The following is a 57671-nucleotide window of genomic DNA, read 5'->3' on the forward strand; positions in this document are numbered from 1 at the left end:
TGGCCGTAACCATCGCGATCGCCGGCGGTCGACCTGCCATGATTTCGGCTGCCACCGGCGCCATCGCCCTCGTCATCGCGCCAGTCGCGCGCGACTACGGACTCGATTACCTGATCGCGACGGTCATTCTCGCTGGCATTCTGCAGATCGTCTTGAGCGTGCTTGGAATCGCAAAGCTCATGCGGTTCATTCCGCGAAGCGTCATGGTCGGTTTCGTCAATGCGCTAGCGATTTTGATCTTCATGTCGCAGATTCCGCACCTCATCGGAGTACCTGCTCTTGTCTATCCGATGGTGGCGCTCGGACTTCTGATCATCGTGCTGCTGCCACGAGTGACCACCATCGTTCCCGCCCCACTGGTGGCGATAGTGATCCTCACGGCCGCCACCATGATCCTCGCTCTGAACGTGCCGAATGTCGGAGACGAGGGCGAATTGCCGGACGCACTCCCCTCCTTCCTTATCCCAGACGTTCCGATGACGTTCGAGACGCTACGGATAATCGCGCCCTACGCGCTGGCTATGGCACTCGTCGGAATCCTCGAGTCGTTGCTGACAGCAAAACTCGTCGACGACATCACCGACACGCACTCGAACAAGACCACTGAAACGCGCGGCCAGGGACTTGCGAACATCGTCACCGGTTTCTTCGGCGGCATGGGCGGCTGTGCGATGGTTGGGCAGACCATGATCAACGTCAAGGTCTCAGCGGCACGTACTCGTATCTCGACCTTTCTTGCGGGGCTTTTCCTGCTCATCCTGGTTGTCGGGCTCGGTAACCTCGTTGCACAGATTCCGATGGCCGCACTGGTCGCCGTCATGATCATGGTGTCCGTGAGCACGCTCGACTGGCACTCCGTGGCACCCGCAACACTGCGCCGGATGCCGAAGAGCGAAACGCTGGTCATGGTTGTCACCGTCGTAATGACCGTCCTGACCCACAACCTCGCGATTGGCGTCATCCTCGGAGTAGTGACGGCTATGGTTCTTTTTGCGCGACGGGTCGCGCATTTCACCACTGTCGAAAAAGTATGGGAGGCCGACACGACGCACGACGGCGAGCCGGACACGCGCGTTTACCGAGTGACGGGCGAGCTATTCTTCGCGTCAAGCAACGACCTCTATTACCAGTTCGACTACACGCGAGACCCGAGTCACGTGGTCATTGACATGAGCGACTCTCACATCTGGGACGCTTCAACGGTGGCGGCACTCGACGCGGTAACCGAAAAGTACAAGCGAAAGGGCAAGACCGTCGAAATCCGGGGTCTGAACCTCGACAGCTTGCAGCGGCATCAGCGTTTATCTGGCAACCTCGGCGCAGGGCATTAGCTAATTGACGGAGGTTTCACGTGCAGGGCGATGGCCTCATGCAAATTGGACAAGCCGCAGAGCGGACCGGCCTCTCCATCCGCACCCTCCGGCACTACGAGGAGGTCGGACTGGTCGCGCCATCCGAGCGCAGTACCGGTGGTTTCCGCCTTTACACCGAAGACGACATCTCACGGCTGATGGTCATCCGCCGGATGAAGCCACTGGATTTCACGCTCGCCGAGATGCGGCAGCTTCTCGACGCCCTCGATCAGCTTCGCGACGCGAACAGTGCGCAGGAAACTCGCGTAGCGGCCGCCGAAGTTCTCGCTGGCTTCCATCAGCGCGCACAGCACGCGGTCCAACGATTGCGCAAGCATCTGGACTACGCAGAAGAACTCACCAACGTACTCGCGCGCCACAGCGCTGATCCGGAAGGATCTGGGCGGTAAGAGCGCCCAGATCCTCCCGGATCTGTGTCGCCGGGTCAGACGTCGGCGATGGCTTCGAGCGGTTTGGTGCGGGCCGCCCGTCCCGCTGGCCACAACGCGGCGAGGACACCCACGATTGCCGAACCGACCAGCATGGCAGCCACTTGCAGCCACGGCACCGCCACGATTGTCAGTCCTTCATCGCGGAGCGTGCGCACGAAACCCCATCCGAACAGCAACCCCATCGACAGGCCGACCACCGCACCGAACACCGCGATGAGCGCGGATTCGATGTAGATCGTGCGGCGGATCTGCTGCCGGAACATACCTACCGCGCGGAGCATGCCGATCTCGCGTTTTCGTTCCACCACCGACAGTGCGAGCGTGTTGACGATCCCCAGGATCGCGATCACCACGGCGAGGGCGAGCAACGCGTACAGCAGCGCCAAAATCATGTCGACTTGCGCGGACTGCGCGCTCTTGTACTCCTCGAGGTCCTGAACCTGGACCACGACGAACCGCTCGACCGCGTCCTCGAGCGCGGTGCGCACCTGCTCCAGGTTGGCCCCTGATTCGGCCCGCACCATCACCGCCGCGGTCACCTGCACGAAACTCGGAATGAGCGCATTCATTGCCTGGTCGGACAGCGTCATCGACCCCACCAACTGGTTCACCGTGTAGATGCCGGAAATCGTGACATCGACGGTGCCGTCGCGAGACGGACGGGTGAGTTCGACCTGATCGCCGACCGACCAATTGAAGCGTTCCGCGGTGCCCTCGTCGACAAGCATCGAGGACCCATCCAGGGTCGCTTCGCCCTCGACCATGTCGAAGGAGAGAATCCCGTCGATGCCCCCGGCCACACCAGCACCGGTGACCCGGTCATCGTCGTCGTCACCGACAAAAGCGGTAGCGAAGTTGATCGCGGCGGCACGTTCGACACCCTGGGCTGCCCCAGTCACCTGCGCCACACCAGCCGGAACCCCGGTTTGCATCGGTCCGCTCAGCACGAAGTCGGCCTCGATGCCCTGATCGATGAGCGCGTCGATACTGACCTTCGCGGATGTGCCGAGCACGCTGATGGTTGTCACCAGCATCAGGCCGAGAGTGAGCGCGAACGCGGTCGCCGCGGTCCGGCGCGGGTTGCGCACCGCATTTGTGCGGGCCAGCTTGCCCAGCGGCCCAAACGGCTTCGCCGCGATCCCCAGCACGCGGATAGCAGGCTGCGCGAGACCCGGCGTCGCAAACAAAACCGCGAGAATCAGCAACCCAGCGCCTATGCCCACCACTGTCGCACCGGTGCGGCCGGTGTATTGCATCCCCCACACGACTGCGGCGATACCTGGCACCGCGAGCGCGGCACCGATGATCGTACGGGTGCGCACAGATTCCGCTGATACGGAAAACTCCTCGCGCATCGCCGCGACAGGTGGCACCCGCGAGGCACGGCGCGCCGGCGCATATGCGCTCAGCACGGTCACAAGAATGCCCACCGCGAACGCAACCACCACGGTGCGCGGTTCTAGCGCCAGCGGACCGCTCGGCAGGCCAAGCCCGAACGCGTCCATGACAACGCGCAACGTGTAGGCCAGTGCGACGCCGAGACCAAGGCCTACGGCACTGCCGATCACGCCGACGACCAGTGCCTCGAATACAACGGACCGGCTAATCTGCCGGCGACTCGCGCCGATCGCACGCAGCAGCGCCATTTCGCGCAGCCGCTGCGCCACGATCATCGCGAACGTGTTGTAGATGATGAAGGTGCCGACAACCAGGGCAATCGCACCGAATGCGAGCAGAAAGTAGTTGACGAACGAGAGGTTCTGTTCAAGCTCGCTCTGCTGTTGGGCGCGAGCCTCCTCACCCGTCTGAACCTGCAGCCCCTCAGGCACCGCCGCCTGCACCTCGTCACGCAACTGTTCCTGGGTCACCCCGGGCACAGCCGCAAGATCTACCCGCGAAACATGCTCCCCATCGGTAAACAGTTCACGCGCCTGCTCCGCAGTGAACTGGACCCCCACGAAACCGCCAACATCAACGGGCAGGGTGTATAGCCCGCTCACCGTGACGGTGAACGTACCCACATTCGGCACCAGCACGTCGAGTTCATCACCAACAGCCACATCTCCGCGCTCAGCACCTGACTGGTTGATAATCACCTGGCCGGACTGCTCCGGCGCGTCGCCGTCGACAATCTCGACGGGCTGCCCAATACCGGTGTTCGGCGGCAAATACGTTTGCCCGATACTCGGTGCCCCGCCAGTCTGAATGGCGGTCCCGTCCTTGATCAGCACGACCTGCCCGCTTGCCGCCTCTACCGAAGCACGGACATTCGGCAACTCCGCGATCCGGTTAGCCTCATCCAGCGGAATACCGAGCGAACCCTGCTGTTCAGGTGTGACTCGGACGTCAACACCGATCGTGTCACCCGCGAAAATGTCGTCGAAGGTCTTCTTTAGCGTATCCGTGAAGACAAACGAGCCCGCGACGAACGCGGTGCCGAGCACCACCGCGAGAACAGTCAGGAAGAGACGCAGCTTGTGCGCCAACAAATTGCGCGTCGATACCTTGCGCATAGGCGCGCGCGACGGCTTGAGCGTCACCGCCATCAGATCTTCTCCAGCGTCTTCATCTTGTCCATGATCGAATCGGCGTCTGGGTTGCGCAGCTCATCGACAATCTTGCCGTCGGACAGAAAAACGACACGGTCAGAGAAACTCGCTGCCTTAGGATCATGCGTCACGATCACCACGGTCTGCTCGAACTCGTCCACCGCTGCGCGCAAAATGTCGAGCACCTCATTACCGGAACGAGAGTCGAGGTTCCCGGTCGGCTCGTCACCGAAAATGATCTCCGGCTGACCGACAAGCGCGCGTGCACACGCGACCCGCTGCTGCTGGCCACCCGAGAGTTCGCTGGGCCGGTGGTCCAGCCGATCCGCGAGCCCCAAGCGGGACACCACCGTGTTCAGCCACTCCTCGTTCGGCGCCCGGCCGGCGATGTCCAGCGGCAACGTAATGTTCTCCAGCGCGGTCAACGTGGGCACAAGGTTGAACGCCTGGAATACGAAGCCAATCCGGTCACGGCGCAACTGCGTCATCTGCTTGTCGCTCAGACTCGTCAACTCGGTGCCGCCAATATCGACCGAGCCCGACGACGCCGAATCCAGGCCCGCCAGGCAATGCATCAGCGTCGACTTTCCCGACCCCGATGGCCCCATGATCGCGGTGAACTCAGCACGACGGAACTCCACGTCGACCTCGTCGAGCGCCCTCACCTGGGTGTTTCCAGAACCATAAACTTTCGTGAGGCGAGCTGCCCGCGCAGCTATCCCGTCCGTCACAGGGTTTGTCGATTCGACCATGGCCACCATCATTCCAATGGCGTCGGGACTCCGCTATCGGGGCACACCCTGATCTTGTTTTCCGGGTGTCACATTTTCGTAGCCGTCACATGACAGGGCTGCGATCACCGCACCTAAACGACGGCTGCAGCCGCGGCGCGCCCCGCCGCTCGGCCCGAGAAAATACAGCCCCCGAGGAAGCTTCCCTCGAGCGCACGGTACCCGTGGACGCCGCCCCCGCCGAACCCGGCCACTTCGCCCGCGGCAAACAAGCCGGGAAAAGGATCTCCGTCCGGCGTCAGCACCTGAGAATCCAGATTGGTCTCGAGGCCGCCGAGCGTCTTACGGGTCAACAGGTGCAGGCGCACCGCTATGAGCGGTCCCGCGTCAGGATCAAGAAGCGCGTGTGGGGCGACCACTCGCGATAACCGGTCCGCCCGGTAGCCGCGAGCCGCGCGTATCGCCATGACCTGTGCGTCCTTGCCGAACGGATTTGTGACGTCGCGGTCACGCGCCTCGATAACGCGCCGCATTTCCGCGGCGTCGAGGAGGTCGTCACCGGTCAGGTCGTTCATCGCGTCAACCAAGTCCTCGACGTTGTGACGCACGAGGAAGTCTGCGCCCTTCTGCTTGAACGCTTCAACGGGTGTCGGCGCTCCGGGACGCACCCGCTCCATGACTTTGCGGATACTGCGTCCCGTGAGGTCCGGGTTCTGCTCGGATCCTGACAAGCTGAATTCTTTTTCGATAATGCGCTCATTGAGCACGAACCACGTGTAGCTGTGGCCAGTTTTCGCGATATGCGCGAGCGTCCCTAACGTATCGAATCCGGGAAACAGTGGCGCGGGGAGCCGCTTGCCGGTGGCGTCGAGCCACAGCGAGGACGGACCTGGCAGAATCCGAATTCCGTGGTCGGGCCAGATCGGATCGTAGTTGGTGATGCCTTCGGTGTAGTGCCACATGCGGTCACGATTGACGAGGCTAGCGCCCGCAGACTCCGCGATCTCGAGCATGCGCCCATCTACATGGGCTGGGACGCCTGAGAGCATATGCGGTGGCGGTGTCCCCAGGCGTGCGGGCCAGTTCTTCCGAATAAGTTCTGGGTTACCGCCTATTCCACCGCTGGTGACGACCACCGCTTGGGCGGTGAACTCGAATTCGCCGACGGCTGTTCGCGACGTGCGGACACCGCGCGGCTCATCAGCTGGTTCGAGCACAGTGCCGCGGACTCCCGTCACCGTGCCGCCGGTGACTACGAGACCGTCAGCGCGGTGCCGGTGCGCGAACGACACGAACCCCCGCGCTGCCGCGGCTCGCACCCGGCTAGCGAACATCTCGACGAGCGCGGGGCCGGTCCCCCACGTGATGTGGAAACGCGGCACTGAATTGCCGGGCCCGTCGGCGAAGTATCCGCCCCGCTCGGCCCAGCCGACAACGGGGAACACTTTCAGACCGCGTTCAGCGAGCCAATGGTATTTTTCGCCAGCCGCAAAACCCACGTATGCTTCGGCCCATTTGCGCGGCCAGCGGTCTTCGCGTTCACGGTCGAAGCCGGCGGTCGCTAGCCAGTCGTGCAGCGCGAGATCGTACGAGTCACGGATGCCGACGCGCCGCTGGTGAGGCGTGTCCACCAGGAAGAGCCCACCGAACGACCAATATGCTTGCCCGCCGAGGTTCTGCGGGCCTTCCTGGTCGACTAGCAGGACTTTTCGGCCTCGCTCGGCAAGTTCCGCGGTCGCGACGAGACCTGCCAGCCCGGCCCCCACAACAATGACATCCGCACGTTCACCCATAGCCTGACGCTAACGGATACGGCTACGCGGCGGACGAATGTTCCCGATCGTAAGGCCACCGATACGCAGCAGGACGTGCGCCGTGATACAAGCTCAGGTCGATCGCGTCAATAAACGCCTGGCGTGTGCCGGGTCGCTGCAGATGTTTGGCGGTTATGGCGAGACGCACGGTTCCGCCCCGGCGAGCGACGCGCTGTGCACTCATGATGAGGGCCCGGCACCACCATGGCTCGGACAAAAATCCCTCGCCGACGCCGAGTACCCGCGCGCGCACGGCGGTCCGTTGCTCGAGGTCGCGGATCGCGGTGAGATCGGCACACAACCGGAAGCCCACACGCGGGAGCATGAGCAGCGCACCTTCGGAGACGATCCAGCGGGGCGGCGCGAATAGCCGGGTTCGCAGACCCGCCTCCTCCATCACCCGGTCCGCGGCAATCAATCGGAGCATTGCCTCGTGCGCGGGTAGCGCTGCGAATTCGGCGCGCCGCTTCCGCGTGGCTGCCTGGTCGTATCCGTTCATGAGGATTGCGTCGCCATGGCGTTGCCGGGCACGCAGCCATTCCTGCGTGCCCGCATCACGGATCAGGCGGTACTTTCCCTTCAATCGCGGCGCCACGAGCAGCGACGCGGGGATTCGCCGCTTGTCGAGCTCGGCGACGAATTCGTCGGCAAGCTCCACAGTGGTATCTCGAATTCCGGATATCGAAACCAGCAGTTCAGGCTTCATAGTTCTCACGGTCACATCCGTGGGTGTACAGATCCTTTACCTGAGGTTTCACGGACACGAACGTTCTAAACGTCAGTTCGGAAGAATCGCCTCGATCGCCGAAACGACCTCGGGGTCATCCGGCGCTGTTCGCGGACGGAAACGCCGTGCCACCTCACCTTCAGGCGTGACGAGAAACTTCTCGAAGTTCCATTGGACGTCCCCCGCTGCGCCAGCGTCATCCGCAGCCTTCGTCAGTTCCACGTAAAGGGGATGCCGCCCGGGACCGTTCACGTCGGTCTTCTCAAGCATGGGGAAGGTCACCCCGTATGTGGTGGAGCAAAAGGTGGCAATGTCCTCTGCGGTCCCCGGCTCCTGACCACCAAACTGGTTGCATGGCACCCCGATAACGGTGAAGCCCCGGTCCGCATACTCGGTGGCAAGCTTCTCGAGTTCGCGATACTGCGGCGTCAGGCCGCAGCGCGACGCGACGTTGACGATCAGCAAGGCCCGGCCAGCGTAGTCGGCGAGACTGGCCGGTTCACCCTGCAAGGTGTTGAGCGGAATGTTCTGTACTGCGGTAGCTGCCATGCTTCGAAGCTACCGGTTGCTACACCAATCCCGCTCGATCAAGCACCCACGCGTACTCGAATGCCACTTCCTTCCACTTCTCGTAGCGGCCACTGACACCACCGTGCCCAGCGCTCATTTCTGTCTTTAGGAGCACCTGTGAGGCACCGCATTCACGCAGCTTCGCCACCCATTTCGCCGGTTCGACGTACAGCACCCGGGTGTCGTTCAAGCTGGTTATGGCAAGGATTGGCGGATAGTGAGCGGTCGCGCTGACGTTCTCGTACGGTGAGTACGATTTCATGTACTCGTACACGGCTTTATCCTCGAGTGGGTTGCCCCACTCATCCCATTCGATCACCGTCAGCGGCAGGGAAGGATCAAGGATCGACGTGAGCGGGTCGACGAATGGAACGTTGGCGAGAATCGCATCAAAGAGTTCGGGCGCCATGTTGACGACCGCGCCCATCAGCAGACCGCCTGCGCTGCCCCCGTCGGCGATGACAGCCGACGCGACTCCTGTGGCACGGATGTGTGTGGCGCACGCGATGAAATCAGTGAAGGTGTTCTTCTTGGAGAGGGTTTTCCCTTCCTCGTACCATCGGCGCCCCATTTCGCCACCGCCGCGGACGTGTGCGACCACAAACACCATGCCACGGTCGAGGAGTGATAGCCGCGAGACCGAGAACGTCGGGTCCACGCTAGCTTCATACGAGCCGTAGCCGTATAGCAACGCCGGCGCGGGGGTCGCCGTGGACTTCCTGCGGATAACCGAGATAGGTACCATCGTGCCATCCTGGGCTTCAGCCCAGTCACGCCGCTGCTCATACTCATTGGGGTCATAACCGCCCAATACGGGCTGTTCCTTACGCACATGCAGTTCGCCGGACGCGAGTTCGTAGTCGAGCACACGCGTCGGTGTGATGAATGACGCGAACATGAGCCTCAGGTACGGCGAAGACCACTCAGGGTTGGCGGCCGTCGACGCAGTATAGAGCTCTTCGCCGAAGTCGATCTCTGTGCGTTCCCCGTAACCAGCGTCAGTAAGGGGCCACAGAGCTAGCCGGGAAATCGCATCGCGCCGGTATGCGACGACCACGTGGTCGCGGAAGACATCGACACCTTCGAGCCGCACATCAGCGTTGTGCGGTATCAAGACCCGCTGGTCACCCGGCGCGCCGACCGGCGCGTCACATAGCTCGAAATTCTGCGCACCGCTGTTGTGCAGAATCAGGAAACGGTCCTCACCAGCAACAACGACATGGTCGATGCCGTACTCGACACCTTCGCGCCTCGGTAAAACCACCGTGAAGTCTCCGGTGGGGTCGGTGGCGGAGAGCACCCGCGATTCGCTGGTGATCTTCGAACCGACTTCAATAACCAGGAACTTCCGGCTGCGTGTCATACCCACGCCGACCCAGTACCGGTCATCTTCCTCCCGGTACACGACGACGTCCTCAGTGGCCGCAGTTCCAAGCCGGTGCCGCCAGACCGTATCGGGACGCCACGCGTCGTCGACGGTCAGATAGTAGAGGTACTGGCCGCTCGGCTCCCACATCGCACCCGGAAACGTATTTGGGATCTCATCGCCGAGTAGTTTGCCGGTGCGCAGATCCTTGACGCGCAGCAGATACCGCTCGTCGCCGGTCGTGTCGACGGCGTACGCGAGCAGGTGGCCGTCTTCGGTCACAGAGAAGCTGCCGAGCGCGAAGAATTCGTGTCCCTCTGCCTCGGCGTTGCCGTCAAGCAGCACCTGCTCCCCGGGGATGTCAGCACCTGGTTCAAGTGTCGGGGGCTCCCAGTCATCTCGGGAGTCGACCGGACACCGGCAATTCAGGCCGTACTGCTTCCCTTCGATGGTGCGCCCGTAATACCACCAGTCACCCCGGCGCACCGGCACCGATAAGTCAGTCTCAAGGGTGCGGCCCTTAATCTCGGAGAAGATCGTTTGCCGCATTTCCTCCAGGTGCGCAGTACGTTCCTGGGTGTACGCGTTCTCTGCATCGAGGTGGCTGATGACGTCGGGGCTCGTTTTGTCGCGCAGCCACTCGTAATGGTCGACCACCGTGTCGCCATGGTGAACCCGCTCCTGCGGAATTCGCTTCGCAACCGGCGGGGTCAGTTCACCGGTGACCGCTGCAGGCTGTTCTCTCATGCGCCGCGCCACGCTGACTCACCAAGCCAATCGTCGAACTGCAGCCCGGAAATCCGCTCGTATGCCTCGATGTAGCGCTTACGGGTCGCGTCGACGACATCCTCCGGAAGCTCCGGGGGCTGGGCGTCCGAGGAACGGTCCCAGCCAGATTCCGGGCCGGTGAGCCAATCCCGGACAAACTGCTTGTCGAAGCTCGGCTGAACTTTGCCCGGCTCGTAATCGGCGACAGTCCAGAACCGCGATGAGTCCGGTGTCAGCACCTCATCAGCAAGGATCAGGTTGCCAGCCGAATCAACGCCGAATTCGAACTTCGTGTCGGCCAGGAGCAAACCGCGCGCTTCCGTGAGTGACGACGCGCGGAGATAGATGTCGAGGGTTTCCTCACGAACCTTGTGGGCCAGCTCTTCACCAAGCCGGTCAACAACAGCAGCGAACGAGATGTTCTCGTCGTGGTCGCCGACGTCAGCCTTGGTTGCGGGAGTAAAAACCGCTTCTTCGAGTTTGCTGGCTTCAGTGAGGCCATCCGGCAGCGCGATACCGCACACCGTGCCGGTTTCGCGGTAATCCTTGAGGGCGGAGCCGGTAAGGTACCCCCGGGCAACACATTCGAACGGAATCATGCTGAGCTTTTTGACGATCAGCGCCCGGCCAAGCACTTCCTCTGGGATTCGCTCGTCGTCAGGTGCCGACGCGAGATGGTGGGGAACGCCGAGTTCGCTGAAGAAGTACACGCTCATCGCAGTGAGGATGCGTCCCTTATCCGGGATCGGAGTGTTCAGGACGTGGTCGTACGCAGAAATACGGTCGCTCGCGACCATCAGCAAACTGTGTTCATCAATGTCGTAAAGGTCGCGGACCTTCCCGGACGAAAGGTGTGTGTAATCAGCCAATGTAGGACGCACGGCGTACACCCTAATGGGTGAACTCGCGGAATAGGGTGTCGAGGGCCTCCGGCCACAAAGATTGACACACGATTTGGTACGGAACATGGCTCGACTGAAAAACGAGGTCAGTGACGTTTCAGACGGTACGGATGCGGCGCCGGAGCGACGCTGGCAACCCCCGGATCACCGTGAAAAACCTCACGCCTGCAACCCGCTCCGAATCTGCGCCGCCTGCGCATCTAGCGACATTCGGTGCGGCCACGAAAACGAGCCGCGCAGCCCAAGCCCGTCACCGCGAAACCTCGGCAGCACATGCAAATGCACATGGAACACTTCCTGTCCCGCCGCTGCGCCGTCAGCGAGGAAGAAGTTGACGCCGTCCGGGCGCAGCGGGGAGGCCCGGACAGCAGCCGCGAGCCGCTGCGCCGCCGCAAAGATCGGGCCTGCCAGCCCGGGGTCTAGCTCTGCGAGATTGGATGCGTGCGGCTTCGGGATGACTAGCAGATGTCCGCGCGTCATCGGCCGGATATCCATGAAGGCAAGCACATGCTCATCTTCGAAGACCCGGCTAGAGTCCGCGTGACCAGCGACGATCGCGCAGAAAATGCACGCCTCCACAAAAGCGCCTAAAGGATCGGCGCAGGGGCGTATGCCGCCGCCTCCGGATACTTGCGTGTTAGTTCTTCCACAGCCTCGACCACGCGCTCCACCTGGGCCTGCGCACTCCCCGCGAACGATGCCTTATCTGCCAGCGCGTCATCGAGCGCCGCCCGGTCAAGCGGCAGCCGATCGTCGGCGGCAAGCCGGTCGAGCAAATCCTGATCGGCACCCTTCTCCCGCATGGCCAGCGCGACAGCGACCGCATGCTCCTTAATAACCTCGTGCGCGGTTTCCCGCCCCACACCGGCGCGGACAGCTGCCATCAGCACTTTTGTGGTCGCAAGGAACGGCAGGTAGCGCTCGAGTTCCCGGTCGATCACCGCAGGATATGCGCCAAACTCACCCAGCACGGTCAGGAACGTCTCGAAAAGGCCGTCGATAGCGAAGAACGCGTCGGGCAGCGCAACGCGACGAACGACTGAGCAGAAAACGTCACCCTCGTTCCACTGCGCACCCGCGAGTTCCGCAGCCATCGACCCGTACCCTCGCAACACAACCTGCAGGCCATTAACACGTTCACAGGAGCGTGTGTTCATTTTGTGTGGCATTGCGGACGACCCGACCTGCCCGGGCTGGAAGCCCTCTGTGACCAGCTCGTGGCCCGCCATGAGACGGATTGTGTGCGCCAGCGAGGAAGGCCCCGCAGCGAGTTGTACAAGTGCAGACACGGCGTCATGGTCGAGCGAGCGCGGGTAGACCTGCCCTACGCTCGCGAACACGTTCGTGAATCCGAGGTGCGTCGCGATCTGACTTTCGAGTTGCGCCAGTTTCGCCTCGTCACCGTCGAGGAGGTCGAGCATGTCCTGCGCGGTACCCATCGGGCCTTTAATGCCACGCAACGGATACCGGTCGATGAGCTCACGCACCCGGCCAAGCGCTACGAGGGTTTCCTCCGCCGCTGAGGCAAAGCGCTTCCCCAGGGTCGTCGCCTGCGCCGCGACGTTGTGGCTGCGCCCTGCCATTACAAGACCCGAATACTGTGCGGCTCGCTCAGCGAGCCTCGCGACCACCGCAACGCCACGGGCATGGACGAGTTCAAGCGCCCGGCGGATCTGCAGCTGTTCGACGTTTTCGGTGAGATCGCGACTGGTCATTCCCTTATGAATGTGCTCATGGCCGGCGAGTTCACTGAATTCTTCAATGCGCGCCTTGACGTCGTGCCGGGTGACCCGTTCCCGGGCAGCGATCGAGCCGAGGTCGACGCTGCGGAGCACACGCTGATAGTCCTCGAGCACACCGTCGGGCACGTCGATGCCGAGGTCCCGCTGCGCACGCAGCACCGCGAGCCACAGTTCACGCTCCAGCACGATCTTGTTCTCCGGCGACCACAGTTGCGCCATTTCACGGCTGGCGTATCGGGTGGCGAGGACGTTAGGAACGCGCGCAGTCTGCTGGGGAGAGTTGTCACCGGTCACGCCTGTGCAGTCTAGTCTGGCCGGCCAGTTCAGCCATCAGACGCCTACTGGGTGCTTTCCATGTGGGCTCATACCGGGGGCGCGAGCTGATCGATCACCATGCCCAGAACGGCTCGCACGGCTGCCGAGGCATCTGGCGGTTCATCCAGCACAGCGTCCAGCACTGCCCCCGCGATCAGCGCGTCGATCGCGCGCACATTCGCCGCGTCAGCGGTTCGGCCGCTGCGCTCAAGCAATTCGCTGATCGCGTGCCGCAGGTTCATGCGCATGCGCAACTGTATGTCTCGGAGTTCGGGGTGCCGGGTTACTGCCGAATGCTGCTCATAGTGCAGCGCAAGCGTGCCCCCAGCGCCCGACTCACCGACGAGCACTTCCACCAGCAGATCGGTGAGCGTTTCCGCCGAGCGCGAGCGACGCGCGACGGCGGCGACGTGCTTCTCGATGGCCTGATTTGCCTCGGCGGCCGCAAACTCGGCGGCACTCGTCACGAGTTCGTCAAGGGACGCGAAATAGTAGGTGGTGGCAGCCAGCGGTACGCCTGCACGTACGGCCACAGCCCGGTGACGCACCGCTTCGAGGCCCCCCTCACGCAGGAGCGCAGCCGCTGCCGCAACAAGCGCGTGTCTGCGCCGCTCACCCTTGCGTGTGGATGTCACCGGGCAATCTTGTCAGCCGCGAGCGAAGATATCTGGTACTTGAGTCTCAGTTTGGTGAACGTCAGAAGCCGGCGTCAGGCCAAAAGCGTTTCGAGTCGCGCGACCGCTTCGTGCATCGTCGCTGAGTCGCCTGCGAAGCACAGCCGGATTGTCCGGCCCCCGTGTTGGGTGTCGAAGTCGATACCCGGCGCCATTGCCACCCCAGTTTCGGCGAGGGCGCGCGCACACCACGCCGTCGAATCCGACGTCAAATGCGAGACGTCGGCATAGAGGTAAAAGGCACCGTCAGCGGGCGCGAACTTCGTGATACCGAGGCGGCCAAGGCCGTCGATCAGGATGTCCCGGTTCTTCCGGTACCGCGCCACGTGGCTGTCGAGTTCGGCGAGCGAATCATCAGAAAATGCCGCCATGGCGGCGTACTGCGAGACGGCGGGCGGGCACACCGTGAGGTTACTCGCGAGCCGATTAACCGCGTCTCGGTAACGCGAGGGAGCAAGCATCCATCCCAGGCGCCACCCGGTCATAGAGAAATACTTGGACACCGAACCTACGACGGCGGATTCACGCGACACTTTCCAGGCGCAGAGCGGCGAAACGTCGCCGAAGCTGATGCCGTGGTAGATCTCGTCGGAAATCAGCAGTGTGCCATGCGCTTCGCACCACTGCGCGATCGCCGAGTACTCGTCCGGATCGATGATCGTCCCGGTGGGGTTCGCGGGACTCGCGACGATCAGCCCGGCAGGCGGTTCGGAGAGTTCCTCGAGCATCGCGAGGGTGGGCTGGAAGCGTTCCGCTGGGCCACAGTCGAGCTCGTGAACCCGGCAGCCTAGCGCCTGCAGCACGTTCCGGTACGCCGGATACCCCGGCCGGGCCATGACGACTGTGTCCCCCACATCGAACGCAGCGAGAAACAGAATGGTGAAAGCGCCCGATGAGCCCGTGGTGATCACCACATCGTGCGGATCAACCTCCACGCCCTCACGCCGCTGATAGTAGTCGGCGATCGTCTGCTTGAGTGCCAGCATTCCGGTCGACTCGGTATAGCCGAGGACCTCCTCGGTGATGGCTTTGTGCGCTGCAGCAATGACAGCCCGCGGAGCGGGCGTAGACGGCTGCCCGGCCGCGAGCGCGAGCACGTCACCGTGCAGGCGCTGCCGGTCGGCGGCTGCCTTCCACACGTCCATCACATAGAACGGCGCAATCGCGGATCGGTCGGAAATACGCACACCACCGACCGTATCGGTTTTTCGCGGCGCACACCGTATTTGCTACGACGGTATCGAGATCTGGCCTTCCGCGGCGGCACGCCCGATATCAGTCCGGTAGTGGCTGCCCGCCAGGTGAATCTGGTCCACTTTGCGATAGGCGTCCGCACGGGCACTCGCGAGGTCGGCACCGTGACCAATGATGCTGAGAACACGGCCGCCTGCGGAAACAAGCGCGCCGTCCGAGCGCCGTGTGGTGCCCGCGTGCAAAACCCCATCAATCTCCGCGCCCGTGATCACGTCGCCAGTGCGCGGTGTGCCCGGATAGTTCTCCGCCGCAACCACCACAGTGACGGCGGAGCCGTCTTTCCAGGTGAGCGGGCCAGCGTCACCGAGCGCGCCGGTGGCAGTCGCGTACAACAGGCCAGCAAGCGGCGTTTCCAGCATCTCCAGCACAACCTGCGTCTCAGGGTCACCAAAGCGGCAGTTGAACTCGACGACAGCGGGACCGTTCGCGCCGATGGCCAAACCTGCGTACAGCAGCCCACTGAATGGACAGCCACGGGCGACCATTTCCCGAGCGACCGGTTTGACTACCTCGTCCACGATTTGCGTGACCATTCCGTCCGGCAGCCAGGGCAGAGGCGTGTACGCACCCATCCCGCCGGTATTCGGGCCGGAATCGTTGTCACCCACACGCTTGTGATCCTGCGCCGGCAGCAGTGCCACCACGTCTTCGCCATCGACCAGGCAGAAAAGCGATACCTCCGGCCCATCCAGGAACGACTCAAGCAGGACGGGGTGGCCCTTTTCGAGCAGTTCAGCGGCGTGATCGCGCGCGATCGCGCGGTCGGAGCTCACCACAACGCCTTTGCCGCCCGCGAGGCGATCGTCTTTCACTACCCAGGTAGGGCCGAAACGATCCAGCGCAGCGTCAAGATTCGCGGGAGTATCGACGATTTCCGCGTGCGCGGTGCGCACCCCGGCCGCCGCCATGACGTCCTTCGCGAATGCCTTCGAACCTTCGATCTGCGCAGCCGCAGCGGACGGGCCGAAACAGGGCACACCGATTTTCCGGACCGCATCAGCGACACCCAGCACCAGTGGGACTTCAGGGCCGATAACGACGAGGTCGGGCGCCAACTCGCGAACGAGCGCCACTACATCATCGGATGAGGCGGCATCAACGTCGTGCTGTTCGGCGATCTCCGCAGTGCCCGCATTGCCGGGCGCGCACATCAACGATGTGACCGACGGATCGCGGCGCAGGGCCAGCAGTAGGGCGTGTTCACGGGCACCAGAACCGATAACGAGGACTCGCACGGTAGGACAGCCTACGGCGTCGCACTGAAGCCGACGCGCGCCGGGTTCCGCGTTGCGCGAACACGCGCCCGCAGATCGGCCCAGAAGCCTTGGCGGAAGTTGCGAATGTACGCAATGCTCGATGCCATGGCTTCCATCTTCAGCAAGATCATCGCCGGCGAAATCCCGGGCAGATTCGTCTGGGAGGACGACGACGTCGTCGCCTTTCTCACCATCGCTCCGGTCGCTCCCGGACACACACTTGTGGTGCCGCGGTCAGAAGTCGATCAGTGGCAAGACGTCGACCCGCAGCTCTTCCAGAAGTGCACGGCGGTAGCCCAGGTAATCGGCCAGGCAGTGCGCAAAGCCTGGGATGCGCCGCGCGCGGGGCTGCTCATCGCCGGGATCGAGGTTCCGCATCTTCACTTGCACGTATTCCCGGCATGGAAGATCGAGGGCTTTGACCTTTCGCAAGCGAAACCAGCAGATGCAGCGGAACTCGACGCCGCCGCGGACACCTTGCGCACATCGCTGCGCGAACTGGGCCACGCCGAACACGTGCCGCAGTAGGACGTAGCCGCAGTCACAACCCCTTGCCTGTCAGATGACAGATTTGCGATCATCCAGGTACGGACCAGCGTTCCGCCCGGACGAGGCACACCGTACCCGGAGAGCGACAAGACGGTGCCAAGGAGTGAAACCACATGGCATGGGTCGTTCTGTTGGTGTCTGGCGTACTTGAAGCGGTATGGGCGACTGCGCTTGGGAAGACCGAAGGCTTCACACGGCCGGTACCGACCGCGGTATTCGGTGTCGCATTGGTGCTGAGCATGCTCGGCCTGGGATACGCGATGCGTGACCTGCCGATCGGCACCGCGTACGCAGTGTGGGTTGGCGTGGGAGCAAGCCTGACTGTCGCGTACGCGATGACGACGGGAGCAGAGGCAGCGTCCACCGCGAAAGTACTTCTGCTTCTCGGCATTGTGGGCTGCGTGATCGGCCTGAAACTGCTGCACTGAGAATCCTCGAGCCGAGGGCGCAGCCGCATCTTGTTCAACTGGCTGTGGGAGTGGTCGCCGGCGGAATACGATCTAGTTATCCCCTCCAGGCCGGAGTATTCGCTTAGGGAGAGCCACGATGAAAACCACCGCGTTGCGAGCGGCAATCGCAGCAGCCGCACTTGCGCCGATGCTGCTCGCAGCCCCCGCCCTCGCCTCCGCAGCGCCTAGCGCAGACGCTCGCGGAATCAACGAAACAACTGCTGAGGTCACCTTCCACAACGACCGGGGCGTCACTGCGACCTGCGGATCGATCTTGAATTTCTTCGGATCGCCGCTGTCGTGGTTCGGCCTGCCACCCGCGGTCGCGGTACCGCCTGGCGGCACCGCGTCGCAGCAGATTCCGTTCATCACGCCCGGTATCCACACCCTCATGTGGTGGTGCGACGTGCCGGGCGAGCAGGTCTACACCGGACGTGAAGGACCCGTGGCCGTCGGCGGTTTGTCCGTCGCTATCGTCGACGGCGTCAACCAGTTGCTGGGCAACTGACCCTCACACCTTGAGGTGTTCATCCAAGAAGGTGAACACCCGGCGCCACGCGTCTTCCGTTGCGGCCTCGTTGTACGCGAATCCGGTGACGCGGAGTAGTGGTGTGGCGACGCCCAGATCAATTTTGTTGGCGAAGCTGTGGCCCGCGCGTGGGTAGGTCTTGACGTCGTAGTCGACGCCGTTCTCTTGCAGCGCGCGGACAAGTCGCTTCTCCGCGCCAATGAGCATAGGGTCGCGCCGCCCGAAGCTCGCGACCATTGGGCATGAGCCTTCGAGCACTTCGGTGAGGTGACGAGGAAGCACCCCGTAGAAGGGCGCGCTCACGTCAAATCCCTTGGGCGCCATGAGGATCGCGAAGCCACCGCCCATACAGAACCCGATGATACCCACCGCGCCCGTGCAATCGTCGTGTTCCATCAAATACTCGCGGGCAGCAAGCAGATCGTCGACGGCGGGACCGCGGTGCCTCAGCAGATCGCGCAACACCCTGGGCACACAGCGCGCCCGCCCACCGCGCGTATAAAGATCGGGCGCGAGCACCACGTAGCCTTCGTCGGCGATCCGCTGGCAGCTTTCCAGCGTGTCGGCCGTCATCCCGATCGCGTCGTGCACGACGACCACTCCCGGATACGGCGCAGCGCCAGCAGCTCTAGCACCATCCGAGGGCAAAAACAGATGCCCGCGGAGCGATCCGGCGGGCGCAGCGATCTCGATCTCGGCCATTTTCCTCCTTAACACGTCCGGCCTCATCCTGCCTGACCGGGGAACGATTAGGCAGGATGAGGCCGGCGCGCCGAAGGAGCGTTTGTGTGCAGGCTGTTTCAGCCCTGCCCGCGAGCAGCGTCACGCAGATACGCGCGATGTGCCGCGGATTGAGTTGCATCGCGCGCGTTCGCTTGCGCCCCGTAACACGGAAACAGCCAGCGCCGCGCGATTTCCGCGCGGGAAAGCCTCTTGGACGGACGTTCGGGGTCGGCCCACAGATCTGCGGATTCGGCCGGGCCACTCGCGTCGTCGGCGAAGCTTTCCGCCAGTCGGTCAATTGTCTTGCCACTGCGGTGAGCAGCAGCACTGTTCGTAACGGAGATGGAGAGCGAAGCCCCGCGTACAGCTGCGTTCGCGGGAACATTCAGCACAGAAACAAGGGGTGGACGCATACGCGACTCGCTTTCGTGCGTTGACTAGCTGCGATGCGAGTCCAGCCTCATCATTGAGCACCAGACGAGACGCGCTTCAGCCTAGCCCTGAACCCTCGGCCTGTCGACCGGAAATCTCACGGCATGAACCTGCCGTACCAACATTTGCGAGAACTCTTCTATTCTGTTCGCACATCACTGCGAGTCGCGACATTCGCCAAGGAGACGCGATATGAGCGTCGAGCCGAACCGGCCGGCCGGACCACCCTCACTTGAGGAGCTCTACAGCCAGCGCACGATGGCGCGCACCGACGGTGACAAGAAGGCCCTCGTCGTAGCGTCACGCGCGCTCTGGCGTGAACTGATGGCGCGCGGGGAGCACGACCGCCTCGTCGCTGACCTGGAAGTCGAACGTGGACTCGGCAAAGCCGAGGGCAATAGCGCGTACGAGGCACTCTGTATGTCGACGCTCGGCCTGGTCCATTCGCGACAACGCGCCCACAACGCCAGCGAAGACTGTTTCCGGGCCGCGATACGGATGTATCGCGCACTGGGAGACGAGGCGGAGGTGGCCGGGGTTCGATACCACCTGGGATGTCTCTACGCCCAGAACGACCGCAAGGACGACGCGCGCCAGCATTTTCAGGCCGCCCTCTCCACGTTCCGCGAGAAGAAAATGGGCTCGTGGTTCGCCCAATCGAATCTGAGACTCGCCGACAGCTACGCTCCTGGCGAACCACAGCACATTCGTCATCTCAAGGATGCGCTCGGAGTTTTCGCCGGCGCAAAGCAAGAGCGTGACGCCGCCAGTACCGCCGCACGACTCGCCGATTCGTACGCCCGCGCCGGTGACAAGAAGACCGCCGAACAGATGTACTTCGAGGCCGCCAAGCTTTACGAGAAACTCGGCGACGCTGCGGGGCACGCGCACATTCTGGCCCGGAACGCGCTGTTCTTCTCACACCATAACCGTGACCGTGAAGCCGAGTTCTACTACGGGCAGGCACTTGCCGCGAGCCGCGAATCCGGCCAGCCCCATCTCGCAGCTCTTTGTGACGCGGGCATCGCGCTCTCATGGGACCGTCTCTCGGTTAAGAGTTCGTCCCGTGACAGCATCCTTGGGCATGGCGTTACCCTGCTGCTGCCGGCCACGCTCTACCTCGACGCCGCAGTCGCCTCCACCCGTCCCGGTGCGGAGGCAGCACAACAGTGGGCCACCGTGGGCGCCGCCTTCGCATCATGGTGCGTCAGCGCATCGCGGCCCGACGCGGCCAAGTTGCGGCTGCGCCATCAACTGGAGAAGTACGCGGCCGAGCGCGGCTGGACGCTTTCCACACCCGATGACGGACCGGCCAGGGTGCTGCGGCGGCGGCGCGTCACGACACCGGACATCACGACCCAGCTCGCGCAGATACATCCCCTCATCTCCCGGGTACGCCCGGGTACCGCACTCACGGTCACCGTGCCGGGCGGACTCGACGAACTCGAGCATTACGCGGACTTAGCGCGCCGTCGATACTCACCACCGGAGCCGCCCGAAGCCGACTCCGGCCGCGGTGGCTCCGTATCGTAGCGGTCCGCCGAAACGAACTTCCATGGCCAGGTCATAAGTGCCCAGGTGGCGAACACGATCACAGCAGCGAACAGCAGGTACACCGGCCAGGGCCCCATGTAGTCCAGCAGCGAAGCGGTCTGCGGTTTCCCGTTCAAGAAGCCGTAGTTGGTATCGGCAAGCGTATTGAAAGTGAACGTGACCGCTGCCCACGCAAGTGTGGCCCCCACCGCGATGCCGTAACTCTTCCAGGTCGGTCGGGTCCGAAGCCCCCACGTGAGGTAGATGGCCGCCCACACCACAGCCAAGTGGATCGCCCAGAACGCGATGAACTCGTGATGCGGGAAATCCGGCGACTGCAACGCAGGCGAGATCAGGGCCTGCGTGCTCAGTACCAAGCACCAGTAGTAGGTGAGCGCGAACGCCCAGGAGCGGCGAGACCAGAGCGCGTAGGCCGCCGTCACCGCAGCGAAGTCGGAGAGCTGCAACGGGATCGAGCTGCCGATACGGAAAGGAATCAGCGAGTAAATCAGAATAATCAGGTAGAGGATGAACGTGGTCGCACCAAAAATCTTGCTGAACCGCACGGCGGACGCCACGTCCTTGTGTGACCGGCCTATCGCGATGAACGCGACCGCTCCCACCGCGAAGATAGCGACGACCACCCAATGGGACACGCCGTACGCAGAAAACTCGTCTTGCGCGGTGAGCACCTCCATACTCTTCAACCCTATCGAACAAAACGGGCACTCGCAGGCGTGCTGACCGCACGGGGCCGCAAGCGGAATCAGCGCTTCGAGGCCGGCGCCTGCTAGGGGTGTGGGGCTCAGAGCCGGATCTGCCCGGTCGCCGGGAATTTGCCCCGCGCGCGGCCAGGGCAAATTCCCACCGACCGGGCACCTGAAAACCTCAAACGAAAACCCCGGCCTAAGACCGGGGTCACGGTGAGCTGGCGAGGGGACTTGAACCCCTAACCGCCCGATTACAAGTCGGGTGCGCTACCAATTGCGCCACGCCAGCAGTGGCTCGCAGCCGAGCCTGCACCATCTTAGCGGCAACAGGTGCGTCCGCCCAATCTGCCCCGCAGCATCCTCCAGTGGGCTCCACCCTTGTCGGCGGATCCCACTCGACACTGCAGTAAACGACCTGCGCGAACGGGTTTGCCACGCGCGCACCGCAAACCGGCTAGCGTGTAAGCATGAGCACGTCTGAGATCGCCACTGTGCTGGCGTGGCATGAGGCGCTGAACACTCGGGACATAGCGACCCTGGTTCAGCTTTCGAGCGACGACATCGAGATCGCGGCACCCGAGCATGCGAGCCAGGGGATTCCGGCGCTGCGCGACTGGGCTGAATCGGTGGACACCGGCTTCGTGCCCGGCCGGATGTACTACCGCGGCGGTGTCGTCGTTGTGGAGGAGAACCTCTATCGAAGTCCCGCCGAAAAGGACCTCGAGCGGGAGGCGTCCGCGTTCCGCGTCGTCAGCGATCAGGTTGTGTCGATGTTCCGGCACGCGAGCCTGCAACGGGCCTTCGAGGCAACTGGACTGCGCGAATCCGACCGGGTAGCCGACAAGTAACTCGAACGCTGCAGGGCCCCTGAAGATTCAGGGGCCCTGCAGCGTGAAGTGTAGGTGCGCGGAGTTACTCGTCGTCCTCATCGGCGTCGGCAGCCATCGCGTCGCGCAAGCTCTTTGGACGCAGATCGGTCCAGTTCTTCTCGACGTATTCGAGGCATGCGGCACGGCTTTCCTCGCCGAAGACAACGCGCCATCCCGCTGGAACATCGGCGAAAGCAGGCCACAACGAGTGCTGCTCTTCGTCGTTGATCAGCACGTAAAAACGGCCGTTCTCATCATCGAAGGGGTTGGTGCTCATCAATCCTCACTCTGCATTCTGCGTTACGACCGTTCGGTCACCGGCTGACACACCCGTACAGCGCGCAACCGCAATACCGTACAAGGCAGGCGGCCACTTCGTCCATTCACCGCTGCGGCGATCCCCGGCGGGGCGCCGCATCGGGATGTCCGGGTGGCATCGCCTTACTGCTTGTGGCAGCTTAACCGGTGGTTGGGACGAATGGCGGTGCAACTTCCGAAACACCGTCGCGAGATTGATCACGGGCTGCGCCCTTCCCACGCCTCCCACAGTTCGGAGTAGCGACCGCCGCGCTGGAGCAGCTCACTGTGTGTGCCTGCTTCCACCACCCTGCCGTGTTCCAGTACCACCACCCGGTCGGCGCGCGCGGCCTGAGTGAGCCGGTGCGCGACAATCAATGATGTCCGGCCCTTGGTGGCCTCGTAGGCATAGTGTTCGAGTTCCCGGGCACCTGCGCTGCCCGCTTCCGCAGTCGCCTCGTCGAGGATCGCGACGGGAGGGTCGGCCAGCACGAGACGTGCCAGCGCGATCTGCTGGGCACGGGCTGCCGAGAGTTGGTAGCCGCCTTCGCCGACCATGGTGGCGATCCCTTCAGGAAGAGACTCGACCCAGCCAAGCGCCCCCACCTTACGCAGCGCACCGTGCAGCGCATCATGGTCGGCGAACGGATTGGCCAGGCGGAGATCCTCAAACAGCGGGCCCGAGAAAAGGTGCACTTCCTGACTGATGATGACAACATGCTTGCGCAGATCGTGGATACCGAGTTCCGCAATATTGACGCCACCAATGCGCGCGGTACCTGAATTGGGTGTGATCGATCCGGCCGCGATGGCGGCTACCGTGGTCTTTCCAGCCCCGGTGGACCCCACAAGTGCGACGCGCTCTCCGGGTTCGAGCGTGATACTCACACCGTGCAAGACCGGCTTCACGCCGTCGTAACTGAACTCGAGGCCGCGAAGCTCCAGCCGGGCATTCTCGGGCTTGGCGGACGTTCCGGATTCCCGGACCACTTCACTGTTGATCAGGCCGACCAGACGGCGCATGCTCTCCCCCGCAGCCTGAATGTCATTGAACGAGAAAAGCATGCCTTGCATCGGCGTAAAGAGCCGGTGGAAGAGCAATGCCGCAATCGTCGCTTCCCCGACGGTGATCTGCTGGCCATCGCGGACGAGCAGAAAACTCGTGGCAAGGACGGCTGCAAGTCCGGCGTATTGCGAAAGTTTGCCGCGAGCGACGAAACGTGAAAGCGCGTGAAAGCCCCGCAGCACTTGGTCACGCGCCGCGGACGATGCGGCGCCGATGGTGGTGAGCTGGTTCGCCTCAAGGCCGTAGGCATGGACGGTGGGCAGGCCCTGCATGCCTGATACCAGCGCTTCCGATCGATCGGCCAGAGCGAGGCGCTCCGCGGTAAACATGGGACCGGAACGGGGCAGGTACCACGCGAGCGTGATCAGCCCGAGCGGCACCGCTACGAGCGCGGCGAGCCCCAGCCGGTAATCGATGGAGAAGATTGCCAGGTAACTCAGTCCAACGAGCGTCATGGACGACAAGCTGACGGGAAGCGCGTTACCAACGACACGCGCAATAGCTGCGACATCGTCATTGACACGTGACAGCAGGTCGCCTTTGCCTGCACGCTCAACAACACGCACCGGCAGCAGCAACGCATGCTCGAGTGCACGCTCGCGCAGGTTGGCGAGGACGGTTTCGCCAACCCTGCACATTAAGTAAACAGCGGCGCCGGAAAGCAGGCCAGCGGCTATCGCCGCGAGACCGATTTGAATAATCACCGCCACAATGCGAGAGGTGGGCGCGCCTGCCAGCACGTCGTCGACGAGACGCCCGAGCACATAGACGGGAACAATCACCGCGATCGCGGCGACGACAGCAAAGAGATACGCGAATAGCGCGCGCCATACCTCACGGCGCAGCGCGGAACGCAACCAAACGGTGCATTGTCGTGCTGTGGCCACCGGCAATGCGGGCCGGGCGCCGCTGAGTGTGCGCGCAGTGGTTGTCATCGCAGGACCGCCCGGCGGTAGTCCTCGTTGCTGGCGGCGAGCTGTTCATGCGTCGCCACCGCTGACACCTGGCCGCTGTCAAGTACGAGCACCCGATCACAGCACGCCAGTAGCGCAGGACTGCTCGTAACGATGATCGTGGTGTGCACTCGCGGCCCGCTGTGGTGGCGCAGATCCTTGATGCCCCGCGCAATAGCTTGTTCAGTCACCGCGTCGACAGCTGTGGTGGGGTCATGCAGCACGAGGATCGACGGCGCGGTGAGCAGTGCCCGCGCGAGTGCAACCCGCTGGCGCTGACCTCCGGAGAGGCTCGCGCCCCGCGCGGTGACAGGCGCATCGAGACCTTCCGGATGCAATGTGACGACGTCCCGCGCCGCCGACGCATCGAGCACCCGCTCGATTTGCTCCGCCCCCGCGTCGGGTTGTCCGGCGCACACATTGCTGCCGATCGTGCCTGCGAACAGGTCCGTGCGGTGCGGCTCGACGAGGATGGCCCGCTGTGCGTGTTCGGGCGTCACCTCCGCGATCGAAACCCCGCCAACTAGGACGGTGCCCTTGTACTCTTCGCGCGGCAGGCGCCCTGAAAGCACCGCAACGAGCGCGTCCGCGTCATGCGGGTCGTAGCTCAATATGCCGACGAGTTCGCCAGCATCCACTGTCAGCGAGAGGTTGTGCAGGGTGTTGTAGGAGACGCCGCTGAGCTCGAGATCGCGGCGGCCCTGTGGGAGGGACAGCGGGCCCGGCGCTAGTACGTACGCTGCGCCGAGGATTCTGCCGAGCCGTTGTGACGCAGCCTTAGCGACGGCGATGCCGCGCGGCGTCGCCGCGAGAACGCCCAGCGGGCCGGGCAAGAACTGGGACAAACCGACGACCGCGATGAGCTCCCCCGGGCTGATCTGTCCCGCGAGCGCCAGGTAACCGCCGTAGCCTGCAACGACCACGGCAAGAATGCCGTTCGTGGTGTAGGACGCGCTGGTGTAGAGTCCGTTCACCCGCGCGGACCGGATAGCTGCACGCAGCGCGATGCGGCTTTGGGTCCGATACCGGTGCGCTGCCATTTCTTCGCCGCCGATGCCGCGCAGCGGCCGCAACCCGCTGACGAGGTCAGTGGCGAGCGCGGACGCCCAGCCTGCCGCGGAGTGCTGCGCACTCGCACGTCGGGTAATCACTGGTGACACACGCTGCAACGCGCCAAGAATCACCGGTGTCGCGATTATGACGACGAGCCCAAGGGTTACGTCGATCATGATCAGCGCCACGATCGCGACAACCGCAGCCGCGCCCGCGGCGATCCCGCGCGCGCCAGCGCTCAGCGCGCTGGCTGCGTTTTCAGTTCCCTGGGTAGACACAGTGAGCAGCTCACCCACCCGGCTGCGGAGCCGGATTCCGCGCGGATCGAGGATGCGTGCGGCGACCTCCATGCGCAGGTGGTGCGCTTCGTTCTCCACCGCGCGGTTGATCGCACGAGCACCGAAGCGCCACGTGATGACAATCACAGCGAACAGGGCGAGCAGGAATCCCCCGTATTGAATGAGTGCTGCTTCGTCGGCTGCGCTGATCACCCGGTCGATGAAGAGCCCAATCGCGATCGGGACCAGCGTTTCCGCCACCTGGTAGATGCACAGCAGCAGCGTGCCCAGCGGAAACAGCCCCCGGTTCCGGCGGAAGACACGCTTTAAGACGCCATGAACATCGCGCGACCGGCCCGAGCCGGGCGCCCGCGTTGATGACATCTCGCCTCCCAGTGACGTGTGCTGAAAAGGACAGTAACGCAGCGCCGACTGGCATAAAGGCAGTTAGCTCTCTTAAAGTCGCAATGGGATCCCAGCATGAGATCGGCGGCCTGATCGCACCGCCGGACACGCACCGCAGGAGGGCACTGGAATGGCCGCTACGGCCCGCGAGAACGACGTCATCACCGATGACGATATTGAGCCGCTAGCTGACGAGACCGCGCGCCAGGCGCAGCGTGTTGTCGCCGCGTACGCGCAGGACGCGGACGAGTGCCGTATGTTCCTATCGATGCTCGGCATCGGGCCTGGCGGAATTGGACAGGGCAAGGGGCCCGAGCAAAGCTGACACGGAGCGCGCGCTGAACGAGCTCGCGCGACCGCCTTTGGCTTCGACCCTGGCTGTGCGACTTTCGAGGCAACAAGAAAACGGATGGGGTGACCGCAATGGCAGGTAAGTCCGAGTCGGCCGCGCAGGGCGACGCAGGTGCTCCGTCACCTGACCTCGTTGTCGTAGCGAATCGGCTTCCCGTAGATCTTGAGCGGCTTCCGGATGGCTCGACGAGGTGGAAGCGCAGTCCAGGTGGCCTCGTCACAGCGCTTGAACCGGTACTGCGCCGCAACCACGGCGCTTGGGTAGGGTGGCCCGGCGTTCCTGACGCCGAGGTCGACCCTATTGTCGAGGACGGTTTGACCCTGCACCCGGTCACCCTGTCAGCGCGTGACGTGGCTAAGTACTACGAGGGTTTCTCGAACGGCACCCTGTGGCCGCTCTACCATGACGTCGTTGTAAAACCAGTGTTTGATCGCGCATGGTGGAACACCTACGTCGATGTAAACCGCCGTTTCGCGGAGGCTACCGCGAAAGTGGCAGCCGAGGGCGCCACCGTGTGGGTGCAGGACTATCAGCTTCAGCTAGTCCCCAAGATGCTGCGAATGCTGCGGCCGGATCTCACGATAGGTTTTTTCCAGCACATCCCGTTCCCGCCGGTGGAGATCTTTATGCAGCTACCGTGGCGGGCTGAGATTATCGAGGGCCTGCTGGGTGCCGACCTTGTCGGCTTCCACCTTCCAGGCGGGGCACAGAACTTCGTGTATCTTGCGAACCGGCTGGGCGGCCATCCCGTGAGTCGCACCCAGATCGGTGTGCGGTCGCGATTCGGAGAGGTTCAAGTCGGGTTCCGCACGGTGCGTGCGGGCGCCTTCCCCATTTCGATCGCATCGAGCGAACTCGACGAACTGTCGAAATCTCGCTCCGTGCGGCAGCGCGCGAGACAGATCCGGCAGGAGCTCGGCAATCCGCGCCGGATCATGCTCGGTGTGGATCGACTTGACTACACCAAAGGCATCGATATTCGCTTGTCCGCGGTCCGCGAACTGCTCGAAGAAGGACGGCTGGATCCCAAAGACAACGTTTTTGTGCAACTCGCCACGCCTTCGCGCGAGCGAGTCGAGCACTACATGCACATGCGTGACGAGATCGAGCGCCAGGTCGGACGCATCAATGGGGATTACGGTGAGGTTGGCCATCCCGTTGTCCACTATCTGCACCGCCCCATTCCGCGGAACGAACTTATTGCATTCTTCGTCGCCGCTGATGTGATGCTTGTAACACCCGTCCGGGACGGCATGAATCTCGTTGCCAAAGAATATGTGGCGTGCCGCAGCGACCTCGGCGGGGCGCTATTACTGAGCGAATTCACCGGTGCGGCCACGGAGCTGCGGCAGGCTTACCTGGTAAATCCGCACGACCTCGACGGCGTGAAGGATATGCTGCTCGCAGCGCTTGACCAGGCTCCGGAGGAAGGCCGCAAACGAATGCGTGCGCTGCGCAGGCAGGTACTCGCGCACGACGTCGACCGATGGGCGCGCGCATTTTTGAATGCGCTTGCCGAAACCCCCCAGGCGGGGGAAACTGGAGCCTCGCTGCAACGCTGAAAAACAGCGTCGGAGCGTACTGGTGTGGTGTGGTTTTTCTTCTTCACATCACAGAATTCATAGGCTGAATCGGACGTAACTAGACTTTTCGCAATGTTTTTTGTGAGAAAGGGTATTGGCGCGTGAGTGCTCAGGATCTGCCTGTCGAACTGCGGCGGGCGCTGTCACAAATTGCCCGCACACCACGCCTTCTCGTTGCCTGCGACTATGACGGCACGATGGCCCCCATCGTGTCGGACCCTGAGCGGGCGTACCCCCATATGGAATCGGTGCGAGCGCTGCGCACACTCGCATCGCTGCCCTCGACGACGGCAGCGGTGATTTCAGGTCGCGCATTGCGCGATCTCGCAACCCTGTCCCGCCTCCCAGCGGAGGTCCATCTCGTTGGGAGTCATGGCTCCGAGTTCGAGGTCGGATTTGTCCACGCGATCAGTGATGACGCGCGCCGGCTGCTGCAGCGAATCGAGGAGGAACTGCGCGCTATCGCGGACGACCATCCAGGCGCGGCGATTGAAACAAAACCGGCAAGCGTGGCGTTTCACGTTCGCAACGCGGCGGAAGCCGTGGCGGCTGACGCCCTCGACAAGGTTTGCGCTGGCCCTGCGACTTGGGATGGCGTGCAAGTCACCGAGGGTAAGGCCGTCATCGAACTCGCGGTCATCAGCACCGACAAAGGGCAGGCTCTCGACATTCTGCGGCACCAGGAGGGCGCTTCCGCAGCAGTGTTCTTCGGTGACGACGTTACGGATGAGAAGGCGTTTCGCCGCCTGCACGGCCCCGATGTCGGTGTGAAAATCGGCGGGGGCGACTCGCTCGCCCAATTCCGTGTAGACCAGACCGACGATGTCGCTCTCGCCCTGGCGTTTCTGCTCGAGGAGCGCAAGGCCTGGCTGCTCGGCGAGAATGTCACCCCCATCGAACGGCTCACGATGCTCGCGAGCCCCAACAACGTCGCCCTGGTCACCCCTGACGGTACAATCAGCTGGTTGTGCCACCCCGAACCGGATTCCGGCGCGATCTTTGCCCATCTGCTGGGCGGCGAGTCCGCGGGACACTTCACCGTGAGCCCGTCACGCCCCGGACTTCCCCTCAGCCAGCAGTACGTCGACGGCACGATGACCGTGGAAACCCGGTGGGCGAGCCTGCTCGTCACCGACTATTTGGCGCACGACGTTCGCGTTGGCCGGACCGATCTGGTTCGTGTGATCTCCGGTGAGGCCTCCGCTGTGGTCAGGTTCGCGCCGCGCCCCGAGTTCGGGCAGGTGCCCGTGCGGATTATCAGAGCCGACGAAGGGCTGCACGTAGAAGGCACCAACGATCCCATGGTGCTTCGCTCCCCTGGCGTCGACTGGGACATCTCGTCCGACGGCATGCAAGAAACCGCCACCGCGACCGTCAATCCGGCGAACGGTCCGGTTGTACTAGAGCTGCGGTGCGGAACTTCGAACATCTTGCCGGCCAAAGAACCCGAAGAGGTGCGGCGCAGACAAGCCGAGGATTACTGGCGCGACTGGGCGAATGAGCTGACACTCCCGCCCCGGAAGCCCGCGCTCATGAAGCGCTCCGCGCTGACCCTGCGAGGCCTGGTACACGCCGACACGGGCGCGATCCTCGCCGCCGCGACGACGTCGCTGCCGGAAGAAATCGGTGGAGTACGCAACTGGGATTACCGCTTCTGCTGGCTGCGCGACGCTGCCATGACCGCGTCTGCGCTGGTAGCGTGCGGTTCACTCAGCGAGGCGGAGAACTACCTGGAGTGGGTGCACCGAGTCCTCGACACTGTGCCCGGACCAGAACGTCTGCATCCGCTGTACACCCTGCACGGCACGGTCTTGCCGCCGGAGGCTGTCATCGATTCGCTTCCAGGCTATGCGGGGTCCCGGCCGGTGCGCGTGAGTAACGCGGCAAACAACCAGGTGCAGCTCGACGTGTTCGGCCCGATCGTCGAATTGATTCATGATCTTTCCGAAGCCCGAATCAAAGCCGGGCATGAGGAGGCCATTTCCGCACGTGAGTGGGAACTCGTCCGCGCGATGGTTGCCGCGGTCGAGCGGCGCTGGTCCGAGCCCGACAACGGCATCTGGGAGATCCGCGGCGCCCCGCGCCACCACGTCTATTCGAAGGTGATGTGCTGGGTCACCGTTGACCGGGCGCTGAAACTCGCTGAGAAGTTCAGCTTCCCCGTCCCACTCGGGTGGAAAACGCTGCGCGACGTCATACAGAAGCAGGTGTGTGACAAAGGCTGGAGTGATGAAGTACGGTCCTTCACCGCCGCTTACGACGGCACCGACCTCGACGCCGCCACGTTGCACATCGGACTCTCCGGATTGATCGACCCCTCGGACGAACGTTTTGCCGCGACTGTGGTGGCCACCGAAGCCGAGCTGCGCAGCGGCTCGACGGTGTACCGCTACCATCACGACGATGGCTTGCCTGGCGGTGAAGGCGGCTTCCATCTGTGCGCTGCGTGGCTGGTTGAGGCGTATTTGCTTGTGGGGCAGCGAGCACAGGCTGAGGCGTTGTTTACGCAGCTCGTGACCGCTGCGGGACCGACTGGGCTGTTGAGCGAAGAGTACGATCCGGTCGCTGAACGCGCGCTGGGCAATCACCCGCAGGCGTACAGCCATATTGGACTGCTGCGCTGCGCCCAGCTTCTTTCAGCGCCCGCGTGAGGGCCCCAAGGTTGCCGCGCCCGACAGCATCGTCGGCAGCATTTCCACGGTGAGTCGATCTGGGCTATAGCTAATCAAGAGTTCACCCGCGCGGCGGCCCTTCAGCGCCGAGGGTTGCGCCACCGTTGCGAGGCCAGCGCGCTTGCCCTCCGGTATGCCATCAAATCCAGTAACGGAGAGCGCAGCGGGCACACTGATGCCGTTGTCGCGCGCATAGGTGAGCGCGCCCAGAGCGAGAACGTCAGTAGTGCACATGAGGGCGGTGATCGACGTGTCCTCCGACAACAGCTCCCCCGCCGCGCTGTACCCCGCGTCACGGGAATGCACTGACCGTTCCGAGATCGAGACGGACACGTTGCCCGCAGCGTCAGCAGCGTCCAGGATCGCCCGGATACGTGCACTCTGCACCGGCAGCGGGGCGGTCTCAGCGCGTTCGCGGCCGACAAGCTCATTGCGATCATCGAGGCCAAGACGCATACAAATGATCCCGATTCGGGTGTGCCCGGCGCTGAGCACGGCACCGGCGAGGGCATGCATGGCACCGTAGTCGTCGATTCCCACGCGGGAGGTCCCCGGCACATCGAGCGGCTGATCACAGATCACCACAGGCAGCTGCCGTTCCAGGGCGGCGCTGAGGTAGGGGTCATCCGCAGCTACCGAATACACGACGAACCCGTCGACGCCCGCACGCTGTACCGCGGCGGCCGCCTGTTCGGCGTCACGCTCAGGGCCCGCGGGCACGATCAGTAGCGACTTGCCCGCCGCGTCACACGCGTCGGCTAGCCCCGCGACGAACTCAACCGCCGCGGGATCACGGAACGAATAGCTCAGTGGCTGGTCCAGCAGCAACCCGATAGTGTCGGCTTTTCGGGTACGCAGTGAACGAGCAACCGGATCCGGCCCGGGGTAGCCCAATTCCTTTGCGGCCGCCAAGACCCGTTCACGCAGCTCAGGCGAGAGCTGGTCCGGGCGATTGTAGGCGTTGGACACGGTCGTCCGCGAGACCTTGAGTTCTGCCGCCAGCGATGCCAAGGTGGCACGCCGCCGGGGCCGAGGTGACCGGGGCATATGAGGACGGTAGCGGTACCCATGCGCGAGTACCAGCACCGGGGCACACCGCCGATTTGGGCGTTTCGGCAAACCCGCTAGACTGCGATGGAAACCGTTACCATTTCAACCTTTCAGGGGGATTCGTGCGTGTAGTGCGAACTGCCGGTGTGATCGTTTCCGGACTCAGCCTCGCCGCGTTCGGCCTGGCAGCGTGTGGAAACGACGACACTGGAAATACCGGAACCGGAGCCCAAGCGGAAACAGCCGTAACGGTGGTCGCCAGCACCAATGTCTGGGCGGACATCGCGCGGCATGTCGGCGGTGACGCCGTCACCATCGAGACGCTGATCAGCGATCCCGCGATCGATCCCCACCACTACGAAAGCACACCCAGCGACGTCGCGACCGTACAGGACGCGAGCCTTGTGGTCTTCAACGGCGGCGGATACGACCAATTCGTGCAGGACATTCTCGAGTCCACCACACCGGCGCCGCGTTCGGTGAACGCCTACGAAATTCTCGTCAACCACGGTACCGTGCACCACGACGACGACCACCACGACGACGACCACCACGACGAGGACGGCCATGGTGCTGGCGAAGGCGAGCACGGTGCTACTGAACAGCACGAAAGTGGCAGCGAAGCTGACCACCACCATGACGAGGGTGACGATCACGGTGCCGAAGGTGCTCACGGTGCTGGCGGGCACGAGGACGCTGACGGCCACGGCCACGGACACGGCCACGACCACTCAGGCGCGAACGAACACGTCTGGTACGACTTCCACATCGTGAGCGACGTCGCGCACGCGATCGCACGCGAACTGAGCGAACTCGACCCGGATAACGCCGACACCTACCAGGCGAACGCTGACGAGACCGCGGAGCGCATCGAAGAACTCGAAGACCGTGCTGGCGAGGTCCGGGAGACCACTGAGGGTATTGATGTGGCGCAAACCGAACCGCTCACCGAATACCTGCTCGAGGAACTTGGTATCACCGATATCGCACCTTTCGAGTTCACCACTGCGGTTGAGCACGGGACCGATCCGTCCGCAGCAGTGACCGCGCAGTTCACCGATCTCCTGACCGACGGTTCTGCCCAGGCACTCATCTACAACGCCCAGACGGAATCACCCACAACTCAGCAGATGCGCACCATTGCCGCCGAGAACGATGTTCCGGTCATCGAAGTCACGGAGTCACTCCCCGCCGGAATGGATTATTTTGAATGGATGCACTCCATCCTCGACGAGTTTGAGCGCGTGCTGAGCGAGGTATGACGCACCACCCTGAGTCCTCAGCGAGTGATCACGCCCCGCAGCGACCCGTTGTGTCGCTGCGGGGCGCTGCCTTGCGTTTCGGCGCCCGCGCCCTGTGGGAGGGACTCGATCTCGACGTCGCGCCCGGTGAGTTCGTGGCGATCCTCGGGCCGAACGGTTCCGGCAAAACCAGTCTTCTCACGGTCCTGCTCGGTCTGCAGTCACTCAGCGCAGGCGCGGTCACGACCTTCGGCGGCGCTGTGCGCACCGGCGACAGCCGCATTGGCTACATACCGCAGCAGAAAACCCTCGACCGCGGCCTTACCTTGCGCGGCCGAGACCTCGTCGGCCTCGGTCTCTCCGGTCACCACTGGGGCCTCACACTTTCGCCGCGGAAACGGCGTGAGCGTGACGAGAGAATCCGTGAAGCACTCGATGCGGTCGGCGCGACCAGTTACGCCGATGCGCCTGTCGGACGGCTCTCTGGAGGCGAACAACAACGCCTTCGCGTAGCACAAGCGCTCGTGTCCGATCCTGGCGTTCTCCTTTGTGATGAACCGCTGCTCAGCCTGGATTTGGCTAGTCAGCGCAAGGTCGCCGAATTGATCGACGCGCGCCGTCACCTCGCCGATACCGCCGTGCTGTTCGTGACGCACGAAATCAACCCCATCTTGTCGATGGTCGATACCGTCCTTTACATCGTGGACGGCCGTTTCCGCATCGGGCCGCCGTCTGAGGTCATGACCGCCGAGGTACTCTCCGAGCTTTATCGCACCGACGTGGAGGTGATCCGGGTGCGCAACCGGATCGTGGTCGTCGGTACTGGCGACAGTATCGACGTGCTTGGCCGGGCTGGGCAGGAACACCATCCACAGGCACAATATCCGGAGCCGTCATGAGCGATTTCTGGGTCCGGTTCCTTGACTTCGGGACGACAGCTGACCTCCTGGGCCGGTCTTTCGTTCAGCACGCACTGATCGCGAGCGCGATCCTCGGCCTTCTCGCGGGTGTGCTGGGGCCGCTCATCGTCAGCCGTCAGATGTCGTTCGCAGTTCACGGCACCAGCGAACTGTCGGTCATGGGTGCGGCGGGCGGACTGCTCCTCGGACTCAGCGTGGGAGTGGGGGCAATCGCCGGATCGGTTGCCGCGGCCCTCCTGTTCGGCATCCTCGGGGCGCGCTCCCGCGAGCGTGACGCGGTGATCGCCGTGATCTTGTCGTTCGGGCTGGGTCTTGCAGTGCTATTCCTCTGGCTCAACCCGGACCGTACGGTTAACCAGTTCGCGCTACTGGTCGGTCAAGTCGTCACCGTCAACACTGCGGGGTTACACCTTCTCGTCATCACCGCTGGCATCGTCCTAGTCGCGCTCGTGACGGTGTACCGGCCGCTACTCTTCGCGAGTACGGATCCCGAGGTCGCCGCGGCGCGCGGGGTGCCGGTGCGCTTCCTCACGGTGGTCTTCGCAGTACTCGTCGGACTAGCGGTCTCGATCGGCGTGCAGATTGTCGGAGCACTGCTAGTGCTGTCCCTGCTCGTGACACCCGCCGCCGCGGCCTCACGCGTCACCGCTGACCCGCTGAAAATCACGCTGCTGGCCTTGCTTTTCGCGCAGACTGCGGCGGTCGGCGGGATCATTCTGTCGCTCGCCCCGGGCGTACCAGTCTCTGTGTTCGTCACGAGTATTTCGTTCGTGATCTACATCCTGTGCCGACTCGCGGGAAGCCGTCAGACCTCAGCGGTGGTGTGACCGCGTCAGCTGCTTTAGGGCGCGCCGTAACCACCACCACCTGGTGTCTTTATCACCAGTACGTCGCCGGCGGACAACTCGGTGGATCCGGCGCCAGGCAATTGCTCGACCGTGCCGTCGGCACGCTCTACGCTGTTTTCACCGAGTGCGCCCGCCTCGCCGCCCGCCATTCCGTACGGCGCTACGCGGCGATGGCCGCACAGCGTGCTGACCGTCACCGGTTGCGTGAATCGCAGTCGCCGAACAGCTCCGTCACCGCCGCGCCAGCGGCCCGCTCCTCCGCTGCCCGCACGGATCGCGAACTCCTCGAGCACCACCGGGAGCCGCCACTCCAGGACCTCTGGGTCGGTCAGACGAGAATTCGTCATGTGGGTCTGTACGACCGCCGTCCCGTCAAACCCGTCCCCCGCTCCAGATCCAGAGCTGACCGTCTCGTAATACTGGTGATCGGCGTTTCCGAACGTCACGTTGTTCATCGTTCCTGAGCCTTCAGCCTGCACACCGAGCGCGCCGTAGAGCGCACCGGTGATCGCTTGTGACGTCTCGACGTTCCCCGCAACGACCGCCGCGGGATACTCCGGGGCAAGAAAGCATCCTGCCGGGATGACAATGTGCAGGGGCGCCAGACAGCCATCGTTGAGCGGGATATCGTCGTCGATCAGCGTGCGGAAGACGTACAGCACCGCCGCGTTAGCCACCGACGACGGTGCATTGTAATTGGACGGCAACTGCGCGGAGGTGCCAGCGAAGTCGATCGTCGCTTCGCGCGCCACGCGGTCGACCGCGACACGCACATTGATCACCGCCCCACTGTCCATCTCGTACCGAAACTCACCGTCATGCAGCGAGTCGATGACCCGGCGCACCGACTCCTCAGCGTTGGCCTGGACGTGACGCATGTAAGCGTGCACAACCTCGATGCCGTAGTGCTCGATCATCAGCCCGACTTCGTCAACGCCCTTCTGATTGGCGGATATCTGCGCGCGCAGATCAGCAATGTTCGTTGCGGTGTTCCGCGAGGGGTACGCCGCCTCAGTGAGGTGGCGAATCGTCTCGTCTTCGCGGAACCTGCCACCGGATACGAGCTCCCAGTTGTCGAACAGTACGCCTTCCTCGCGGATGTCTCGGCTGCCTGCGGGCATGGACCCAGGCGTGATCCCGCCAATTTCCGCGTGGTGCCCGCGTGACGCGACGTAAAAGAGCACGTCGTCCCGGTCGTCCGCGAAGACCGGCGTGATGACCGTGATATCAGGCAGGTGGGTGCCGCCGTGGTACGGATCGTTCACGGCATAGACATCACCCCGCTTGATTTGTTCCGCGCCGGTACGGCGGTTGATCACCTCTTTCACACTTAGCCCCATCGACCCGAGATGGACGGGAATGTGCGGCGCGTTCGCTATGAGGTTGCCCTCGGGGTCGAATAGCGCGCAGGAGAAGTCCAGCCGCTCCTTGATGTTCACCGACTGCGCGGTGGCCTCGAGCCGGGTGCCCATCTGCTCTGCAATGGACATGAAAAGGTTGTTGAAGATTTCCAGCTGGACCGGGTCAGCTTCCTCGCCAACACTCGCCGCCTGCCGCGGTGTCACTCGACGGGCAACCACGTGCCCTGCGTCTGTAATCTCTGCTTGCCAGCCCGCGTCCACCACCGTGGTCGAAAGCTCTTCGGTGATGAGCGCCGGACCAGCGACTTTTTCACCGGGGACAAGCGCGTCGCGGCGCCACAGTGGGACGCCGCGCCACGAGCCATCGCAGTACATGTCGACGGTGTCATCCGGTTCACCTGACCCGCGAGACGACGCTGAAACACCGGCTTGATTCAGATCTGGTTGTTCGGTCAGTCCGATAGCCTCGACGGACAGCGCTTCCACAATCAGCGGCCGATCCATGAGGAACGAGTACATTGTGCGGTGCTGGGCCTCAAAATCCTCCACCATCGCATCGATGCCGCGCAATTCGACGTCGACCGTCGTATCGGTGCCGTCGTAACGCACGTGGGCGCGGCGCTCGACACGGATGCGGTCCGCGGCGACTCCGTCCGCTTCGACCTCCGCGCGGGCGGCTTCCGCGAGTTCACGGGCAACCGTTTCCAGTTCGTCCGAAGACTCCGCTGTGAGCGGGAGTTCGACGGCTTGTTCGCGCATGGCCGTGACATCAGCGAGGCCAATACCCAGCGCGGAGAGAACGCCCGCCATCGGCGGTACCAGCACAGTGTTGATACCCAGCGAGTCGGCGACCGCGCACGCGTGCTGACCGCCCGCGCCGCCGAATGTGGTCAGTGTGTACTGGGTGATGTCGCGACCCTTCTGCACACTGATCTTCTTGACCGCATTCGCCATGTTCGCAACAGCAATCTCGAGAAAACCCTCGGCGACCTGCTCCGGAGAACGCTGATCACCGGTGTGCGCGGCGATTTCTTCGGCCAGTTCGCTGAAGGCGCGGCGGACAACAGCCGCATCGATCGGCTGATCACCATTCTCGCCGAACACGTTCGGGAAGAACGCGGGCTGGATCCGGCCAAGCATCACATTCGCGTCTGTGACGGCGAGGGTGCCACCGTTGCGGTAGCAGGCGGGCCCCGGGTTCGCGCCAGCCGAGTCGGGGCCGACACGGTACCGGCTGCCGTCAAAGTGAAGGATCGAACCGCCGCCAGCAGCGACGGTATTAATCGAGAGCATCGGTGCCCGCAGCCGCACCCCGCTCACATTGGTATAGAAGACGCGCTCAAGGTGGCCTGCGTAGTGGGACACGTCTGTCGATGTTCCACCCATGTCGAACCCGATGACCTTGTCGAATCCGGCCATCTGAGACATTCGGACCATACCGACGATGCCACCCGCTGGTCCCGAGAGAATCGCATCTTTCCCACGGAAGTGGTCGGCCTCGGCGAGCCCGCCGTTGGATTGCATGAACATCAGCGGCACGCCCGCGGTTTGATCGTGGACTTGTTGTACATAGCGCCGCAGGATTGGTGAAAGATACGCATCCACCACAGCGGTGTCACCGCGGGGCACTACTTTCATCAACGGACTTACTTCCGCTGAACATGACACCTGGCCGAATCCGGTGGCGCGGGCAAGTTCACCGATCGCGTCTTCGTGCGCTGGATAGAGATGGCTGTGCAGGCACACGACTGCGACGGCTCTGATCCCGTCGTCATACGCGCGCTCGAGCTCCGGGCGCAACGCGTCGAGATCGGCGTCTCGCAGCACTGTCCCGTCCGCGGCGACGCGCTCGTCCACTTCGATCACACGCTCATACAGTGGCTCCGGCACATCGATGTGTCGCGCGAAAATCTGTGGGCGGTTCTGATATCCAATGCGCAGCGCATCGCGGAACCCGCGGGTAATCACCAGCGCTGTGCGTTCCCCCTTGCGCTCTAGGAGGGCGTTGGTCGCTACCGTCGTGCCCATCCGGATGGCGGACACCTCCGTGGGATCCACTGGCTCATCTGGCCCGCCTCCGAGGAGCGTGCGAATACCTGCAACCGCAGCATCCTGATAGCGGGCCGGGTTTTCCGACAGCAGCTTGTGGGTGACTATCTTCCCTTCCGGGGTGCGCGCGACGATGTCGGTAAATGTGCCACCGCGGTCGATCCAGAACTCCCAAGCACCAGTCACGCCTCGTAGTTTACGAGGCGTGACTCCGGCCGCTGACGCGCCGCACACCCCATATGAGCGCGAGGCTGCCCGCCGCCGTGCACAACGCCGCGAGCGTCAGCCACGGCCCGGAATACCAGGTGATCTCCTGCGCCCCCAGCCCAAGGTCGGAGAAATCTTCGACGCGCGTGTCCACACCGCGGAACCAGCTCACCGCCGCCGCACCGAACAGCAGCACCGCGAGACAGAACCCCATCGACGCGCGCGCCATCACGGCACCGCCAGCACCTGCTGTAAGGCCGCCCGCAGCGTAGCGTGGTCACGCGCCCACGCCTGCACGACAGTCCCTGATCGCAGCCGCAAACCGATTCCTGTGCGCCTGCGGGGCACGCCGTGCAGTTCTCCCAGCGCCCGGGCGGACTGCCATTGCGCCGCAAGCTTCGGGTCGTCATCGGCAGACGGCAGCACGTCTTCGACATCGTCGAGAGCCAGCGTTTCAGCCCCTTGCCGCAGGTGGCCGATGGTCAGCTCCACCCGCAAATGCGCGCGGGCAGCATAAACCTGCCACGCCACCACACTCGTCAGCAGTGTTGCTGCAATGGCCCACCCCAACCAGTGCACCGGCCCGCCCATCCAGATCTCCGCGACGATGCCGGCGAGACAAAAGATCGGGACGAACAGCAGAGCCCGCCATTGAGCGCCCGGCTCGATGAAAACGATGTCACTGTTCATCGGTCGAACCAGGGCTTCGCTGCGGGTCGATACACCAGCACTGATGCGGCGATCACGCAGATAACAATAATCACCGCGTAGAGGCCTGAAATCGCAATCGTTGCGGTTTGAAACAACGCGAGCACGATCGAAAACGCGACCAGCGAGCGGCGCACTCGTGGATTGCCTTTCCGCACGAAACCGCTTAGGGCGCCGATCATAATCCCGGAGGCCAGGGCGATACCGCCGTACATCCGGAGCAGGTTCGCAAGTCCGCCCGGGTCATTGAGTTCATCTCGCGCCGCGACCAGCGTGTCCTCACTGACGAAGAGATACACGACCCCCATGTACACGCAGACGACGGCGCCCACAAGCCAAAGCGAGTACGCGGCTGTCACCAGGGCCGGCCGGCGCTCACCGCTGTGCATTCATTCTCCCCCGCATGAAGTAGCGATTCGATTCGTCGCGGTGCATCAGGACAACCGTGCCAGCGGCCAGGACGGCCTGGACAATTCCCAGCGCTGAATCTGCGAATCCGGTGACGCCCCCGCCCGCACCGCTCCCGAAGAGCGACGGTACCGCGAACACCACCAGAACAACCGCTATCGCGGTTAGCATCACGCGCGCCCACTGCTTGCCCCGGCGCATCGCGTACGCGATCAGCAGCAGCACACCGAACAGCAACAACAACAGCAGACCCGCAACGCCCACAATCACGTAGGACCATAACCGTGCCTGATCGTAGGTCAAATCTAGCGCGGCCTGCTGCTCCACCTGATCCATAAACATCGCGGTGGTGTCATCGATATTCAGCACCATTCCGATCATCCGCACCGGAACAATCAGTACGCCGAGTGCAACAACCGCCACCCACAACTGAAACGCGGTGACGACATCATGAGGCGGTGGGACGGCCGCGCCTTGCTTCGTATTCTGAGCAGGGTCGCGTGGCGGCTGTGGCGAAGCTTCTGCGGGCGAATGCCCAGCGGGCTCAGGCGAGCCCGGGGGTTGCGGAAACAGTGACTCACCGTTGTCCCGTGCCTGATCGCGCTGCTCGTTCATAGCACTCATCGCTCGAGCAGACCGGTTGCGACGTCAGCGAAATACGTCAAAATGAAGTCTGCGCCTGCCCGCTTGATACAGGTAAGCGATTCTGTGATTGCACGCTCGCGATCAATCCAGCCGCGTTCAGCGGCCGCCGCGATCATCGAATATTCACCAGACACCTGGTACGCCGCGACTGGCACCGTAGACAGTTCAGCCGCTTCGCGGAGGACATCGAGATACAGCATGGCCGGTTTCACCATCACCATATCCGCGCCCTCTTCGAGGTCGAGAAGTACTTCTCGCCGTGATTCTCGCGCGTTCGCACTGTCCTGCTGATAGGTCGCCCGGTTGCCTTGCAGGCTGGATCCGACAGCGTCACGGAAGGGTCCATACAGCGCCGACGAATACTTCGCCGAGTACGCGAGGATGGCGGTGTTGTGATGTCCGTGTGTGTCGAGCGCCAGCCTGATAGCGGCGACTTGGCCGTCCATCATCCCGCTCGGCGACACCACGTGAGCACCAGCCTCAGCCTGCGCGACCGCCATCTGCTGATACAGGTCGAGCGTGGCATCGTTATCGATCGAACCGTCATCGGCCACCACACCGCAATGCCCGTGGTCAGTGAATTCATCGAGACAGGTGTCAGCCATCAGCACGGTGTCATCCCCGAGGTCCGCGCGCAGCGCACGTAAAGCGCGGTTTAACACGCCGTCCGGATCGATACCAGCGCGGCCTTGCGGATCCTTGTCATCAGGATCGGGCACCCCAAATACCATGAGCCCGCCGACACCCGCGTCCACGGCGTCCGCTGCGGCGCGGCGCAGGGAATCCATCGTGTGCTGGTACACGCCTGGCATTGAACTAATAGGACGCGGTGTGGTGTTCTCATCCGCCACAAACATCGGCAAAACGAGGTCGCGGGCCTGTACCTGTGTCTCGGCGGCCAATCGCCGCATCGCCGGGGTGGTGCGTAGCCGCCGCGGGCGCTCAGCAGGAAACATCAGCGTCTCCGGCAATATCAGCGCCGGGCGCGGGAACGTTTGCGCGGCGGCGGCAGAAGCCCTTCAGCGCGCAAGTGGGCGGCGTGTGCCGCCAGCGCGTCCACTAGCGGTCCGACCTGTGCGGCGTCCGGCTGCACGTCCACACGCAACCCGAACTCGATCGCCGTCTCCGCCGTTTTTGGGCCAATACATGCCACGATTGTGCGCTGATGCGGCTTGCCAGCGATTCCCACAAGGTTCCGTACCGTCGACGACGACGTGAACAGCACCGCGTCGAAGCCGCCCGTCTTGATCATTTCGCGGATCTCCGCCGGTGGCGGTGAGGCGCGGACTGTCCGGTAGGCGGTGACGTCGTCGATCTCCCAGCCGCGCTCACGCAATCCCTCGGCGAGCGTTTCGGTGGCGATGTCAGCCCGTGGCAGCAGCACTCGGTCGACAGGATCCAGGATGTCGTCGTGCGGCGGGAAATCTGCAAGCAAACCGAGGCTTGACTGTTCACCAGAGGGCACGAGTTCTGGGGTGATGCCGAAAGATCGGACTTTATCCGCAGTCGCCTCCCCTACGCACGCGATCTTCACTCCGGAGAACGCGCGAGCGTCGAGTCCGAACTCCTCGAACTTCTCCCATACGGCCTTTACCGCGTTGGTGGACGTGAATACCACCCACTGGTAGCGGCCGTCGACGAGGCCTTTCACAGCGCGTTCCATCTGCGCGGGGCTGCGGGGGGGTTCCACCGAAATCGTGGGAACCTCGATCGGGATGGCGCCGTAGCTCACCAGCCGGTCGCTCATCTCGCCAGCCTGCTGCTTCGTGCGGGGCACAAGCACCGTCCAGCCGTAGAGGTCGCGGTTTTCCCACCACGACATTTTGCTGCGTGCCTCCACAACCTTGCCGACCGTCACGACGAGCGAGCCGTTGAGTTCGGATCCGGATGCGTTCAGCGTGGCGAGCGTCGCCTCGATGGTGCGCTGCTTGCAGGTGGTACCGAATACCGTGATCGCTGCGGGCGTCTGCGGCGCAAGCCCGTGCTCGACCAGTGCGCTCGCCATCTCCGCGAGGTGGCTTGACGTAGCGTGCAGCACAAGCGGGCCCGGCGCCGACGCGAGGGCCGCCCAGTCCACATCCCCCCGCACGTCAGCTTCGGTGTGGCCGGCACCGAGCGGCATTCCGGCGTACGCGGGAATCGCGGCCGCCGGAGCTAAACCGGGAACAACCTCGAACTGCACTTGCGTGCGGGCTACTGCGGTGATCTCCGATAGTACGGAGTCGGTTGTCATCGGATCGCCAGAGACTAGCCGCACGACGTCCCGGCCCTTCCGGGCCTCAGCGATCAGCGTCTTGGCCACCTCGGCAGGGTCACCGAGCGCGGGCCGAACCTCTGGGGACACGTCGTCGCCGTCGCATACACACAATCCAACGAGCGCGGATACAGCGTCACTGACGTCCGTGTCGGTGAACGCGATCGTGGCGGATTCCAGCACCTGCTTGGCGCGCAGCGTCAGAAGAGCCGGATCACCGGGGCCAGATCCGACGAAGAGGATCCGGCCTGGTGTGCTCTTTGGTGCTCGGCTCATCGGCGATTCTCCAGTCAGGTCGCAAAACTTGTCACACGGGCAGGCTGAGGTTTCTCGGGTTACCCAGACGGTCCGGAATCTGACGCCACCGCAGCAGGCATCAGTTCACGTGCGCCTAAGTCAAGCAGTTCACGAGCGAGTTCTTGGCCGATTTCGGCCGCTTTGTCCACACTGCCCGTGCGTGACGCGCGAATAACGCGTGACCCGTCGAGCGCGGCGGCGCACGCGCGGAGGAACAATTCTTCGTGGATAACGCCGTCATCGTCGAGGGATTCGACGATGTCTGCAAGCGCGCCTACTGGGGCGGTGCACCCGGCTTCGAGTTCGGCGAGCAGAGCACGCTCAGCCTCGACCGCGGCACGCGTTTCCCGATCGTCTTGTTTCGCGAGAATTTCAGCGATCTCGGTATCAGCGGCGCGGCATTCCACCGCGAGGGCGCCCTGCGCGGGCGCGGGCAGCATCTGTACGGGATCGAGCGCTTCTGCTACCTCGGCGAGCCGTCCCACGCGGGCGAGGCCCGCGCGCGCGAGCACCACGGCGTCTAGCTCACCGGAGGTCACCTTGCCGATTCGCGTATCAATGTTGCCGCGCAGCGGAACGATCTCGAGTCCTAGGCCAAGCGCCCTGAGTTGAGCAGCCCGCCGGGGGGCTGACGTGCCGACGAGGGAGCCGACAGGCAACTCACCGAGCACCTTGTGGTCGCGCGAGATAAGCGCATCCCGCGGATCTTCACGCGGCGGGATCGCAGCAAGAGTGAACCGCTCATCCGCTGCGGTAGGCAGGTCCTTATACGAATGCACAGCGACGTCGACTTCACCGGCTGCCAGCGCATCCCGCACCGCCGCCGTGAACACGCCCACGCCGATCTTTTCCACAGGTTCCGCGCTGAGGTCACCTGCTGTGCGAATAATCGTGAGCTCGGCGGGGTAACCGGCCGCGATTACCGCGTCACGCACGGTCCCGGCCTGAGTCATAGCGAGCACACTCCCCCGCGTCCCAATGCGCAGGGGTGTTCGACCATCATGCATTCGGCGCGCCCTTACCGAAAGCCGGGTCGAGCGCACTGAGAGTTGCAGCCGTGTGGTCGTCCGCAAGCGCGCCCGCGACTGTCTCCATCGTTGCGGTCACAGCCTCAGCTGTCACAGGGCTGAGCTCGAACAGCTCCCTGAGGGCTTGCGCGTAGGAATCCCCGCCTGGGGCCGACGCCAGCTGCTTCACGCGGACGGTCGGTGCGTGCAGCAGTTTGTCGACAACGCGGCGCACTGTATTCGCAACCTCACCGCGGTCGCCGTCACTCAACCCTGGCAGCTTAGAATCGAGCCGCATCAGTTCCGCTTGTACTACTTCCGCAGCGCGGCGGCGGAGCGCGGCAACGGTCGGGGTGATCTCCGCAAGCCGCTGTCCGTCAAGGTACGCAGCGAGTTCCTCGGCGACGATGCGCCGGGCTGCATCGGCGTCCGAGGCTGCCGCGCCAGCACCTGGATCGCGCTGAAGTGTCTCCATATCAAGCACGTGCACACCCGGCAAACCCGAGACGGCGGTATCCACGTCCCGCGGGAGTCCAAGGTCGCAAAGCACCAGAGCACGGTCCTTGCGATCGCTGATCGCGTGATGCACATCCGCCAGGTGCACGACGGCCCCCACCGACCCAGTGCACGTGACCGCGACGTCCGCGGCACCCAGGGCCTCGACAATGCGGTCCCAGTGCAGGGCCGTGGCGCGCACACCACTGTCGGATGCTGTGCGTGCCAAGTTCTGTGCCCGTTCCAGCGTGCGGTTGACGACCAATATTTCGTCGACGCCGGCACGCGTCAGATGAGCCACCGCGAGCCCAGCCATAGCCCCAGCGCCGATGACCGCAGCGGTGCGGCCAGCGAGTTCACCATGCACACGAGAAGCGCGGTCGAGCGCTACGGAGACCACCGACGCGCCAGCGGCATCGATCCCGGTTTCGGTGTGCACACGCTTGCCGACGCGCAGCGACTGCTGAGCCAACTCATGCAGTGTACGGCCAACTGTATTGTGGGCGTCTGCCTCCGCGTAAGCCGACCGGATCTGGCCAAGAATTTGCTGTTCACCGACGACGATGGAATCGAGTCCACTCGCGACCGCGAAGAGATGTTCAGCCGCGGCTTCGCTGTACCGCACGTACATGTGGCGGGTTAGTTCGCTCAGCCCCAGGCCGGAATGGTCAGTCAGTAACGTCGTGAGATCCGCCAGGGCGCCGTGAAACGCATCGACGACGGCGTAGATCTCGACCCGGTTGCATGTGGAGACAACCATTGCCTCAGACACATGCGGCGACGTGAGTATCCTGTCCAGCATCTTTGGCCGGTCGGGGTCGGAAATGGCGACGCGCTCAAGCACGGGCACGGGCGCGCTCCGGTGGGAAACCCCCAACAACAAGACACTCACAGCGTCATCACCGATCCGATCCCAAGACGAGACGGGCGCTCATGCCGAACCACGGACACGAGGAATACGCGTTCGCACTCACACGGCAACGCCGCTCGGACAGATCGTGTTCCCTCACTTCGAAGGCTCCTCGCCAGCCAGTGGATCACTGCTCAACACAGTAAACCCGACGCACTGTTCACCTAACCGTAACGGTTTGCTATGCCGTCTACCAACTTCACCGAATCGGGCACTGACCGGCCGGAATATAAGGTGAACCTCACTTTGCCAGGTCGGCGCGCAACCTTGGTACATCCACGTCGCCGTAACTGTGTTCTACGCCATGTAGGAGAACGACCGGCAGGCGATCACCGTACTCTGCGCGCAGATCGGGGTCATGCTCGGCCTCGTCGTCGACGTCCACAACAGCGAATTCGAAATTCACAGTGCGTTGCAAGTCCCCGAGTACTCGCTGCGCCCGCTCGCACGCGGCGCATCCCGCCCGCGTGAGGAGTACTACCGGCGCCTGTGAAGCGTCGCGGCCACTCGTGTACTGATGAGGAGATGTGTCCACCGCAGCAGGATAATCGGTGCCGGGAAGTGGATCGGGCCACAGGCGGGCATATTGGCGTGTGGCGGGAATGTCCTGCGTCTAGTGTGGTGGAGAGATGCGGCGACGCGGGAGGTGGACGTGCCAGAGCGTTCAGGGTTTCTGAGCACAAGTTCGGAGTGGATGCGCAATAGGTGGGAGGCGCGCAGGCCCTTTGGAATGAGCCTGGCTGAGCGACTGGCAAATATCGCCGGTGAGGCGAGCGCTGAAGCTGCTCATGCCCTGCACGAAGCTGAATATGAAGCTGCTGAAGGCCCTGAAGCCGCTGTCCCGAGGGATCTCACCGCCGCTGCATTTTTCGATGTCGACAACACGATGGTCGCCGGGGCATCGTCGATCCATTTCGCGCGCGGGCTCGCAGCGCGGAAATACATCGCTGTTTCCGACATGGCGCGCTTCGGCTGGCAGCAGCTGAAGTTCCGGCTGACGGGGCGCGAGAACAGCAAAGACGTCGCGAGCGGCAAGGAAAAGGCCCTCGCGTTCATCTCCGGCCGTTCAACAGCCGAGTTCACGCAGCTGGGTGAGGAAATCTACGACGAACTCATCGCTGACAAAGTGTGGCCCGGCACGCGGGCACTGGCGCAGATGCATCTTGACGCCGGGCAGCAGGTGTGGCTCGTGACCGCTACCCCCGTGGAACTAGCCCAGGTAATCGCGAAGCGCCTCGGCCTCACCGGCGCTTTAGGCACCGTTCTCGAGAGCCGGGATGGCCGGTTCACTGGCCGGCTCGTCGGTGACCTGTTGCACGGCCGGGGCAAAGCCCACGCGGTGCGAGCCCTTGCCGCCCGTGAGGGGCTCAACCTGCGGCGGTGCACCGCCTACTCCGACAGCTTCAACGACATGCCCATGCTCACGGCTGTGGGCACGGCCGTGGCGATCAACCCGGATTCAGATTTGCGCGAGGTGGCGAAAGCACGCAGCTGGGAGATCCGGGATTTCCGCACCGGTCGTAAAGCCGCGAAGATCGGCATTCCCACGGCTCTTGCGCTCGGCGCACTTGGCGGCACCGCGGCGGCGGTCTTGAGTCGGCGGGCCGAAGCGAAGGCGCAGCACTGAGCGCGCCTTCGCGCCCGAGCCAGAAACTCCGCTGGCCTAGCCGAGGAAGATATTGCGGCGGTTGGCCAGCACTCGGTACAGCGTCTGCTGGATCGTTTCACGCACCTGGTCGGTGAGATCGAATACCACCATGGGGTCCTCAGCCGATGCGCTCCCGTATTGCTGGGTGTCAATCGGCTCCCCGAAAACGATATGCCACTTCGTCGGAAGCGGGATAGCGCCGATTGGACCGAGCATCGGAAAAAGCGGCGTGACCGGGAAATACGGCAGGCCAAGCAGCCTGGCCAGCAGCTTGAGGTCCGCGATTTTCGGGTAGATCTCCTCCGACCCGACGATGGAGCACGGGATAATTGGCGCGCCGGTGCGAAGCGCCGCTGACACGAACCCGCCACGGCCAAAACGCTGCAGCTTGTAGCGGTCTGCGTATGGCTTCCCGATCCCCTTGAAGCCTTCTGGGAACACCGCGGTGAGTTCGCCGTTGCGGAGCAGGCGCTCAGCATCCGGGTTGCACGCCAGCGTATGCCCGGCCTTGCGCGCGAGCGTCGACACTACGGGCATCTCGAACACGAGATCGGCGGCCAGCATACGCATTGGGCGATGGCCGGGGGTCCGGTCATGCACGGCGACTGACGTCATCAAACCATCAATCGGAATAACGCCGGCGTGGTTGGCGACAACAAGTGCTGCCCCATGCTCAGGCAAGTTCTCGATTCCGGAGACGTCAACCCGGAACCACTTTTCGTACAGCGGCCGCAAGAGCGGCAGCAGCACACCGTCGTTCAGGTGCTGATCAAACCCGAACTCGTCAACCTCATAATCACCGGTGAGCCGCTTGCGCAAAAACGCTGCCGTTTCAGCGACCTGTCCTGCGAGTTTGTGGCGAACGCCGCCTAGCGGGATTGGGATCGGGAGCGCGAAGTTGCCGGTGCCGCCATTGTCCGGCTCCGCCACGGCATCATCGTCAGGCTGGCTCCCCAGTTCGGCGATGCCGGCGCCAGTGGTTTCATCGGACTCGTCCGCCGACTCGTGCTGCTCAAGGAACTCATCCTGACTCGGATGCACCGCCCGGGCACCGCTGCGGCGGCCAGATCGGCCAGGGCCATCGCCGTGTAGCGGAATTACCTTCGCCACGTCGTCCGTCTCCCTTGGGTTCATGCCCACCGCGCTGCTGCGGCGACAACTCTCGATTCAAGTCTGCGCACTGCGTCTGGATCGACCACCGAAGCCGCCCTTCGACTCCGGAGAAAATCATCGAACGCTTGCAGCGTCGTCCACCGCGGAGTGAAGCCGAGCTGCGTTCGCATGCGAGTGGTATCCATGCCGCAGCCGAAGACCAGATAATCGAACTGGTCAGAACTGTAATCGTGGAAACCAAGCCGCTTCTGGAGGCCGGAGAGCGCCGCGAAAGCAGCGGGGAACATTGGCGCCTGTACTCCCCCCGCGCGCCGGATCGCCTGCGAGAGCGCGACCACGCCGTCCGCCCCGACATTGAAGGTACCGGAGACTTCGGCCAAAGTCGCGCGTTCGAGCGCAGCGAGGGCGTCTTCGTCGTGCAGCAGCTGCATGCGCGGGTCCCGCCCGAAGATCGTCGGCACGAGCGGCTGCAACAGGAAACGGCTCAGCTCGGTTTCAAGCCGCGGACCGATAATCGGTGCCAGACGCAGTATCGTCGTCGCGATATCTGGACGGCGGCGGCCGAGTGAGCGCGTGTACCCCTCTACGTCGAGGCAATCGCGCGCGTATCCGCTTCTCGGTGGCCGGCGCGCGCTCATCTCTTCCGTGAACATAGCGGGATCCTTCGAACTGGACCCGTAGATGGTGGAAGACGACTTGAGGATCACACGCTTCACCGACGCTGATTTCTGGCATGCCGCGAGCAGCTGCATCGCACCTATGACGTTCATTTCCTTCGTCGCTGCCCGCCCTCCAGCGCGTGACGGGTGCGATGACATCGACAGATGCACAACTGTGTCAACTTCCGCATTGCGGACGACTTTTGCGATGAGCGGATTCCTGATATCAGCGCGCACGAAATCGGCACGGCCCATCCGTCTGCGCATGTCCTTGGTTGGCGGCACCGCATCCACCGCAATCACCCGTTCGATATCCGGATGCTGTGCGAGACGGGCGGTCAGAAATCCACCAACGAATCGGCTGGCGCCGGTTACCAGCACGACACGGGGCAGACCCGCGCGGTCCGTAGCGTCACCGGACTCGCCGATTTCAGCGGGTGTGTCGGCATCATCCGGGCGTGCATCGCCGCCGGAGGCTGGATCGCCCGTTTCAGCGCTTCGTGTGCCCTGCGGGTCGCCCGCCTCATGTGACTCGTCGCCCGCAGAAACCACGTCGCTCTCCCCCGCTGACATCGTTTTCACCACCACCACCCTAATCCGATCCCCGCAGCGCAGACAACGGTTGAACGGACGCTTTACACAGCCGGTGCGCGGCTCGGCGCGTCGGCACAGTACACATCAGCCCGCCACCGCAGACGGTGACGGGCAGCAATGTGTGAAAGCGCCGAACCGGGGGCAGCCGCAGCTGGCCACGCCCCGGCCCGAATCACTTACCGAGTTTACGACGCTGCACCCGCGTCCGGCGCAGAAGCTTGCGGTGCTTCTTCTTCGACATGCGCTTGCGTCGCTTCTTGATCACTGAACCCATCGTGGGCGCCCCTCGTTCTGTTCAACGTCATCTGCTGCGGCACGCGTTTCCACGCACCGAATGGAACCAGCTGGCCAGCCGAGTACGCCCGCCCGGGCCGCAGCCCGGCGCTCAGGCCCGGTTATGAGATGGAGACTCAAAGCCAGTCAGCTAGCACGCCGAGGCTCGATGTTACCGGCGATACCGCCCAACCTGTTAACCGAGGGTCGGCCCAACCGCTATCCCACGTCGAAATACGACTTGCGCAAGTAGTCGTCGACTGCTTGGGCCTGCACGCGGAATGAGCGTCCCACACGCACCGCGGGCAAATCACCACCGTGCACCAAGCGATATACCGTCATCTTCGAGACGCGCATCATCGCTGCAACTTCAGCGACCGTCAGAAACTTCGCCGACCCAAATACCGACTGGGTGACGTTATCCGATCCGGTACCACCCGTTGTGGGCGTGTCATCCGCCGCCATGTTGTTCTCACCTCCAGCCCGCCTCGCGCCGCCGGCTTCCCCTCCGGCGGTGTCGACACGTGCGTGCTTTATCGAGCTTAGCGGGACAACTGGGCACAATGCGACGGGTGTGCCTAATTGGCGCAAGAACATTTTTGTGGTATTAGCACCGGTAACTATCAGTTGGACTGCTTGCCAAGCTCGACCGACCGGTCCCGGGCTGCTTCAAGGGCTTCAAAGAAGCTGGCGCGCAACCCATTCTGTTCGAGGGCGGCGATGCCGGCAGCCGTCGTGCCGCCGGGAGACGTCACCGCGTACCGAAGCTGATTCGGCGCAGTCGCCGACGACGCCTTGTCCTCCAGCGCACGCTGGAGCATGGTGGCGGAGCCGGCCATCGTTTGCACGACAAGCTCAGCTGCGCTGTCACGCGGGAATCCAAGCTTCACGGCGGCGTCGATCATCGCCTCCGCCACGAGATAGAAATAAGCGGGACCCGATCCGGAGACAGCCGTCACCGCATCCATCATCTGCTCCCCGACCGTGAGCACACGACCGACCGGTTTCAGCAACTCGACGACCACATCGACATGCTGATCCGCTGCGTACCGGCCGGGCGAAATGACGCACATCCCCTCGTTGACGAGCATCGGCGTGTTAGGCATAACGCGCACGACCGGCGTGCCCGCCGGCAACTTCGCCTCGTACCAGCCGAGCGTCAAGCCTGCTGCAAGAGACACCACCGTCTTCTCGCGGTCGGACACCTCCATAACCTCGACGAGGCCATCGACAACCGCCGCCACGTCGCCCGGCTTCGTTGCAACCACCACCACGTCTGCTGACTCGGCCGCGTCACGCAGAGACATGGCGCGAATTCCGAAGCGCCGCGAAAGCTCAGCGGCACGCTCTTGCATCTTCTCGGATACCACAATGTCGCGAGCCGCCCGGCCCGATGCCAGTAGCCCAGAGAGCAGAGCCTCGCCGATACGTCCGCCACCAATGACCGCGATTGTCGTCATGGCCAGTAGGTTGCCACGCTCGCCGCCCGGCTTGCCAGCCGCCCCGCCGTCACCTACTGCGACGGCCTGATATCGTCCGCACCAACACTCAAATGAGTGCGTGCGAACTGCAGTGCCTCGGTGAGCATCATCGCGCGCTCACCCGAAGTGCGCGCATGCTTTGTGCTGATTTCCAGTACCACCTGGCCGGCGAAGTCACTCTCGGCGAGGCGCCGGCACACCTCCGCGCAAGGCTGTGTGCCGTGCCCCGGCAGCAAATGCTCGTCAACTGAGGCGCCGCGACCATCAGCGAGGTGGACGTGGACGAGACGCTCACCCATCCGCTCCGCGAGCGCGAGCGCATCCATTCCCGCAGTTGCGGTGTGCGAGAGGTCAAGGGTGTAGTGGGGGTGGTCCACGTCGGTCGGGTCATAACTCGGGGCAAACGCCGAGACGGCCGGGCCGGGGCCGCCTCCACGCACGCGCATACGCTCCGCGGAGCGTGACCGCTTGCCGAATAGGCGGTCGGCCCGCATTGGGAACATGTTCTCCACCGCGATGTGCACGCCTGTGGTCTTCTCCAGGTTCACCACCTGTTCAGCGAACCCGTCGACGTACCGGCGCTGCCAGCGGAACGGTGGATGCACCACCACTGTCTCCGCCTCCAAATCTGCCGCCATCTGTGCGGACCGGTCGAGTTTCACAACCGGATCCGAGCCCCATACACGCTGCGAAATCAGCAGGCAGGGCGCGTGGACAGACAGCACCGGCACGCCGTACTTGCTCGACATTTCGCCGATCGTCTGAGTGTCCTGGCTTATTTGCTCCGCCCACACCATGACTTCCACACCGTCGAAGCCGAGGTCAGCGGCGTACTGAAAGGCTGCTTCCGTGTTTTGCGGGTAGACCGAGGCGGTCGACAGACCTACCTTGATGTGGCCTCGGCGCAGTGGGGCATCCGGTATGCGTGCACTCACGTCCCTGCACCCGCCCGTTCTGGCTGACGTTTTCTCATGCGTTCGATGCTCCATTGATGAACCCTGTGTCGAGTTTGCGCAGGATGAGCCCTTCCCGCAAAGCCCAGGGGCAGATGTCAACCGTCTCCACCGAAAGCGCGCGCATCGTGGCCTCCGCCACGAGTGCACCAGCGACGATCTGAGGTGCACGATCTGCGCTCACGCCTTCGAGTTCAGCCCGGTCTGATGCCGTCATCCGTGAAATGAAGGCGATGATCTGTCGCAAACCGGGTTCTGTGAGCGCGCGCCGGACCCGGGGCCCCGCCGACGACGGTGCCGCTCCCGTCAGCCTAGCCAGCGAGCGAAAAGTTTTCGACGTCGCGACCACCAGATCCGGCGCACCAGCCTGACCAATCTGTTTTGCGACGCCAGCCAACTCCGCATCCAGCCAGTCCCGGAGAACCGCGATCCGGCGCCTGTCCGGAGGGTCTTCCGGCAGCCACTCTCTCGTGAGCCGTCCCGCGCCCAGCGGCAGGGACAGCGCGGCATCGGGGTCCTCATCAATGCCGGTGCTGATTTCCAGTGACCCGCCACCGATGTCGAGGTTCAGAATGCGGCCCGCGCTCCAGCCGTACCACCGCCGAACCGCCAGAAAGGTCAATCGCGCTTCCTCCACGCCCGGCAGCACCTCGAGCGCCACACCTGCTTCTTCTTTCACGCGCGCCAGGACAGCTTCCGAGTTCCGCGCGTCCCGCACCGCCGACGTCGCGAACGCCATGAGCTCTTCGCAACCGGACGACTGCGCAATGGCCGCGAACTCCGCGACCGTCGACACCAGGCTATCCGCGCACTTGCTCGTCAGGTTACCGTTCCTGTCGATCTGCTCGGCCAGGCGCAATGCCGCCTTCGTCGAGCTCATCGGAGTCGGATGACCGCCGCGATGAGCGTCTACCATCAACAGATGGACCGTGTTACTCCCCACATCGAGGACCCCAAGACGCACACCTCCAACTTAGACCGCTACGGTCTGACGCTGTGACTCAGCCTCGCCCAAAATTGCCCGAAGTCGCGCCGGATTTCCCGCGCGAGTGGGTCGAGTTTCTTGATCCTGCAGATTCAGATCACCTGATTTGTGCTGATCTGACCTGGCTTCTGTCGAGCTGGACCTGCGTATTCGGCACTGGTGGATGCCACGGAATCGCGCCTGGGCGCGCGTCGGATGGCTGTTGCTCGCACGGAGCTTTTCTCTCGGACGACGACGACCGTGAACGGGTGATAGCGGCAGCTGGTGAGCTCACCGCCGATGACTGGCAGCACATCAACGAGGCCACCAACCCGGAGACGGGGGACCTCGACATCTATGAGACTGACGAACTCGACGGCGAAGACGCGCTGCGTACCCGGCAGCACGAGGGTGCGTGTATCTTCCTGAACCGGCCCGGATTCAGCGGCGGGCCAGGCTGCGCCCTGCACGGCCTCGCACTGCGCACTGATCGCCATCCCTTGGAGCTGAAACCAGATGTGTGCTGGCAACTGCCCATTCGCAGGTCCCAGGAGTGGATTACCCGGCCCGACGGTGAACAGGTGCTTAAGACAACGCTCACCGAGTTCGATCGGCGCGGCTGGGGGTCCGGTGGCGCAGACCTTTCCTGGTGGTGCACTTCGTCACCCGAGGCACACATAGGGCCGGAGCCCGTGTGGAAATCCTATGGGCCGGAGTTGCGCGAGCTCATCGGGGCGGAAGCGTACGGCGAGCTGTCGCGGTTGTGCGCGCGACGGGCCCAGCTTGGACTGGTCGCCGTACACCCTGCTACCACCGCAACCGACTAGTCCAGTTCCAGACACTCGCCCTTCCATTGGGAATTTGCCCCGTCCGTGGCCCGGGCAAATTCCCATCAGCGGGGCACCTTGATGCGCCGGGCCTACGGCTCGAGCTTGTAACCGAGTCCACGCACGGTGACCAGGTGCCGCGGCTTCGCCGGATCCCGCTCGATCTTCGAACGCAGCCGTTTCACGTGCACATCGAGGGTCTTGGTATCACCGACATAGTCAGCACCCCACACTCGGTCGATCAACTGACCGCGGGTAAGCACCCGGCCGCTGTTGCGCAACAAGTACTCGAGGAGGTCGAACTCTTTCAGCGGAAGCGTCACTGCCGCACCGTTGACCTGCACAATGTGCCGATCGACGTCCATGCGCACCGGCCCGGCCTCAAGCAGGGTATCGCTCGCTGATTCGATTTCGGGTTCTGCGCCACGGCGAAGGACCGCGCGGATACGTGCTATGAGTTCACGCGACGAGTACGGCTTGGTGACGTAGTCGTCCGCACCGATCTCAAGCCCCACGACCTTGTCGATTTCACTGTCACGTGCGGTAACCATGATTACCGGCACAGTCGAGCGCGCTCGCAACTGTTTACACACCTCTGTGCCACTCATACCGGGCAGCATCAAATCGAGAAGAACAATGTCTGCTCCCGCGCCGTCGAACGAATCTAACGCCGCAGGGCCATCAGCGGCGATCGTGACGTCGAACCCCTCCTTGCGGAGCAGAAAGGCCAGTGGGTCGGCCAGCGATTCTTCGTCCTCAACGATCAGCACACTTGTCACCGGCGTATTTCCTCTCTATGTTCCATCGGCTTTATGCCGCTGGGACTATCGTCGGCTGAGTCGTCCGCCTCCACATGAGCGGGCAGCACAATGGTGAATGTCGATCCGGTGCCGGGACGGCTCCACATTCTGATCGACCCGTTATGGTTCGCTGCGACGTGCTTGACGATCGCGAGTCCAAGTCCGGTGCCACCGGTGGCACGTGAACGGGCCTTATCCACCCGGAAGAACCGTTCAAAGACGCGTTCGTGGTATTCGGGCTCGATGCCGATACCCCGATCGGTCACGCTGATCTCCACATATCCGTCGCGCACATTGCGGCTGATCGTAACGGGAGTCTTAGGCGGCGAGTAGGAGATCGCGTTGGACAGGAGGTTGGTGAGCGCGGTGACGAGCAGCGTGCGGTCGCCGAGGACTTCAAGCCCACTCGGGAAGTCCGCGGTGATGGTTATTTCGGCTGCGTCAGCGGCCACCGCCGACCGCTCCATGGCCTCGGTGACCACCGAGTCGACATCGACCACGTCGAGGTCGGGCAGTTTCTCGGCACCCTGTAAACGAGAAAGCGCGATCAGTTCGTTAACCATGTTGCCCAGCCTGGTGGATTCGTGCAGCATCTTCTCGCCGAAATGGCGTACTGAGTCTGGATCGTCGGCGGACTCGAGTAACGCTTCAGTGAGAAGGCTTACCGCTCCCACCGGAGTTTTCAGTTCATGGCTGACATTTGCAACAAAATCGCGGCGCGTCGCTTCCATGCGGACTTGTTCCGAATCGTCCTCCGCATAGATCACCGCGATTCGGGGGTCAGCAGAGTGGAGCAGATGTACGTGCCCGCGCACCGAGACCGCGCTGCGCGGAAATGGCTGCATTTTCGTTGACACGTCGAAATCGACGCTTTCACCCGAATCGAAGACTTTCTGGCTCGCGGCCCACGCCCGGTCATCCAGAAGGTGATTACGAACCACACCGAGTTCCTCGACCCGGAAGTTGGAGAGCAGCACGTGCTGGTGCTCGTCGACCACCGCGATACCAATCGGCGACGAGGAGACGACCAGATCCAGAACCTGCGAGACGGTGAGGCCCTCGCGGTCCGCTGCGCGCGCCTGGGCGCGTGCTTGCAAGCGGGAATTGATTGCCGATCCGGCAATCGCTCCGAGGGCCGCCGCAAGCACCGCCAGCAGTACAGCCTGAACGATCGTCACATAGTGAATCGTACGGAAAAAGGTACAGCCGCCCTAATTTCACGTGCACATTTCAATACAAGTCACACCTAGCGCGAAGGGTGTTTCCCGATTAGTTCCCTGTTGTTCACTAAACGTATAGCGAGCCGCAGAATTCGCGCCAAGATCGCTCTTTCACGCGTGGTTTCACTTGCGCTGAGCGCCCTGGGCAGCAACCGCTGCGGCACCCGCAGCTGCAGCGGCGGGATCGAGATAAGTGCCGCCCGGGTTTGATGGCTTCAGGTCGTCACCGCTGAATTCGTACACCAGTGGAATGCCGGTCGGGATGTTCAATCCCGCGATCTCCTCATCCGAAATACCATCAAGGTGCTTGACTAGCGCACGGAGCGAGTTTCCGTGAGCAGCGACCAGCACCGTCTTGCCGGCACGCAAGTCAGCGGTGATCGTCTCTTCCCAGTACGGGAGCAGGCGCTCGACCACATCGGCGAGGCATTCCGTCAAGGGCCCACCGTCGATGTCGGCGTATCGAACGTCCGTGTCCTGACTGAACTCGCTGCCTCGCTCGATCGGCGGCGGTGGCGTGTCATAGCTGCGCCGCCACATCATGAACTGGTCGTCACCGAACTCAGCGAGCACCTGCGCTTTGTTCTTGCCCTGCAGCGCTCCATAGTGACGCTCGTTGAGGCGCCAATCGCGGTGCACTGGGATCCACAGCCGGTCCGCCGCATCAAGCGCCACGTGTGCGGTGCCGATCGCGCGCCGCAGCAGCGACGTGTACAGCACGTCCGGGAGAACATCTTTTTCGACGAGAAGCTCACCGGCCCGCTTCGCTTCACCGGTGCCTTTCTCTGTGAGAGGTACATCCACCCAGCCTGTGAAGAGGTTGAGCGCGTTCCATTCACTTTCACCGTGCCGAAGCAAAACAAGGGTTCCGATACTCATGCCCATCATCCTCGCATGAGCACCGGACCCTCGCGCCACGTCAGCGCGCGATCACCTCAGCATCTGAGACGGATTACGCGGACGCGGTTTCCCGGGCACGCAAATCCTTGCGCAGGATCTTGCCGCTGGCAGACTTCGGTACCGCGTCGAGGAACTCCACCACACGGACCTTCTTATGCGGGGACACGCGCTCCCCCACAAAGTCGATTACATCCTGTTCGGACAAGTCCGCTTCCGGCTGCCTCACGACGAACGCTTTCGGTACTTCCTCGCCTTCTTCGTCGTGCACACCGATGACCGCAGCATCTGCGATCTGCGGGTGGGTGAGCAGCAGTGCTTCAAGTTCTGCGGGCGGGACCTGATAGCCCTTGTACTTGATGAGTTCCTTGAGCCGGTCGACGATCGTCACCACACCGTCGGGGGTTACCGTAGCGATATCGCCAGTGCGCAGGAAACCGTCGCTAGTGATCGTCTCGGCTGTGGCCTCATCATTCCCCAAGTAACCGCGCATAATGTTGGGTCCCTTGCACCACAACTCGCCGGGCTCACTGACTCCGGACTCCGGCAGCTGGACTTCCTCACCCGTCACTGGGTCAACGAGTTTGCACTCCATGTTGGGCACCGTGAACCCCACAGAGTCGAGCGCTACGTCATCACGATCCACCGGTATCAGGTGGCTGACCGGGCTCATTTCGCTCATGCCGTAGCCCTGGCGAACCGAGCAGCCCAGCCGGTCCGCAACCGCCTTGCCCAGATTTGCGTCCAGCGGCGCTGCCCCAGAGAACACGAGTTCCACGCTAGAAAGGTCGAATTGGTCAACGGCCGGGTGCTTCGCGAGCGCCACTGCTATCGGCGGGGCGATGAACACCTGGGTGCACTTGTGCTCCGAGGTGATGCGCAAGAATTCCATCAGATCAAATCGCGGCATGGTGACC

55 protein-coding genes, 1 tRNA gene and 1 riboswitch (2 of these 57 cut by a window edge) are annotated in these 57671 nt (G+C 63.4%); of the genes, 15 read left to right on the top strand and 41 right to left on the bottom strand.

The window, feature by feature from the left end; genetic code table 11:
* A protein-coding gene (locus ONR57_RS16595; RefSeq protein ID WP_374116470.1) for a SulP family inorganic anion transporter crosses the window boundary here: on the top strand, positions 1–1331 show its 3' portion. 205 nt of this gene lie to the left of the window's left edge; 1331 of the gene's 1536 nt are visible here — the last part of the coding sequence; the start codon falls outside the window, past its left edge; the stop codon is at positions 1329–1331.
* Between the two features lie 38 nt (positions 1332–1369).
* Positions 1370–1762 (top strand): MerR family transcriptional regulator, encoded by a 393-nt coding sequence (locus ONR57_RS16600; protein ID WP_265124634.1) that lies wholly within the window; start codon positions 1370–1372, stop codon positions 1760–1762.
* 35 nt (positions 1763–1797) lie between these two features.
* Here the strand turns inward: ONR57_RS16600 and ONR57_RS16605 are convergent, their stop codons facing one another.
* The 12 genes from ONR57_RS16605 to purD form a co-directional block, all read right to left on the bottom strand.
* The gene (locus ONR57_RS16605; protein ID WP_265124635.1) at positions 1798–4350 is read right to left on the bottom strand and encodes an ABC transporter permease; all 2553 of its coding nucleotides are present in this window, start codon (positions 4348–4350) and stop codon (positions 1798–1800) included.
* Positions 4350–5114 (bottom strand): ABC transporter ATP-binding protein, encoded by a 765-nt coding sequence (locus ONR57_RS16610; RefSeq protein ID WP_374116472.1) that lies wholly within the window; start codon positions 5112–5114, stop codon positions 4350–4352. The genes ONR57_RS16605 and ONR57_RS16610 overlap by 1 nt, the downstream gene beginning before the upstream one ends.
* A gap of 104 nt (positions 5115–5218) precedes the next feature.
* Complete coding sequence (locus ONR57_RS16615) at positions 5219–6877, bottom strand: FAD-binding dehydrogenase (protein WP_265124637.1); 1659 nt, start codon at positions 6875–6877, stop codon at positions 5219–5221.
* Positions 6878–6899: 22 nt separating this feature from the next.
* On the bottom strand, positions 6900–7604 hold the full coding sequence (locus tag ONR57_RS16620) for a DUF2334 domain-containing protein (RefSeq protein ID WP_265124693.1): 705 nt from the start codon (positions 7602–7604) through the stop codon (positions 6900–6902).
* Positions 7605–7676: 72 nt separating this feature from the next.
* Positions 7677–8174, bottom strand: a complete 498-nt coding sequence (locus tag ONR57_RS16625; protein WP_265124638.1) for a glutathione peroxidase — start codon at positions 8172–8174, stop codon at positions 7677–7679.
* A 19-nt stretch (positions 8175–8193) separates the two neighbouring features.
* Entirely contained in the window at positions 8194–10308 is a 2115-nt protein-coding gene (locus tag ONR57_RS16630; protein ID WP_265124639.1) for a S9 family peptidase, read from the bottom strand.
* Positions 10305–11210 carry a phosphoribosylaminoimidazolesuccinocarboxamide synthase gene (locus ONR57_RS16635; RefSeq protein ID WP_265124640.1) on the bottom strand — a complete coding sequence of 302 codons (906 nt, stop codon included), beginning with the start codon at positions 11208–11210 and terminating at the stop codon, positions 10305–10307. Before ONR57_RS16635 ends, ONR57_RS16630 begins: the two co-directional genes overlap by 4 nt.
* A 180-nt stretch (positions 11211–11390) precedes the next feature.
* On the bottom strand, positions 11391–11810 hold the full coding sequence (locus ONR57_RS16640; protein WP_265124641.1) for an HIT family protein: 420 nt from the start codon (positions 11808–11810) through the stop codon (positions 11391–11393).
* Positions 11811–11818: 8 nt separating this feature from the next.
* Positions 11819–13267, bottom strand: a complete 1449-nt coding sequence (purB, locus tag ONR57_RS16645) for an adenylosuccinate lyase (RefSeq protein WP_265124642.1) — start codon at positions 13265–13267, stop codon at positions 11819–11821.
* A 68-nt stretch (positions 13268–13335) separates the two neighbouring features.
* Positions 13336–13923 (bottom strand): TetR/AcrR family transcriptional regulator, encoded by a 588-nt coding sequence (locus tag ONR57_RS16650; RefSeq protein WP_265124643.1) that lies wholly within the window; start codon positions 13921–13923, stop codon positions 13336–13338.
* A 74-nt stretch (positions 13924–13997) separates the two neighbouring features.
* Positions 13998–15107 carry a pyridoxal phosphate-dependent aminotransferase gene (locus tag ONR57_RS16655; protein WP_279347917.1) on the bottom strand — a complete coding sequence of 370 codons (1110 nt, stop codon included), beginning with the start codon at positions 15105–15107 and terminating at the stop codon, positions 13998–14000.
* An 84-nt stretch (positions 15108–15191) separates the two neighbouring features.
* Entirely contained in the window at positions 15192–16451 is a 1260-nt protein-coding gene (purD, locus tag ONR57_RS16660; protein ID WP_265124645.1) for a phosphoribosylamine--glycine ligase, read from the bottom strand.
* A gap of 126 nt (positions 16452–16577) precedes the next feature.
* Here purD and ONR57_RS16665 point away from each other — a divergent pair, with 126 nt between their 5' ends.
* The 3 genes from ONR57_RS16665 to ONR57_RS16675 all read left to right on the top strand — a co-directional run bounded on the left by ONR57_RS16665 (position 16578) and on the right by ONR57_RS16675 (position 17978).
* Entirely contained in the window at positions 16578–17000 is a 423-nt protein-coding gene (locus ONR57_RS16665; RefSeq protein WP_265124646.1) for an HIT family protein, read from the top strand.
* Positions 17001–17056: 56 nt separating this feature from the next.
* A riboswitch (guanidine-III (ykkC-III) riboswitch) is annotated at positions 17057–17121 on the top strand.
* A gap of 13 nt (positions 17122–17134) precedes the next feature.
* Positions 17135–17449, top strand: a complete 315-nt coding sequence (locus ONR57_RS16670) for a multidrug efflux SMR transporter (RefSeq protein WP_265124647.1) — start codon at positions 17135–17137, stop codon at positions 17447–17449.
* A 118-nt stretch (positions 17450–17567) separates the two neighbouring features.
* Entirely contained in the window at positions 17568–17978 is a 411-nt protein-coding gene (locus ONR57_RS16675) for a hypothetical protein (RefSeq protein WP_265124648.1), read from the top strand.
* Positions 17979–17981: 3 nt separating this feature from the next.
* On the opposite strand, the gene ONR57_RS16680 is transcribed toward ONR57_RS16675, so the two are convergent.
* Positions 17982–18701, bottom strand: coding sequence for a dienelactone hydrolase family protein (locus tag ONR57_RS16680; protein ID WP_265124649.1), 720 nt, complete (start codon positions 18699–18701; stop codon positions 17982–17984).
* A 98-nt stretch (positions 18702–18799) separates the two neighbouring features.
* The gene (locus ONR57_RS16685; protein ID WP_265124650.1) at positions 18800–19135 is read right to left on the bottom strand and encodes a hypothetical protein; all 336 of its coding nucleotides are present in this window, start codon (positions 19133–19135) and stop codon (positions 18800–18802) included.
* Between the two features lie 211 nt (positions 19136–19346).
* On the opposite strand from ONR57_RS16685, the gene ONR57_RS16690 reads away from it, so the two are divergent.
* Positions 19347–20687, top strand: coding sequence for a lipopolysaccharide assembly protein LapB (locus ONR57_RS16690; protein WP_265124651.1), 1341 nt, complete (start codon positions 19347–19349; stop codon positions 20685–20687).
* Here the strand turns inward: ONR57_RS16690 and ONR57_RS16695 are convergent.
* Positions 20606–21379: a TIGR02206 family membrane protein gene (locus tag ONR57_RS16695; protein WP_374116473.1), complete on the bottom strand. Its 774-nt coding sequence runs from the start codon at positions 21377–21379 to the stop codon at positions 20606–20608. The two genes, ONR57_RS16690 and ONR57_RS16695, sit on opposite strands and share 82 nt — an antisense overlap.
* Before the next feature lie 234 nt (positions 21380–21613).
* Positions 21614–21686, bottom strand: a tRNA-Thr gene (locus ONR57_RS16700).
* A gap of 178 nt (positions 21687–21864) precedes the next feature.
* Here ONR57_RS16700 and ONR57_RS16705 point away from each other — a divergent pair.
* Entirely contained in the window at positions 21865–22245 is a 381-nt protein-coding gene (locus ONR57_RS16705) for a nuclear transport factor 2 family protein (protein ID WP_265124653.1), read from the top strand.
* Positions 22246–22309: 64 nt separating this feature from the next.
* On the opposite strand, the gene ONR57_RS16710 is transcribed toward ONR57_RS16705, so the two are convergent.
* The 3 genes from ONR57_RS16710 to ONR57_RS16720 all read right to left on the bottom strand — a co-directional run bounded on the left by ONR57_RS16710 (position 22310) and on the right by ONR57_RS16720 (position 26297).
* Complete coding sequence (locus ONR57_RS16710; protein ID WP_265124654.1) at positions 22310–22543, bottom strand: MbtH family protein; 234 nt, start codon at positions 22541–22543, stop codon at positions 22310–22312.
* A gap of 239 nt (positions 22544–22782) precedes the next feature.
* Positions 22783–24564 carry an ABC transporter ATP-binding protein gene (locus ONR57_RS16715; protein ID WP_265124655.1) on the bottom strand — a complete coding sequence of 594 codons (1782 nt, stop codon included), beginning with the start codon at positions 24562–24564 and terminating at the stop codon, positions 22783–22785.
* Positions 24561–26297 carry an ABC transporter ATP-binding protein gene (locus ONR57_RS16720; protein ID WP_265124656.1) on the bottom strand — a complete coding sequence of 579 codons (1737 nt, stop codon included), beginning with the start codon at positions 26295–26297 and terminating at the stop codon, positions 24561–24563. Before ONR57_RS16720 ends, ONR57_RS16715 begins: the two co-directional genes overlap by 4 nt.
* A 151-nt stretch (positions 26298–26448) precedes the next feature.
* On the opposite strand from ONR57_RS16720, the gene ONR57_RS16725 reads away from it, so the two are divergent.
* From ONR57_RS16725 to otsB, 3 genes are all read left to right on the top strand, one after another.
* A complete protein-coding gene (locus ONR57_RS16725) occupies positions 26449–26643 on the top strand; it encodes a hypothetical protein (RefSeq protein ID WP_265124657.1) in 195 nt (64 codons plus the stop codon).
* A 98-nt stretch (positions 26644–26741) separates the two neighbouring features.
* A complete protein-coding gene (locus ONR57_RS16730; RefSeq protein ID WP_265124658.1) occupies positions 26742–28232 on the top strand; it encodes a trehalose-6-phosphate synthase in 1491 nt (496 codons plus the stop codon).
* A 122-nt stretch (positions 28233–28354) separates the two neighbouring features.
* Positions 28355–30904 (top strand): trehalose-phosphatase, encoded by a 2550-nt coding sequence (otsB, locus tag ONR57_RS16735; RefSeq protein ID WP_265124659.1) that lies wholly within the window; start codon positions 28355–28357, stop codon positions 30902–30904.
* Here the strand turns inward: otsB and ONR57_RS16740 are convergent.
* A complete protein-coding gene (locus ONR57_RS16740; RefSeq protein ID WP_265124660.1) occupies positions 30890–31972 on the bottom strand; it encodes a LacI family DNA-binding transcriptional regulator in 1083 nt (360 codons plus the stop codon). The genes otsB and ONR57_RS16740 overlap by 15 nt on opposite strands.
* 125 nt (positions 31973–32097) lie before the next feature.
* Between ONR57_RS16740 and ONR57_RS16745 the strand changes: the two genes are divergently transcribed.
* From ONR57_RS16745 to ONR57_RS16755, 3 genes are read left to right on the top strand one after another with little or no spacing between them, the layout of a single operon-like run.
* Positions 32098–33237 (top strand): metal ABC transporter solute-binding protein, Zn/Mn family, encoded by a 1140-nt coding sequence (locus ONR57_RS16745; protein ID WP_265124661.1) that lies wholly within the window; start codon positions 32098–32100, stop codon positions 33235–33237.
* Entirely contained in the window at positions 33234–34115 is an 882-nt protein-coding gene (locus ONR57_RS16750; RefSeq protein WP_265124662.1) for a metal ABC transporter ATP-binding protein, read from the top strand. Before ONR57_RS16745 ends, ONR57_RS16750 begins: the two co-directional genes overlap by 4 nt.
* Positions 34112–34963 (top strand): metal ABC transporter permease, encoded by an 852-nt coding sequence (locus tag ONR57_RS16755; RefSeq protein ID WP_265124663.1) that lies wholly within the window; start codon positions 34112–34114, stop codon positions 34961–34963. The genes ONR57_RS16750 and ONR57_RS16755 overlap by 4 nt, the downstream gene beginning before the upstream one ends.
* Positions 34964–34977: 14 nt before the next feature.
* On the opposite strand, the gene ONR57_RS16760 is transcribed toward ONR57_RS16755, so the two are convergent.
* The 10 genes from ONR57_RS16760 to ONR57_RS16805 form a co-directional block, all read right to left on the bottom strand.
* Entirely contained in the window at positions 34978–38580 is a 3603-nt protein-coding gene (locus ONR57_RS16760; RefSeq protein ID WP_265124664.1) for a hydantoinase B/oxoprolinase family protein, read from the bottom strand.
* 10 nt (positions 38581–38590) lie between these two features.
* Complete coding sequence (locus ONR57_RS16765) at positions 38591–38830, bottom strand: hypothetical protein (RefSeq protein ID WP_265124665.1); 240 nt, start codon at positions 38828–38830, stop codon at positions 38591–38593.
* Positions 38830–39291 carry a hypothetical protein gene (locus tag ONR57_RS16770; RefSeq protein ID WP_265124666.1) on the bottom strand — a complete coding sequence of 154 codons (462 nt, stop codon included), beginning with the start codon at positions 39289–39291 and terminating at the stop codon, positions 38830–38832. Before ONR57_RS16770 ends, ONR57_RS16765 begins: the two co-directional genes overlap by 1 nt.
* The gene (locus ONR57_RS16775) at positions 39288–39698 is read right to left on the bottom strand and encodes a hypothetical protein (protein WP_265124667.1); all 411 of its coding nucleotides are present in this window, start codon (positions 39696–39698) and stop codon (positions 39288–39290) included. The genes ONR57_RS16770 and ONR57_RS16775 overlap by 4 nt, the downstream gene beginning before the upstream one ends.
* Positions 39685–40341: a DUF3824 domain-containing protein gene (locus ONR57_RS16780; protein WP_265124668.1), complete on the bottom strand. Its 657-nt coding sequence runs from the start codon at positions 40339–40341 to the stop codon at positions 39685–39687. The genes ONR57_RS16775 and ONR57_RS16780 overlap by 14 nt, the downstream gene beginning before the upstream one ends.
* Entirely contained in the window at positions 40338–41318 is a 981-nt protein-coding gene (hemB, locus tag ONR57_RS16785) for a porphobilinogen synthase (protein ID WP_265124669.1), read from the bottom strand. The genes ONR57_RS16780 and hemB overlap by 4 nt, the downstream gene beginning before the upstream one ends.
* A 17-nt stretch (positions 41319–41335) precedes the next feature.
* Positions 41336–42892: a bifunctional uroporphyrinogen-III C-methyltransferase/uroporphyrinogen-III synthase gene (locus ONR57_RS16790; RefSeq protein ID WP_265124670.1), complete on the bottom strand. Its 1557-nt coding sequence runs from the start codon at positions 42890–42892 to the stop codon at positions 41336–41338.
* Between the two features lie 59 nt (positions 42893–42951).
* On the bottom strand, positions 42952–43920 hold the full coding sequence (gene hemC, locus ONR57_RS16795) for a hydroxymethylbilane synthase (protein WP_265124671.1): 969 nt from the start codon (positions 43918–43920) through the stop codon (positions 42952–42954).
* The gene (locus ONR57_RS16800) at positions 43913–45307 is read right to left on the bottom strand and encodes a glutamyl-tRNA reductase (protein WP_265124672.1); all 1395 of its coding nucleotides are present in this window, start codon (positions 45305–45307) and stop codon (positions 43913–43915) included. Before ONR57_RS16800 ends, hemC begins: the two co-directional genes overlap by 8 nt.
* A gap of 259 nt (positions 45308–45566) precedes the next feature.
* Positions 45567–45860 carry a glutaredoxin family protein gene (locus ONR57_RS16805; protein ID WP_265124673.1) on the bottom strand — a complete coding sequence of 98 codons (294 nt, stop codon included), beginning with the start codon at positions 45858–45860 and terminating at the stop codon, positions 45567–45569.
* A gap of 159 nt (positions 45861–46019) precedes the next feature.
* On the opposite strand from ONR57_RS16805, the gene ONR57_RS16810 reads away from it, so the two are divergent.
* On the top strand, positions 46020–46952 hold the full coding sequence (locus tag ONR57_RS16810; RefSeq protein ID WP_265124694.1) for an HAD family phosphatase: 933 nt from the start codon (positions 46020–46022) through the stop codon (positions 46950–46952).
* A 36-nt stretch (positions 46953–46988) separates the two neighbouring features.
* On the opposite strand, the gene ONR57_RS16815 is transcribed toward ONR57_RS16810, so the two are convergent.
* The 7 genes from ONR57_RS16815 to ONR57_RS16845 form a co-directional block, all read right to left on the bottom strand.
* Positions 46989–48107: a lysophospholipid acyltransferase family protein gene (locus ONR57_RS16815; protein ID WP_265124674.1), complete on the bottom strand. Its 1119-nt coding sequence runs from the start codon at positions 48105–48107 to the stop codon at positions 46989–46991.
* Complete coding sequence (locus tag ONR57_RS16820) at positions 48104–49327, bottom strand: NAD-dependent epimerase/dehydratase family protein (protein WP_265124675.1); 1224 nt, start codon at positions 49325–49327, stop codon at positions 48104–48106. The genes ONR57_RS16815 and ONR57_RS16820 overlap by 4 nt, the downstream gene beginning before the upstream one ends.
* A 184-nt stretch (positions 49328–49511) precedes the next feature.
* Positions 49512–49613 carry a 30S ribosomal protein bS22 gene (locus tag ONR57_RS16825; protein ID WP_003402602.1) on the bottom strand — a complete coding sequence of 34 codons (102 nt, stop codon included), beginning with the start codon at positions 49611–49613 and terminating at the stop codon, positions 49512–49514.
* A 218-nt stretch (positions 49614–49831) separates the two neighbouring features.
* On the bottom strand, positions 49832–50077 hold the full coding sequence (locus ONR57_RS16830; RefSeq protein WP_265124676.1) for a helix-turn-helix domain-containing protein: 246 nt from the start codon (positions 50075–50077) through the stop codon (positions 49832–49834).
* A gap of 158 nt (positions 50078–50235) precedes the next feature.
* Entirely contained in the window at positions 50236–51072 is an 837-nt protein-coding gene (proC, locus tag ONR57_RS16835) for a pyrroline-5-carboxylate reductase (protein WP_265124677.1), read from the bottom strand.
* Between the two features lie 53 nt (positions 51073–51125).
* Positions 51126–52028, bottom strand: coding sequence for a sugar phosphate isomerase/epimerase family protein (locus ONR57_RS16840; RefSeq protein WP_374116471.1), 903 nt, complete (start codon positions 52026–52028; stop codon positions 51126–51128).
* A gap of 34 nt (positions 52029–52062) precedes the next feature.
* Complete coding sequence (locus ONR57_RS16845) at positions 52063–53010, bottom strand: Ppx/GppA phosphatase family protein (protein ID WP_265124678.1); 948 nt, start codon at positions 53008–53010, stop codon at positions 52063–52065.
* 32 nt (positions 53011–53042) lie between these two features.
* On the opposite strand from ONR57_RS16845, the gene ONR57_RS16850 reads away from it, so the two are divergent.
* Complete coding sequence (locus ONR57_RS16850) at positions 53043–53837, top strand: hypothetical protein (RefSeq protein ID WP_265124679.1); 795 nt, start codon at positions 53043–53045, stop codon at positions 53835–53837.
* A 92-nt stretch (positions 53838–53929) separates the two neighbouring features.
* Here the strand turns inward: ONR57_RS16850 and ONR57_RS16855 are convergent, their stop codons facing one another.
* The 4 genes from ONR57_RS16855 to ONR57_RS16870 form a co-directional block, all read right to left on the bottom strand.
* Positions 53930–54616 carry a response regulator transcription factor gene (locus ONR57_RS16855; protein ID WP_265124680.1) on the bottom strand — a complete coding sequence of 229 codons (687 nt, stop codon included), beginning with the start codon at positions 54614–54616 and terminating at the stop codon, positions 53930–53932.
* A complete protein-coding gene (locus ONR57_RS16860) occupies positions 54613–55815 on the bottom strand; it encodes a cell wall metabolism sensor histidine kinase WalK (protein ID WP_265124681.1) in 1203 nt (400 codons plus the stop codon). Before ONR57_RS16860 ends, ONR57_RS16855 begins: the two co-directional genes overlap by 4 nt.
* A 165-nt stretch (positions 55816–55980) precedes the next feature.
* A complete protein-coding gene (locus ONR57_RS16865) occupies positions 55981–56745 on the bottom strand; it encodes a phosphoglyceromutase (RefSeq protein ID WP_265124696.1) in 765 nt (254 codons plus the stop codon).
* Positions 56746–56809: 64 nt separating this feature from the next.
* On the bottom strand, positions 56810–57671 hold the 3' portion of the coding sequence (locus tag ONR57_RS16870; protein ID WP_265124682.1) for an AMP-binding protein. It continues 728 nt past the right edge of the window; 862 of the gene's 1590 nt are visible here — the last part of the coding sequence; its start codon lies beyond the right edge, outside the window; its stop codon occupies positions 56810–56812.

This window comes from Hoyosella sp. YIM 151337, assembly GCF_026041215.1.
In the GTDB taxonomy this organism is placed as follows: domain Bacteria; phylum Actinomycetota; class Actinomycetes; order Mycobacteriales; family Mycobacteriaceae; genus Hoyosella.

Excerpts from the sequence above, each read along its gene's own strand:
- ONR57_RS16600 (WP_265124634.1), top strand. The coding sequence starts at position 1,370 with ATGCAAATTGGACAAGCCGCAGAGCGGACCGGCCTCTCCATCCGCACC.
- ONR57_RS16605 (WP_265124635.1), bottom strand. The coding sequence starts at position 4,350 with ATGGCGGTGACGCTCAAGCCGTCGCGCGCGCCTATGCGCAAGGTATCG.
- ONR57_RS16610 (WP_374116472.1), bottom strand. The coding sequence starts at position 5,114 with ATGGTGGCCATGGTCGAATCGACAAACCCTGTGACGGACGGGATAGCT.
- ONR57_RS16615 (WP_265124637.1), bottom strand. The coding sequence starts at position 6,877 with ATGGGTGAACGTGCGGATGTCATTGTTGTGGGGGCCGGGCTGGCAGGT.
- ONR57_RS16620 (WP_265124693.1), bottom strand. The coding sequence starts at position 7,604 with ATGAAGCCTGAACTGCTGGTTTCGATATCCGGAATTCGAGATACCACT.
- ONR57_RS16625 (WP_265124638.1), bottom strand. The coding sequence starts at position 8,174 with ATGGCAGCTACCGCAGTACAGAACATTCCGCTCAACACCTTGCAGGGT.
- ONR57_RS16630 (WP_265124639.1), bottom strand. The coding sequence starts at position 10,308 with ATGAGAGAACAGCCTGCAGCGGTCACCGGTGAACTGACCCCGCCGGTT.
- ONR57_RS16655 (WP_279347917.1), bottom strand. The coding sequence starts at position 15,107 with ATGGACGTGTGGAAGGCAGCCGCCGACCGGCAGCGCCTGCACGGTGAC.
- ONR57_RS16665 (WP_265124646.1), top strand. The coding sequence starts at position 16,578 with ATGGCTTCCATCTTCAGCAAGATCATCGCCGGCGAAATCCCGGGCAGA.
- ONR57_RS16670 (WP_265124647.1), top strand. The coding sequence starts at position 17,135 with ATGGCATGGGTCGTTCTGTTGGTGTCTGGCGTACTTGAAGCGGTATGG.
- ONR57_RS16675 (WP_265124648.1), top strand. The coding sequence starts at position 17,568 with ATGAAAACCACCGCGTTGCGAGCGGCAATCGCAGCAGCCGCACTTGCG.
- ONR57_RS16680 (WP_265124649.1), bottom strand. The coding sequence starts at position 18,701 with ATGGCCGAGATCGAGATCGCTGCGCCCGCCGGATCGCTCCGCGGGCAT.
- ONR57_RS16685 (WP_265124650.1), bottom strand. The coding sequence starts at position 19,135 with ATGCGTCCACCCCTTGTTTCTGTGCTGAATGTTCCCGCGAACGCAGCT.
- ONR57_RS16690 (WP_265124651.1), top strand. The coding sequence starts at position 19,347 with ATGAGCGTCGAGCCGAACCGGCCGGCCGGACCACCCTCACTTGAGGAG.
- ONR57_RS16705 (WP_265124653.1), top strand. The coding sequence starts at position 21,865 with ATGAGCACGTCTGAGATCGCCACTGTGCTGGCGTGGCATGAGGCGCTG.
- ONR57_RS16710 (WP_265124654.1), bottom strand. The coding sequence starts at position 22,543 with ATGAGCACCAACCCCTTCGATGATGAGAACGGCCGTTTTTACGTGCTG.
- ONR57_RS16715 (WP_265124655.1), bottom strand. The coding sequence starts at position 24,564 with ATGACAACCACTGCGCGCACACTCAGCGGCGCCCGGCCCGCATTGCCG.
- ONR57_RS16720 (WP_265124656.1), bottom strand. The coding sequence starts at position 26,297 with ATGTCATCAACGCGGGCGCCCGGCTCGGGCCGGTCGCGCGATGTTCAT.
- ONR57_RS16725 (WP_265124657.1), top strand. The coding sequence starts at position 26,449 with ATGGCCGCTACGGCCCGCGAGAACGACGTCATCACCGATGACGATATT.
- ONR57_RS16730 (WP_265124658.1), top strand. The coding sequence starts at position 26,742 with ATGGCAGGTAAGTCCGAGTCGGCCGCGCAGGGCGACGCAGGTGCTCCG.
- ONR57_RS16740 (WP_265124660.1), bottom strand. The coding sequence starts at position 31,972 with ATGCCCCGGTCACCTCGGCCCCGGCGGCGTGCCACCTTGGCATCGCTG.
- ONR57_RS16750 (WP_265124662.1), top strand. The coding sequence starts at position 33,234 with ATGACGCACCACCCTGAGTCCTCAGCGAGTGATCACGCCCCGCAGCGA.
- ONR57_RS16755 (WP_265124663.1), top strand. The coding sequence starts at position 34,112 with ATGAGCGATTTCTGGGTCCGGTTCCTTGACTTCGGGACGACAGCTGAC.
- ONR57_RS16765 (WP_265124665.1), bottom strand. The coding sequence starts at position 38,830 with ATGGCGCGCGCGTCGATGGGGTTCTGTCTCGCGGTGCTGCTGTTCGGT.
- ONR57_RS16770 (WP_265124666.1), bottom strand. The coding sequence starts at position 39,291 with ATGAACAGTGACATCGTTTTCATCGAGCCGGGCGCTCAATGGCGGGCT.
- ONR57_RS16775 (WP_265124667.1), bottom strand. The coding sequence starts at position 39,698 with ATGCACAGCGGTGAGCGCCGGCCGGCCCTGGTGACAGCCGCGTACTCG.
- ONR57_RS16780 (WP_265124668.1), bottom strand. The coding sequence starts at position 40,341 with ATGAGTGCTATGAACGAGCAGCGCGATCAGGCACGGGACAACGGTGAG.
- hemB (WP_265124669.1), bottom strand. The coding sequence starts at position 41,318 with ATGTTTCCTGCTGAGCGCCCGCGGCGGCTACGCACCACCCCGGCGATG.
- ONR57_RS16790 (WP_265124670.1), bottom strand. The coding sequence starts at position 42,892 with ATGAGCCGAGCACCAAAGAGCACACCAGGCCGGATCCTCTTCGTCGGA.
- hemC (WP_265124671.1), bottom strand. The coding sequence starts at position 43,920 with ATGCATGATGGTCGAACACCCCTGCGCATTGGGACGCGGGGGAGTGTG.
- ONR57_RS16810 (WP_265124694.1), top strand. The coding sequence starts at position 46,020 with ATGCGCAATAGGTGGGAGGCGCGCAGGCCCTTTGGAATGAGCCTGGCT.
- ONR57_RS16815 (WP_265124674.1), bottom strand. The coding sequence starts at position 48,107 with ATGAACCCAAGGGAGACGGACGACGTGGCGAAGGTAATTCCGCTACAC.
- ONR57_RS16825 (WP_003402602.1), bottom strand. The coding sequence starts at position 49,613 with ATGGGTTCAGTGATCAAGAAGCGACGCAAGCGCATGTCGAAGAAGAAG.
- ONR57_RS16830 (WP_265124676.1), bottom strand. The coding sequence starts at position 50,077 with ATGGCGGCGGATGACACGCCCACAACGGGTGGTACCGGATCGGATAAC.
- proC (WP_265124677.1), bottom strand. The coding sequence starts at position 51,072 with ATGACGACAATCGCGGTCATTGGTGGCGGACGTATCGGCGAGGCTCTG.
- ONR57_RS16865 (WP_265124696.1), bottom strand. The coding sequence starts at position 56,745 with ATGATGGGCATGAGTATCGGAACCCTTGTTTTGCTTCGGCACGGTGAA.